Source organism: Paenibacillus sp. NRS-1760 (assembly GCF_050467785.1).
Classification (GTDB): Bacteria; Bacillota; Bacilli; order Paenibacillales; family Paenibacillaceae; genus Pristimantibacillus.
In genome coordinates this window covers 461,371-519,041 of the sequence record NZ_JBITPK010000010.1, presented here as the reverse complement: position 1 = coordinate 519,041, position 57,671 = coordinate 461,371, and the positions used below count along the sequence as shown (strand labels likewise).

The following is a 57,671-nucleotide window of genomic DNA, read 5'->3' as shown; positions in this document are numbered from 1 at the left end:
ACGCGGTTTTTTATCATGCGTATCAATAAACAACTTCCCTTTATAGTCAATCGTACAAAAAAACACGTCCTTAAAATCGAAGACGCCTCTTTCCTGCAAAACATTTTTTAGCCAAAATCTTGTCTTTTCAAGATTTTCCAAGTTTTTGTCCTGCACCTTGCCATCCATAATAAGCGGGACAGGCAATATCTCAAAGCGATATTTCGGTGGAAAAATATTCGTTTGATTGTACTGCTTCAGCTTTTGGTCGGATCGCTCTGATTCCTGACCTTCATTACTGCCCTCTTCAGACTCATCAGCATTTTCCTTGGGTATGACGGACAGCTTGCCGCTCGTCTCCAAAATCGCAAATTCAACATCCGATACAGCACTGATTTTATTTTCCCTTAACTGCAGCATTAGATCATCCAGATTGTACCGTTGCTTGCGCATAACGTCACTATTCAGCTTGCCCTTGTCAATAATTACACTTGGTTTGCCATCAAACAGCAGTCTTAGCTTTCGACTCTTCATCGTCATAAAAGCACTGCCTACTTGAATAATCATCAAAACGACCATCGGTAAGATGCCTTCCCACATCGCCCGCTCCATGTCTTCAATAACAATGACTGCAATCTCAGCAATCATGACTGAAATAACGAGATCGAACACGGAAAGTTTACCGATTTCTCGTTTTCCCATAAAACGCATGATCAGAAATACGACGAAATAAATCATTATCGTCCGGATCAACAGGCCCCAAAATTCCAAAGGAAACCGCCTCCTCGTCTTTATCATTCGAGCTGATGCCAGCTGCGTTTTGTCCGTAAAGCTATTCTGACCTACGTGTTACAACATCATACTCCTGCTGTTTATACGAATATATGGCAATGCCGAATAAGCTGCTCATAAATCCATACTGACAAGCTAATTCCTGTACTATTCTACCTAGCTTGACCATATGGATAAGTAATACGTTCATAACGCTGGGGGGAATATGATGAGTTCGGTTAAACAAGCACCTAAGCCGCCTTTAATCGCTTCACCTTTGCTTGCCGGAGTGCTTTTTTCAATCATTTGGCTAGCAGTAGGCGCATTGCTGCTCTCACTGCTTTTGCATTTTACGGCAATGAAGGAAAGCAGTTTGCCCTCTAACGCCATGCTGGTTCACGGCTTCGCAGCTCTAGCGGGGGGCTTTACATCAGGAAGACGCTCTGAGAACAAAGGCTGGTATAATGGTGCATTGCTCGGTTTGCTTTATGGCGTAATCGTTATCATTATCAGCTTTCTTGCTTCAAATGCTTCGTTATCCGTACACAGCATCCTTCTTCTAGGTGTCGCTCTCCTATCAGGCGCATTTGGCGGTATGATTGGCGTAAATATGAAGAAATAGACATTTACAAAAAAAAAAACCGACTGACATGCAAGCATGTCAATCGGTTTTTTCAATTATTTCTCTAAATCAACCGACGCTGGTGCGGAGTTGATAATTGTATTAATTGCGCTGCGCTCAAATGTCATTTTAGTTGTATCGTTGACACGAATAACAACCGTATCGTCACTCAGCTCAACGACTGTGCCATGCAATCCACCAATTGTTGAAATTTTATCGCCTTTCTTCAATTGGTTAAGCATGCTTGCACGAGTCTTTTGTTTCTTCTGCTGCGGACGGATAAGCAAGAAATAAAAAACCGCAAACATAAGCACAAAAGGCCAAATCATTTGTAGGATATTTGTTGATCCTGCTTCACCTGCTGCTTGCAACATCGAAATCCCTCCTTTCAAAACCCTTTCTCATTATCGAACAGGCCGTAGCTTGTGAAGAAGGAATCCCGGAAATCCAAAAGCCGGTCATCCATGATCGCTTGCCGAACGTCCCGCATGAGTTGTAGCAAGAAATGCAAATTGTGATAAGTCGTCAGTCTCATACCGAACGTCTCATCCGCTTTAATTAAATGCCGGATATAAGCTCTGGAATAATTCGTGCATGTATAGCATGAGCACTCTGGATCCAGAGGACCATAATCCTCAGCGTACTTCGCATTACGGATGACGAGTCTGCCTTGGCTTGTCATGGTTGTCCCATTGCGAGCAATACGCGTTGGCAGAACACAATCGAACATATCAATACCGCGGATAGACCCTTCAATTAATGCATCCGGCGATCCAACTCCCATAAGGTAGCGTGGTTTATTCGCTGGCAAAATGGGAACCGTATAGTCGAGAACATCATACATCAGATGTTTAGGCTCTCCAACACTCAGTCCACCAATAGCATACCCCGGGAAATCCATGGAAGTCAAATCATTTGCGCTTTGAATGCGCAAATCTTTGTACATCCCCCCCTGAACGATAGCGAACAGCCCTTGGTCATGCGGTCTTGCATGAGCCTTAAGGCAGCGCTCTGCCCAACGAGTCGTACGCTCCAACGATTTCTTCACATAGTCATGCTCGGCAGGAAATGGCGGACATTCATCAAATGCCATCATAATATCAGAGCCAAGAGCATTCTGAATTTCCATCGCTACTTCTGGTGAAAGAAATTTTTTGTCGCCATTAAGATGGGAACGAAAGTGTACGCCTTCCTCGGTAATCTTACGCATTTCGCTAAGACTAAAAACTTGGAATCCGCCGCTGTCTGTTAGAATTGGACGATCCCAGTTCATGAACTTATGCAATCCACCAGCATTTCTTACAATGTCATGGCCCGGTCTTAGGAACAAATGGTAGGTGTTGCTCAAAATAATTTGAGCATCCATCGCTTTTAGCTCTTCAGGAGCCATCGTTTTCACAGTAGCTTGTGTTCCTACCGGCATAAAGGTAGGCGTCTCAATCACACCATGCGGAGTGTGTACACGTCCTAGTCTTGCTCCTGATTGTTTGCATTGTTTGATTAATTCATATTTTACAGCCACAATTCACGCTTCCTATTCCTAATTAGTAAATAAACATGGCATCGCCAAAGCTGAAAAATCGATATTCATGAGCAATCGCTTCTTCATAGGCGTGCATGACAGCATCTCGTCCAGCCAGCGCACTTACAAGCATAACGAGCGTTGACTTTGGTAGATGAAAATTGGTGAGTAATGCATTGACAAGCTTAAACTCGTAACCTGGGAAAATAAAAATAGATGTCCAGCCGTTGCAAGCTTCGATTGCTTTTCCTTCAAAGCGAGCAGCAACAGTTTCCAGCGTGCGAGATGAAGTTGTTCCTACAGCGATAATACGTGCCCCGCTCCGTTTGGCTTCATTAATTATTTCGGCATTTTGTTCACTCAGCTCATAATACTCTGCATGCATTTCATGCTCCTCAACAAGGTCAACGGACATCGGGCGGAATGTGCCTAGTCCAACATGCAGTGTTACGTAGGCGAGTTTAACGCCCTTCGCTTGCAGACGCTGAAGAAATTCTTCCGTAAAATGCAAGCCAGCCGTTGGTGCTGCTGCTGATCCCGCATGTTTGGAATACACGGTTTGATATCGCTCGCGTTCTTCAAGCCTTTCCTTGATATACGGAGGCAATGGCATTTCTCCAAGACGGTCAAGCAGCTCCTTGAATATCCCCTCATATTCAAAACGTATCGTACGTCCGCCCATTTCGCCTTCTTGCTCAACAACAGCGCGCAGCAGCGGATTGCCTGCACCATCATCTCCAAAGGAGAGTGCGGTGCCGACCTTTAAACGTTTAGCCGGTTTTCCGAGCGCATCCCAGCTGCCATCCTCGAGCTGTTTCAATAACAATAGCTCAATCTTAGCACCCGTATCGCTCTTCATCCCCGTTAACCTGGCTGGAATAACTCTAGTGTCATTTAGAACTAGAACGTCTCCAGGCTTAACATACTGCTCTAAATCCGTAAATCTATTGTGCGTCAATTCGCCTGTTTGCTTGTTTAATGCAAGCAATTTCGAGGCCGTTCTGTCAAGCAATGGCGTTTGAGCAATTAAATGTTCCGGTAATTCAAAATCAAACCATTCTACGTTCATATCGATTCAATCATTCCTTAGCGATGGTGACATCTTTGTAGTAGTATTTCAAAATATATTGATAGTCATACCCTTGCTGAGCTAGGCTTAATGCTCCGTATTGCGATAATCCGACCCCGTGTCCGTTGCCAGACCCAACAAAACGGAATGAAGGCTCCTTCGTAGCTGCGCGAATATTACCGCTGCCATCTAATATAAACAAGTTAGCGTTAACCGCCTCTGTTTTTGTGCCTCCGGCACTAATCATATAAACAGGATTCGAATCCGACGGCTTCGTACGTGTTGTAGCTCCAGCACCAAGCATAGTAACCTTCGCGGTTTCCTCAATCTGGAACAACGTACTAGGCAAGGACCCCTGTACACCTAGTGCAGCACGATAATCAATTGGATAAGTAACAGCTAGCTTTTGTCCATTTGCTGTAATTTCTGTCGCACGTCCTGAAGCGCCGCGCTGGCTCACTTCGAGTGATTTGAGCGGACCTGAGACCGGAGTTTTCACTTTGCCGTTAATCGTTGTTAACATTTCTTGTGCGCTGTAAGGACCACGTATCCAAGTCATTGAATTGGATTCTACACTTTTATCCAGCACAACGACCCGTGTTCCATTGTCAACCGTTGCAATGACAGGGATCGTATCCTGTATAAGTGGATGCTTGCGTACTTTTGTGCCGTTTGTATTTACTAGCATGATACGACTTCCTGCTGCTGTCGTTTCTCCTGTCTCAGCTAGTAAATCCTCTCTAATATAACCAATTGCTCCGCTAGGGACAACAACGCGGTACCAATTGTTCAAACCTACCTCCGATGAAGCGTCCGGGCTTTTGACAGCCTGCATATAAGGAACTGCATTCCCCCACGCTTCTTTGGCATCAGCCGTAAATCCACCACTGTTGGCTGAATAGATCGCATCAATTGCTTTTCCATTGTACAATGCAACTTCGCCTGCTGTCTCTTCGACGGCAGCAATGGTTGATGGCCGCTCTGAGCCTACACCGTAATAAGCTTGGCTTAAAGTCGTATCCACGACATGTGCGATTTGGAAACCAAATCCTCGATTTAAAGCATAAGTGCGTGCAGCAACCGCTTGTGCCTTAAGTGCTTCGATAGGCCATGTAGGGTACATTTCCACACCTACAACTGAATATAAGTATTGTTCAAATGGAAGTTCATTTACTACTGCCATCCGTCCATTTAATATACTAAGCTCAAATAGTCCTCTATAGCTGCGAGCGCTCCGCTCGTTTAGCTTAATTGGATCATTCCCGATTGGAGATACCGTAACCTTCGTATCGTTGCCAGCAAACATATAGAGCTCAGTACTGCTTTCAGCTTTGGCTGTTACGGTATGATCATTTCTTATGAGCAAGTAAGCCGAACTAGCATCGGCCTCCTTCAATGCAGCTCCGCCTGAAGCATTTGCGGCAGCTGCTTTAACAATTTGCAGTTCAGCAGCTGATACAGCCGCCCCTACCATTACCGAGTAGTACGCTGATCCACTTTGCTGTGAACGAATAGCAACATAGGTATCGAGGCCAACTGCTCCGAAGCCGCTTGCTGCTGCTATCGCATCCGCTTTGCTGGTCAAAGGACCGCTCTCCAAATGAAGTGGGCCTTGAACCACCGAGTTCGAGCCTCCAACTAGCTTAGACAGCTCACTATCACCTTTCCACTTCGTTTGTGCAGTCACAGCTTCTGCAGCTGTTTTGTATGTACCTTCAATAACCTGATAGATGATTGCACCATTTTTTGAAAGGGAGGTTATAAAAGCAGTACCTTTCAAAGCTTGCAAACGTTTCTGCACAGCTAGAGCTGAAGCAAACGTGGAGCTCTCGTACACTTTGACTTTAAAGCTGTCAACTGCGAATCGAGCTGTAGCTGCTCCATCTACATTAAACCAATTATTGATGCCATCAGGCTTCCTTACACCGATGCTCATTCCACCCGTTGACGAAAATGTGGCAGCTGCTGTCGTATCATCGTATTTCCCAGGCAATTGCATGAACAAAGCAACTCGGATATTGTCGAGCTTTGGTACTGCCGCCTGTGATGGAGAGCCTGTCCAAGCTGTAGCGAGCAGTACAATTGCGATCGTCATGATTAAGTAACGCTTCATATTCCGTTTAATTGACATTCCTGTTGTTCTCCTCCCTCTTCCGCGGCAATTCGCAGCCATTAACGGAACAGCTTTGTTCTGTAGATCCAAACCATTCATATCTTCTTTTGGCTACAAATTTGTACAGACGATTTGCTATGCTTTTCATACCAGGTATTCGATAAAGTACGGATAGCCAGCGAAAGCCCTTTACCGTTCTTAAAATACGGACAATTCCATCCGCACCAGCAAAGAGCTGCCCCTGCTCATCAGCAACATGCATTTTCTCATACAACTCTTCAAATTTCAACAGACCAACGGAAGGAATTAGCTGTTCCGTACTGCCTGCTGCCTCCAACTGTTGAATTTGAACATAATGCAAATCCGCTTTAGAATGAAGCTCCCTCAGCTTCGCAATGGAACCCAGGCACAGATTGCAATGGCCATCATAGATAACATAAAGTTTCTCAGCGGCACCATTGGCTCTGGAACTCATGGCGTACTACCTCCCCGGTATTGGTAGACCTAGGTGACGATAGGCGTTTTCCGTAGCAATCCGGCCTCGCGGCGTTCGCTGTAAAAAACCAATTTGCATTAAATACGGCTCATAGACATCCTCAATCGTTTGGCTTTCTTCGCCTATCGTTGCTGCAATCGTATCAAGGCCAACTGGCCTGCCGGCAAAAGTAGTCATCATTGCTTGCAGCATTTTGAAATCGATGAGGTCAAGTCCCATTTTATCTACCTGCAGCAGCTCAAGCGCCGAACGCGCGATATCATGTGTGATCACGCCGTCGCCGCGCACCTGCGCAAAATCACGCACTCGTTTAAGAAGACGATTCGCAATCCGCGGTGTTCCTCGAGACCGCATTGCAATCTCAGAAGCCGCTTCACCTACAATGCTGACGTTCAATATTTCTGCTGTTCTAGCCACGATAAACGCAAGCTCATCCATCGTATAAAATTCTAATCGGCTCACTACGCCAAAACGATCACGAAGCGGTGCAGATAAAAGCCCTGCTCTTGTAGTTGCGCCAATCAAGGTAAAAGGCGGCAAATCGAGTCGAACCGATCGAGCGCTGGGCCCTTTGCCAATCATAATATCGAGTGCAAAGTCTTCCATTGCCGGGTACAATACTTCTTCTACTGTACGATGAAGGCGATGAATTTCATCAATAAAGAGTACATCGCCTTCCTGCAGGTTCGTGAGCAGTGCAGCAAGATCACCAGGACGTTCAATTGCAGGTCCCGATGTCGTGCGAAGGCTCACTCCTAGCTCATTGGCAATAATGTTCGACAAAGTCGTTTTACCAAGACCTGGAGGACCATACAGCAGTACATGATCAAGCGCTTCTTTGCGCAATTTTGCTGCTTCAATATATATTTTCAAGTTTTCCTTGGCTTTTGTTTGCCCAATATATTCGGCTAAATAACGGGGACGCAAGCTGAGCTCAACTGCCTGATCTTCCATCATCAGGTTGGCGGAAATGATTCTATCATCCATCTGCCTTCATCTCCCTACTTTAACCTTTAAATAGCTGCTGCAAAGCCCGCTTCATCAAAGAATCGACTGATTCCTCCGCCGTAACGCTATGCTGCAATCCATTCCATGCTTTATCAAGCTCCGCTGCTGTGTAGCCCAGCGCAGCAAGCCCTTCCCTTGCTTCCTGCCAAGCGGTGCCTGCGCCTTGACCTGAATGCCTGCTCGATGTGAGATCAAGCGCAACGCCTGCTGCAGTCAAAAGACCTCCATCCAGCCCCGCCCCGATCAGCTTGTCCTTTAGATCTAGAATCATCCGCTGTGCGGTTTTTTTTCCTATGCCCGGAAGCTTAATGAGAAACGCTATATTTTCCTGCTGAATAGCGGCTATAACCGCATCCGGTCGACCACCTGACAAAATGCCCAAAGCGACCCGTGGACCAATGCCGGATACCTCCAGCAGCTTGCGGAACAGCGTCTGCTCCTCTCTCGTCTCAAAGCCAAACAACAAGACAGCATCCTCGCGAACGTTATGATGAATATAGACGACGACGGGCTCTTCTTTTTTTGCAAATGCATACGGATTAGGAGTAAATACACGATAGCCGGTATCTCTTACGTCCAGAACGATATATTCGGATTCTAGATGGACGACATTGCCTCTTAAAAAATCGATCATGAACGTTTCACCTCATTTATTTTCTGATTGAGTACGACCGAGTGCGCATGACAGATCGCAACAGCGAGCGCATCGGCAACATCATCGGGCTTCGGCACTGCCGAAAGCTTCAAAAAAACCTTAACCATTTCTTGCACTTGTTTCTTCTCCGCTTTGCCATAACCAACAACCGCCTGCTTTACTTGAAGCGGCGTATATTCGCCAATAGGCAATCCGCGCTGCGCAGCAGCCAAAATAATAGCGCCCCTAGCCTGCGCCACATCAAAAGCCGTCGTCACGTTTCGATTAAAAAATAGTTTCTCTATGCCCACAGTATCCGGCTTATATTTATCCATTAAAGCGCCCGCAGACTCGTAAACTTGCAGCAAACGCTGCTCTGAAGGCGTATGAGCTTCCGTCTGAATCGCACCGTATTGCACGGGCGTAAGCTTGTGTCCGATCTTATCTATGAAACCAAATCCAACGATCGCATAACCAGGGTCAATTCCAAGAACGCGCAAACGGTCATCTCCTCAAAATAACTGCTTTCTCCACATACTCACTGAAAGTTGCTTCATCCATTATAGCAAAAGATGGCGTGAATGAGAACGCGCGTTTGATATTTCGGCCTTTAGACATAAAGAAAGGAGACCGCACGATGATGTGCGATCTCCTTTGTCACTTACTCTTGCTGATAGGCTGGGTTCATTACTTTCTGATTTTGCTCAATAGCATAGTCGCTATAGGTGGATAGAACACTATTATATTCTTCCATGTCGGTTATCCGAATCCCTTTGGTAAGCTGGTCCAGCTTATCCTGCGGCAAACTGCTCTCCATATAGCGAACGTCCAGCTGGAAAAAGGTTCGAACAACCTTTTCTTTTTTTGGAGCACCGTCATAAAGGGTAAGATTCCCTTTCTTGTCGACGCCCATATACGCATTCGCTTTACAATGCTCGGACAAATCCTCAATACGCTCTTCAAACTGAACGGTGCCCTGTTCTTGATTCAACATGACCTTCCACTCCGGATGTGCAAGCACTAGCTGAACAATCTCTTTACTCATCAATTGACCCAGAAGCTTCGATTCTTCGCCGCACACATATACGAGGCGCAGCTTTGTAGATAGCGCTCCATCAAGCTTCTCAAGCTCTTGAATAACGCTCGTTTGATTCGCTGATGGCTTGGGTGCAGCTGTGACAACATTTTTATTAGCGATAAAGAGCCAACCTGCTAGCAAGCAAAACATAATAACGCCTAACATCCAAACGGGACGCCGCTTTCTCTTTAAACGTTTCTTTAAGTTTTTCCAAAGGCTGAATTCCATCATAGGGAAGACCCCTTCTTTATATTTTTTGATAGTATGCGCCATAATTACATAAATATTCAAAACGATTTATTTGTAAGAATCCATAGTTTAAGCTGCTTGTCCTATACTTGTTTTTCAAAAAAAGACTAACATTATGTATTCATAATAAAGAAAGCCCCAAAGGATAGTAGACCTTTGGGGCAGCATGTATTTATTTAACGATTGATCCAAGGCTGATTTCCACGTTTTTTCGGTTTATTAGGCCGTGTGGAAACTGTTCGAATAACTGCTTTCTTGTTCGATTTCTTTGGTACAACTATCTTTACTGGTTTTTCAATTTGTACGTCAGCCGCCTTTGCGGTGTTTTGATCAGAACGATTTCCCTTGCAGCCGCAATCGTCTTGATTCATATTGCCTACACCGGCTGTTTGAGGCCAGCCTTGATTAGATGGAAACGGCTGTGAGTATGGGGAGAAGCCAGCTACAGGGTAACCATAGCCGCCATCATTTTGCACTTGAACCGGCATTACATTCCCATGCCCGCCATGACCATAGCCGGAGCCATAACCATACTCAGGCTGCATGCTCGATGGGAAAGCCATCCCTTGGTTCGGCTGTGTTGCAAACGGCGATACCATGCCTTGGTTCGGCTGCGATGCAAACGGCGATACCATGCCTTGGTTCGGCTGTGTTGCCAGCGGCGATACCATGCCTTGGTTTGGCTGTGTTGCCAGCGGCGATACCATGCCTTGGTTCGGCTGTGTTGCAAATGGCGATACCATGCCTTGGTTTGGCTGTGTTGCAAACGGCGATACTGCACCTTGGTTTGGCTGTGTCGCAAATGGCGATACTGCGCCTTGGTTCGGCTGTGCCGCAAATGGCGATACCACGCCTTGGTTTGGTTGCGTCGCAAATGGCGATACCGCGCCTTGGTTCGGCTGTGTCGCCAGCGGTGATACACTGCCTTGGTTTGGCTGCGATGCAAACGGCGATACCATCCCTTGGTTCGGCTGTGTCGCCAGCGGTGATACACTGCCTTGGTTTGGCTGTGTCGCTTGAGGGGACACCTTACCTTTATTCGGCTGTGTTGCCAGCGGCGATACCATGCTTTGGTTCGGGAAAGCAGAAGTTCCGGCTACCATTTGACCACTTTCCTGCATGCCATGCTGGAGTGGATTTATCATGGGATAACCATAACCCCATTCAGGGCCAACGCCCATTGGCATGCTGGATGGAGATGGGTAACTGCCGACAAATACCATCCCCGGCGGACACTCAAATGGCGCCTCGTTGCCTTCATGCATTGGGCTTACCGTACTTCCGAATGGCACAGGTTGATGCCAATCTCCGTAACCGTAGCCATGTTCCATGTGAGCTGGCATGGTCATTGGTTGACCAAATCCATACCCCGACTGAATTGGCATGGTCATCGGTTGCCCATAACCATATCCCATCTGAGCCGGCATAGTCATCATTGGCTGATGATGCCCATATCCTCCGTAAGTAGGCTGTTGTGCAGCTGGCGAGATTGCTTCAGGTGCTTTTGGCAAATCATACAAGGATAATGCTTCGGTTGCTGGGATGCCATATTGCTTGAATAAATCAACATTTGGCTTGTATTCGGAATGAATCGGTTTTAGCTTTTTCTCAACAGGCTTTTCGATTGGCAGTGCCTTTTTGGCTGGCTCAACTGCTGCCGCCTTAGGGGCAGGAAGAGGAGCTGGTTCTACTGGCTTCACAATAGGTGCTGTTGGTTTTTTCTCTTGAACAGGTGCAACAGGCGTTTCAGGAGCAGGGGCTACTGGTGCTGGTGCAATAGGCGCAGTTGGCGTCTTGCCTGCAATTGGAGCTGTAGGTGTTTTTCCAATAATAGGCGCTGTAGAAAGCTTTCCGACCCAGCCCTGTACCCCTTGCATGATTGAGCTTGGGTGAAGGGCGTGATGACCTCCCGTGTTTTGTGCCACGCTCTGCCCAGCTTGTTGTCCAGTACCTCCAGTACCTTGGCCACCAGTTCCTTCAGTCATGGTTTCGCCTACTTTAGGGATATTCACAACTTCACCAGTAAGCAATACATTCGGATTTTTGAGCTGCGGATTCGCTTTAATCATATCCGCGAGCGGCACGCCCCAAGCTTTCGAGAGCTTCCAAAGGGTATCACCTTGTTTCACAATATGCTGATGCATGATGTCCATTCCGCCTCCTGCGCCGCCCGCGATGCTTGAAGGAATTTTCAGCTTCATGCCAACATCAATGGCGTCCGGATTCGTAATACCCGGGTTCAGCTTCAAAAGCTCTTCGAGCGAAACATTATACTTTTGGCCGATAAAGTATAACGACTCGCCCTTCTTCACAATATGGATTTTCACTCGTTGTTAACCTCCTGTCACGTTCTGAATAACCAGGCACTGCTAATGCCTATTATCAATCCTTACATCCTATGCAGAATATGGGCAGGTGTCTCCACTTTCACAAAAAAAATAGTAAAAAGCCGAGTTCACCCAACAGAGTGAACTCGGCTTTCTATTACAATATCGATTAAACCTAAGATGTAGCGCACAACCAGCTATGCTTATTTCTTGAATTCAGTAAAGCTTGGATAGCTTCCTAATACGCGAACCTGACATCCGATTGCTTCAATTTCTTGAATGGCTGAAGGTAGCAAAACGGTATCAAGAGCCATATCAATGTCGATGAAGAAATAATAATTGCCGAGCTTCTTCTTCGTCGGGCGCGATTCAATTCGGGTCAAGTTGATTTTGCGCCATGCAAAAGCAGAAAGAACCTGGTGGAGCGCTCCCGGGTAATCCTCTGGCAATGTAATTAAGATGCTCGTTTTTATTTTATCGGATTTACGATCGGTATATGGCTCTGATCCGACCAGCAAAAACCGAGTGTAATTATTATCATGATCTGTAATCTCACTTGCGAGAACATCAAGCTTCTCGTTCGCAGCAGCTGTCATCGTGCCAATAGCTGCCAAACCGGCATTCGGATTGTTTTGAACGATTCTAACGCCCTCTGCTGTACTGCTGACATGTTCTGTAACCGCATGCGGAAGATGTGTACGCAGAAATTGCAAGCACTGTGCGATCGCTACAGGATGGCTGATCACTTTAGTAATACGTGAGTAGTCCATTTCCCCATTATCGTTTAACAGCTCAGATTGCCGGCCGATCAAATTTTGAATGGAGGGATAAACCCACTCCGCTTGAATCGGAATATCAACCTCATGTACAAGCCAATCCATATGAAGGCTAACAGAACCCTCAATCGTATTCTCGATTGGAATGATGCTGTAATCACTTATTCCATTGACAGTAGACAGGAACACATCGGATATTAGCCGATGATGCTTCCAGTTTATTTCTTCACCGCGGAATAAATGTCTTGCTGCCTCATCCGATACGGAGCCAGCAGGTAAAACCGCTATCGTCTTCATCGCTTCATATCTCCTTTAATTCGATCCGGAAGAGGAATCGCAGGCTGCGAAGAAATTTCCTCTATCGTAATTTGAGGACCTTGAGCGCTTGGCGACAGCCATAGCGTATTCGCTTCAATGCCCTCCTGCTTTAGTGTATCAAGCAGAAATGTTTCAAGCATGGATTCGCCCGAGCTGTGTGCAGCACCGGCTTCCGTATCCTCAACAAATGCAATCAGCGTCGGCCCTGCTCCGCTTAGCGCAGCACCAAGCGCGCCGTGCTCTACTGCGTGCTCCAGTATAGTTGCCATGCCGGGAATCAGGGCTGCACGGTAAGGCTGGTGCATCCGATCCTTCATCGCATGGCGAATCATACCTAGCTCGCCGCCAGCAAGCGCTGCGACGAGCAAAGAGCTGCGGCTGACGTTAAATATGGCGTCAGCCATACTGATTGTAGACGGAAGCGCATGACGCGCCTTCTCCGTCGACAGCTGAAAGGCTGGAATCGCGACAAGCGTCTTCAGCTTATGATGCGGCTCAATTCTAACATAATCTGCTCGCTCCCCATCCCAAGCCGAGACGACAATGCCGCCGTATAGTGACGCGCCAACATTGTCCGGATGGCCTTCCAGCGCTGTTGCCATTTGGAACAGCTTATCATCCGTGAGCGGACTGCCAATCAATGCGTTCGCAGCAACCAGAGCGCCTACGATTGCTGACGCGCTGCTGCCTAGTCCGCGAGTGAGCGGTATATCGCTGTGCATTGAAATCGAGAGTTCTGGCACGGATACGCCTGCTTCTTTGAACACAAGCTGCGCAACCTTATAAATTAAATTCGTTTTGTCCTTTGGCAATCCATTCATTTGATCGCCGTAAAACTGGAATTCTGTTCGTTCAGAGATGCTCATTTCAATCCATGCGTATAGCGAAAGAGCCATCCCAAGCGTATCAAATCCTGGTCCGAGATTTGCTGTACTTGCTGGTATTTTTACGATTACTCTGCGATTGTTCATAAGATTTATCCTTCTACGCGATAGACGCTTTTCACTTTATGAACGACATCCAGCGAGTCAAACTTAGCAAGCACCTTCTGGATAGCTGCTTTGTTCGCGTCATGAGTGATGATGATGATCTCAGCTTCCGGATTAGACGGTGTCGGCTGCTGCAATACCGACTCCAAGCTGACCTCAAAGTCAGCAAACACTTGCGTTATGCGTGCAAGAACGCCGGCACGATCTGCCACTTTAAGCAAAATGAAATATTTAGATGAGATCTGCTCGTCAGTCTTGAGCTTCTTCTCTTTATAAGCAAGGCTTCCCTGCATGCCGTTCACACCAAGCTTCAGGTTTTTCACAACGGCAACCAAATCGGATACGATCGACGTAGCTGTCGGAAGCTCACCCGCGCCTGCGCCGTAGAACATCGTTTCACCAACAGCTTCGCCATATACATAAACCGCGTTAAACACGCCGTTTACCGATGCGATAGGATGCGATTGCTTCACCATCGTTGGTTGAACGCTGATGCTGATCAAATCATCCTGACGCTCTGCGATACCAAGCAGCTTCACTTCATAGCCAAGACGCTTCGCGTACAAAATATCTTCTTTGGATACCGATGAAATGCCTTGAACGGATACATCCTCAAGCGCAACATTGGCACGGAATCCGATTGTAGCGAGAATTGTCATTTTGCGCGCTGCATCAAGTCCTTCGACATCTGATGTCGGGTCTGACTCCGCATAACCAAGCTCCTGCGCTTCTTTAAGCACATCTAGATACGAAGCGCCTTCTTGACTCATCTTTGTCAAAATAAAATTCGTTGTGCCGTTCACAATGCCCATAATTTTATTAATGCGGTCGGAGGCGAAACCTTCGACAAGTGTACGAATAATCGGAATACCGCCGGCTACGCTCGCTTCATACAAAACATCGCAGCGGTTTTCTTTGGCTTTGGCCAATATTTCAGGTCCGTGCATTGCCATCAAATCTTTATTTGCCGTTACGACATGTTTGCCGAGGGACAGCGCTTCTAGTATATATTCTTTCGTAAGCCCGATTCCACCCATAACCTCAACGATAACATCAATTTCAGGGTGGCGGATGACCTCCCAAGGATCCTCAGTTAGCTTGCTTGCATCCACTGCAATATTACGCGATTTGCTTTTGTCTTGAACGAGCACCTTTTCAATTACGATCGGCGAACCGACCTGACTAGCCAAATCATCCTGATGTCCCTCAACAATTCGAACTACACCTGTACCAACTGTACCAAGACCTAATAAACCAACTTTAACCGGCTTCATATATACCCTCCATTATCAATTCTGTTATCCTTGTCCGATGACCGAAGCTTTACGCACGCCTGGTTGACTGCGAAGCATTTCAACCAGCGATGACAGTTCTCCGGAAAGCTGCGAAATATCGACCGAAATGACGACATTAGCGAAACCTTGGAGCGGAATGGACTGATTCATCGTCAGCACATTGCCATCCTGGCTCGCCACCATGCTAAGTACGTTGGAGAGTACGCCTGAACGATGCTCCAAATCCATAGAAATGGTCGCAATACGTTCTCGTTCCAGCTCATTTAGCGCGTAGACACCATCTTTATACTTATAAAAAGCGCTTCGGCTAAGTCCAACACGTTCAACCGCCTCATGTACGGTTGCCGCATCTCCTCGGCCAAGCATCTCCTTCACTTGTATCGTCTTCATAATCGCTTCCGGTAAAATATCCTCTCGAACGACATAATAGCGTTTCGTCACTATACGTCCTCCTCAAAAAGACAATTGTTCACCTATAGTGGACATTATATCGAAATATACAGTTTGGGGCAATAGGCAAAACAAGAAAAGACGGCTTTCGCCGTCTTCATTTCTTAATATGTGCAAATGCTCTAGCCATTCGGATTATAGTCGCTGCCCTCAAAGAATTCAAAAGCAAAGTCGCCGATTTGAACCATATCGCCGTCTTTTGCCCCCATCTTGCGAAGCTCGGCATCGACACCCATTTTGCGCATCGTGCGTGCAAAACGCATAACTGCATCATAGGAAGTCAAATTCATCCGTTTCATGTAGTTGCTAATGCCAGCACTAACAATAACGAACACTTCATCTTCCTTATGGATGGTGAAAGTCGTCTCTTCGCGCTTCTCGTACGTATAAACTTTACGCTCAGCAACATCTTTCACATCTGCGATTTCAACTTCTTCTGAAACCGTATCAAGAATATCAGCTGCTTTATATAGTAGCTCCTGTACGCCTTTTTTCGTTAGCGAGGAGATTGGCAAAATTTCATATTGACGTTCACCGCTAACTTCTGCGAGCTTTTGCTTGAACAACTCAAGCTGCTCCTCAGAATCCGGCATGTCCATTTTGTTTGCAGCAATAATTTGCGGACGATCTGCTAGCTTCTCATTATAGAGAACAAGCTCCTCGTTGATTTTCACCCAATCATCAAAAGGATCGCGGCCTTCAGACGCTGACATGTCGATAACATGAACGATAACCCTCGTCCGCTCTACGTGACGAAGAAACTCATGACCAAGACCAACGCCTTCATGCGCTCCTTCGATAAGACCAGGCAAGTCAGCCATTACAAAGCTACGGCTATCCCCAACGTCAACGACACCTAGATTCGGTGTAATGGTCGTAAAGTGATAAGCGCCAATTTTCGGCTTAGCGCCAGATACGACAGATAGCAGGGTTGATTTGCCTACGCTTGGGAAACCAACAAGGCCTACATCTGCCATTACTTTAAGCTCAAGAACAACCCAGCGCTCTTGTCCTTCTTCACCATTCTCCGAAATATAAGGAGCTGGATTGTTTTGCGTAGCGAAGCGAATGTTGCCGCGTCCGCCGCGTCCGCCTTTTGCAATAACGATTTGTTGACCGTGACGAGTCATATCCGCAATAATTTCTTGCGTATCATCATCAACGATTATTGTGCCGGGCGGAATCCGTACGATTGTATCGTCAGCGCCTGCTCCGTGCATGCTTTTTACTTTTCCGCGCTCGCCGCGATCAGCCTTGAAATGCTTCTGATAGCGGAAGTCCATCAGTGTACGCAGACCCTCGTCAACTTGAAAGATCAAGTCGCCGCCTCGGCCTCCGTCGCCACCTGCAGGACCACCTTGTTCTACATACTTCTCACGGCGAAAAGAAACGATACCATCGCCTCCGTCGCCGCCTTTTACAAATATCTTCGCTTTATCGACAAACATGATGTGCCCCCGTTCATGCGCGCATTTCCGCCCTCAGCAACACCTTTGCATACGGCTGCTCGAAGTTGATCGGCTGCATTGGCGCGCCTTCCAACTGCTGTTGTATTTTTTGCTTCCATTGCTGTTCATTCATTAGTTCGCCATCATAATAGAAGGCTGCATACAGTGCATCCTTATCCAGCGATAGCGTAAGCGTAAGAACAGCAGCATTACCATAGCCAGGCTTAGCCGCAAACCGATATGCGTTAATCGTATGAATGAGCGTTTCGGCTATTTGATCGGCATCTGCCGTTATTTCGTTTAAATGAATGTCGCCTTTAATTACAATTTGTAACTCCAGCGAATTCGATATCGTACGAAACGATTGAATATAACTAATCAGTGATGGAACCCCTAGCTTGGATATACTGCTCTCCACAGCCATCCGTTCACTTATTTTCTCCACATACTCGGCGGCTTTATCCAGCTTTTTGAGCCTAATATAGCCAAACACGACTTGCAGGTCGTTCATCCAGTCATGACGATGATGATTGAGAGTTCTTATTGCAGAGTTTTGCAACGATTGAATCGTTCGCGCAGTCCGCTCTGCGTGCTCTTTCCGTTCCGTTCGTATCCAGTAAGTCGCAACAGCTATAAGCCAAACGAGAAAGACAGCAGTTAACCACACTTGATTGGGCCAAATAAGTACAGCGGCGCATGGCAATAAAATGGTTGCCGCCGCGTAATATTTCACCGTTGTTAAGCGTCCCATCGATTAAACCTACTTTCTTCGTATTTCCCGAAAATATAACAACATATATGTTATATTTCCCCGTCAAAGCTGCTTCAGCGTCCAAGACGCCTTAGGCATTTTTGCTTGCTTCCAGTATATCACGCAGCCGTCCTACGGTCATCAGCCATGGAATAAAAAAACCCGGCCAAGCGATGCAGGCCGGGGCTTGTTGCATATATAAGGTTGTATTAAGCTTCTACTGCTGCAGCTACCGGAGCAAGAACAGCTGGATACACGCTCACTTTTTTGCGGTCGCGTCCCCAACGTTCGAACTTCACTACGCCTTCTACTAATGCAAAAAGCGTATCGTCTTTCCCGATGCCTACGTTAGTTCCTGGGTGAATTTTTGTTCCGCGTTGACGAAACAAGATGCTTCCAGCAGATACGGTTTGACCGTCAGCACGTTTAGCGCCAAGGCGTTTCGACTGTGAGTCACGTCCGTTTCTAGTGGAACCTACACCTTTCTTCGAAGCGAAGAGCTGAAGATTCAGTTTCAACATAGTTATTCCCTCCTTCTAAAGGATTGGTGAGCAAAGCTGCACCGTAAGCATGAACTAGAGGCTTGTAAAACAAACCTGCACCGAATGCTTACGCATTAAGATGTTCATGAATAACGACATGCTTGCCGTATGATTTTGCAATAGTGTCAAGCATAACCGCCATCGATTCCAGCAGCAGCTGCATCCGGCCGTCTGAAGCCTCGTCTGCAAGCGTCGGAATATCCGACGATAGCCAGCCGTTCTTCATCTTGGCAGGGAGCTCCTCTCCCGCTAGAGCTTCGATCGCGTTAACGGTACCAACCGAGATGGCTGATACACCCGCACAAACGATATCTTTGCCGGGCTTCGCATATTTAGCATGTCCTTCGACCGCAAATGATACGATACGTCTGTCAGCGGCTCTTCGTACAAAGGTAACTGTTATCATAGAAATTCCTCTTACGCTTGGATTTTCTCGATTGTTACTTTTGTGAACGGTTGACGATGACCTTGCTTACGACGATAGTTCTTTTTGGCTTTGTATTTGTAAACGATGATTTTTTGGCCTTTGCCTTGTTTCTCGACTTTGCCTGTTACTGTAGCGCCGGAAACAACCGGAGTTCCAGTTACAAGACCGTCACCTTTAGAAACCGCCAAAACACGATCAAACGTTACGCTTTCGCCTGCTTCAGAATCCAGTTTTTCGATGTAGATTACATCGCCTTCCTGAACTTTGTATTGCTTGCCGCCAGTTACGATAATTGCGAACATTGTTGGTGCACCTCCTTATTTTCGAAGACTCGCCTAATTCAGGTGGCTCACGGCATGCGCCGCAAACGCTTGTTTACCCAATCGGAGCGGTACTTGTACGTCCCATTCCAATGAGGTACGAGACACACACCCAAAGATTGTACCATACTATGCAAGCTATATCAATTCATCCAACAAGAAAATTAAACTATTTATACAACTCTGATCATTTTATGTGCGCTCCGCAGCTCTCACAGCGCTCGATCAGTTGATGGACAGCATTCTCACGAGCCTTTTTACGTGTCATTTCAATTAAACCGAGCTTTGTCCAGCCCAAAATCGTACATTTGGTTTGATCATTGCGCGCTTTCTCTACGAGTCTTTGCATAACCTGCTCGCGATGGTTGTCCTGCTCCATATCAATAAAATCAATAATAATAATGCCGCCTACATCTCGAACTCGGAGCAATCTTGCAATCTCGTCTGCTGCTTCCATATTCGTGCGGAACACAGTGTCTTCAAGGCCAGATGTCCCAATAAATCTGCCAGTGTTCACATCTATAACCGTCAGAGCTTCCGTCACTTCCCATATGAGGTGCCCCCCGCAGGTAAGCTGAATTTTGCGCTCGAACGCTCTCGTTACCTGCTCCGTCACACGATACGTATCAAATAAAGAATTGCCTTGCCTTGATTCAAAACATTTTAACCGCTCACGAAGCTGAGGGGTCATTTCCTCCAGCAGTGCTGACGCTTCCTCAAACCTCTCCGCATTGTCTATCCATATTTCATCGATATCCATCGTAAGCGTGTCTCGTACAGCCCTCCGCATGAGACCTGCCTCTCTATGCAGCTCGCTTGGCGCACTCGCTTCCACGCTTCGTTCCGAAATGCTTTGCCAAATCTCTCTTAACCCAGCGACATCGGCATGCAAAGACAGCTCGCTTTCAGCGCCAGCCGCCGTTCGTAAAATAATGCCTTCCTCCAGCTCACGCAGCTTCTCGCCTATGGCTCGCAATCTCGACCGCTCGCTTTCGGAATTGATTTTTTTGGAAACGCCAATATAATCGGCATTTGGCATATAAACAAGAAACCGGCCAGGCAGTGAAAAATGTGTAGTGACACGGGCTCCTTTGCCACCCAGCGGCTCCTTCATAACTTGTACGAGCAATTCCTGTCCAGGCTTGACCATATTTTGAATGAGCGGCTTTTCAGCTGGCTGTTTTTCCAAATGAGGGTGGAGCAGCTCATCAATGTACAAAAATGCATTTTTAGCTAGTCCTACATCTACGAAAGCCGCCTGCATGCCAGGCAGCACGTTCACGACACGACCTTTATAAACATTGCCAACCAAACTGCTTGCTTTTGATTTTTCCATAAAAAATTCGACTAGGCGGCCATTTTCCAGTACAGCGGTTTGCAGCATTTCACCGTTAACGTGCATCAACATTTGCTTCATTCCTGAATATCACCTGCCCGTACGCTTTTCATCTATTTTAACTGAAAAGTTCCGACACTGCACGATTCGGATTATTTTCGGACAAACATCCTTCTACAATTTTCTGCTCCGGAAGCACTCTGACCTCCTTGCTGTGCGACTCCACCATATATATCAAATGATATCGCTCCCTTTGAAAGAGCCTTGCTACCGAGATGATTGACTGCTTGCCGCTTACGATTATAGGACTTGCAATGTGGCCGAGCCTCAGCGCCTGCAGCGTGATCCGTTCCCGGTACATCAGAAAACGATAAAACAAATATGGAACATTACGATAATATGTCCAGTTCGTCATCACAAGAAATATGCCGACAATGAGCAGATTGAGTTGAATGCCATCCTTATACACTAACCATGGAAGCAAGGAGACGATGATCATCAGCACACTAAAAAACAAGCTGACTCGCGCGCTCCAAATAAGCATTTTATAATAGTTAACCGTATAGCTTAATGCCGCCTGCAGCAGCTTCCCTCCGTCAAGCGGGTGAATAGGCAGCAGGTTGAACAAGCCGATCATTAGATTCGCTTTCCATACATACTCCGCCCATGCTAAGTCCCATATGCCAAGCTGCCCGCAGCCCCAAGCAGCTAGTCCCATCCAAACGTTTTGCAAGGGACCCGCAATCGCTACAATTGCTTCTTCTTTTGCAGGTACGCCGCCGGCTTCCTCAACCTCTACAACACCACCAAAGGGCAGCAGCTTTACTTCCTTTATCGTCCAGCCATAGCCCCGAGCTACAATAACATGGCCGATTTCATGGACAAGCACGAGTAAAAACAAGGTAATCAGCTCGGCAAAATATCCTGTCATGACCGACCCAAGCATAATGATAACGAACAACGGATGGACCGACCATAGGATTCCTTTCCATTTAATCAATCGGTATCACGCCCACGGGATCGATATACAAATCATTTTGTTTAACAGCAAAATATAGCAGGCTTGGCTGCGTACCTTCAGCTTTCAGCAGGTTGCCGATAGAATCCCCTGCCTCAACCCAGTCATTTACTTTAACACTTGTTTTCCCAAGCATCCCATATACGGTTACGCGCTGATTGACATGCTGGATAACAATAGTCGAACCTTGCGTGCTCTGATCTGATAATAGCAATACACGCCCCGTCTCTGCCGCAACAACCTCTGCTTCAGAGCTTCCAGCAAGCTCTATACCATTAAGCATCTCCGCAAACGTTCGAACTAGCGATCCTCCTTCCAATGGGGTTACGATAGGCAGCTTCACCGTTCCATCCGCGCCTACCGCAGGTTCAGGATTGTCCTGAAAAATAGGAATAAAGGATGGAGCCCCAGCAAACGTTTCCTTATACCAAGCAGCCGCAGCTGCAAAATCAATCTCATCCGTAAGTGCTTGTTTCACAAGCGCTTGTCCCTTGAGCGTGTATTCCGTATCATAGCGAAACATAGCCCATACCGCGCCAAATAACAGCAATGCTACTGCTAGCTTCCATTTCAGCTCCTTGCCGAAAGTATAATTATTTTTCCCGCCGCCTGATCCCGGATCGTTCTCATTCGATACAACTGGCCCTTTTACAAATCTTCTATTACCAACATACCCTTTGTCCTCGTTCCAATTTGCCCATGGATTAGGATTGGTTTTCCAAACGACCTCTGGATCAAGCTCCTCCGCCTCGTCTTCATCAAAATATTCGTGCTTGTATGGCATGCGAGGGTCTGAATATATGTCCTCTTCTTGTAAAGGCACAGAGTTCCGATCCCCTGTATTTTGATTTTTATGCTGATTGCGCCGCTTCTCATTATCCTTCATTAACATCTCATTTTTCCCCCGCTTCCATCGTCCTTGGGACAGCTTGTTCCTTTATACATGGATATGTGGGGATTGAGACAAGTATGCGAGCGCAGCTGATCATAAAAAAAAGCCACCCCAAGATCGGATAACATCCGTCTCAGAAGCAGCTTTCTAGCTTGGCTAACCTTTAGTCAGCCATCTCATATTTTTCTTGATGTGCCTTAATGCTGAATACAAGTCCGATTGACAGCATATTAAGCAGTAGTGATGTGCCTCCATAACTAATAAACGGCAGCGTAATTCCCGTAATTGGCATAATTCCAATCATCATTCCGATGTTTTGGAACACCTGGAACACATACATAGACACGATGCCAATAATAATGTACGAGGCTCGCAAATCATAACATTTAAAAGCAATAATAATCATCCGATATATGAGCAAGAAATACAAAAGCAATAAGATGGCTGCACCTTGAAAACCAAATTCCTCGCCTATAACAACAAAAATCGAGTCAGAATACGGATAAGGTACAAAACCGCCATTTTTCATATCGCCTTGCATATAACCGTCACCGTTTAAACCGCCTGAACCGATTGCAATTTGTGCATTTTCCGATTGATGTTTGTCATCTGCAGTTGCCGTCTCCGGATTAATGAATGTATTAATCCTTTTATGCCAATGTCCCATTTCATTATCTTTCAAGTAATTGTAAATTTCTTGATTGAATGTATTGAACAGAGAAACAAAAAGGACAAGACTTACAACAACGACGGTAATCCCTGTAATTACATGAGAATATTTGACATTCCCAATCCATAACATCCCTAACACGATAACTACGTATATGATCGCATTGCCGAGATCCGGCTGAATCATTACGAGCATAAACGGCAGGAAAGCAAATACTGCAATCGGAAGCAAATCTTGTGTGAACGTCAGCCGATCGCCTTGCCGTCGTCCCATAATATAAGCGATACCGATAATGAGTATAATTTTGACCATTTCCGCAGGCTGAAACGATAAGGCTCCAAACTGAAACCATCCTCTAGCCCCATTGATTACCGCTCCAAAGAAATAAACAAGAATCAACAATGTAACCCCTATGCCATAAAGGACATGCCAGCTCTTGAGAACGATACGATAATCAAATAAGGTGGCTGCGATAGCTACAAAAAAGCCTAAGCCGTAAAACTTCAGCTGTTTGATCTCATGACCGGCGTACTTTGGATTATTTGCAGTTGCACTATAGACAAGTACGATACTGATAATCATAAGGAAAACTAAGATTATCAAAATTCCCCAATCCAGCTTTTTTAATTTGTTAAGCAAGTCCTAATCATCCTATTCCGAGGAACTTACGGAAACGTTTGAACGCTCCCGCCTTCTCATCAAGCAGCATGAGAGGAACCATGTCGCCAAGTATGCGGCGTGCGATGTTCCGGTAGGCGATTGCGGCACGTGAAGCCGGATTCATAACTGTCGGCTCTCCGCTGTTTGCAGCAGAAATAACTTTCTCATCATCAGGTACGATTCCGATCAAATCGACTGCCAGCACTTGACAAATTTCATCGATATCCAACATTTCACCGGTTTTCATCATATTTTGACGAATCCGGTTAATGATTAGCTTACTTGGTATTTTCTCCTGCTCCAGCAGTCCGATTACACGATCGGCATCCCGCACCGCAGCGTTCTCAGGTGTAGTGATCACGATAGCCCGATCGGCACCTGCAATTGCGTTACGAAAGCCATGCTCAATCCCCGCTGGGCAATCAATAATAACATAGTCATGCTCTTTCTTGAGCTCTAAAATCATATTTCGAACTTGTTCAGGCGTAACAGAATCCTTATCCTTCGTCTGTGCAGCAGGAAGCATGTACAGCTCTTCAAAGCGCTTGTCCTTTACGAGCGCCTGATTCAAGCGGCAGCGGCCCTCGGCAACATCAACCAAATCATAAATGATTCGATTTTCAAGTCCCATAACCACGTCCAGATTGCGAAGTCCAATATCTGTATCAACCATGCAAACCTTCTTACCAAGTAAAGCTAGCGCGGTACCCAGGTTCGCCGAAGTGGTCGTCTTGCCGACGCCGCCTTTCCCTGATGTTACAACAATCGCTTCTCCCATATTCTACACTCCTTTAAACATTATAGGATTATGCCGTATGCGGAATAATTGCGCTAGCTTATCAATTTGCATTCTACCTTCACTTAAGAAGGCGAACTCCATAGAGGCATCGCCGGTCATCCATTCCTCTGGCGGCCTGCTGATTACATCCGCAATGCGGAGCTGAGTTGGCCGCATGAGTGAAGTCGCTATAATCACGTCCGTCCTCCCGCCAATCCCAGCATGCGCGGTTCCGCGCAATGCACCCAGCACATATATGTCACCTGTACACATTAAAGTACCGCCTGGATTCAAATCGCCGATTAAAAGTAAATCCCCATCATGCTCATAAGTTTGGCCTGAGCGTATAATAGACGTGAGCACTTGCAGATTAGGTTGCTGTCCGAGCTGAGGATCGATCTTAGGCGCTTCAGACTCAACAGATTGAACCATTAGGTTTCCTTGTGAACGTATCACGTTTTTGATGCGATCTTTATCATCATCAGAAATCTGCCTGGATCCAAGCTTCACCTGAACGTGAACAAGGGGACCTGTGAGCAACTGCTGATGCGTCTTCTCCAGCTTGTATTGCAATTCATCTAGAAGCGTCGCAAATTCACATTTATCGTCGAGAAGGAACACGAGACCTTCTTTTACACCCTTAATAATAATATGCTGCTTATCGGTCACGTTCGTCCCTCCCCAACCTAATGGATTCTTGCTAAGCTGGGCAAAATCCTGCCTGCAGCAATATTTTATTCCTCATCCTTCTCTGCTTTGACCAATGTCTGCCCTTCAAACCATTTTCGCGCCGGTACATAACACAAGAGTGCAAACGCCAGCTGTAAAAATAAACTAGGAAGGATATGATCGATAAGAGCCCATGCATAACTTTCATTCGTAATTCGAAATGCTTTGTAAATGAAATATATGGCGCTGTCATATAGAATGCAGGCAAAACCCACAACAGAAATCGCCATCATAAGCGTTGAACGGCGATGCTCCAGCAATACGCCAGTAAAGTAACCCATTAAACCCATAATAAACGCATTAATTCCAAGCAGATGACCAAAGTATACAATATCCTGAAGCAATCCGAAGCTTATGCCAAGCATGAGTGCAAGATGCCTTCTGCTATATAGACCTGAGAAGATGACCATTACAAATACAAAGTGAGGAATGATCCGTTGACCGAAGCCGGCTGGAATAATCCACGGCATCACTGCTCCCTCGATAACAAACAAGAGCAACATGAGCAGGATGATTCGGTTCAAGCTCATTTCTCGGCTTCCTCCATTTCAGGGACCTGAACAACAAATACCTCAGTCAGATGATCAAAACTTGCTGATAGCTTGACCGATGCCGTATATGTAAGGCCGAAGTCGCCAAGCTGCTTGTTTTCAACCGTTCCGACAACGAGTCCTCTTGGATAAATACCGCCTAGTCCAGATGTAATAACTGTATCTTGAAATTCCATTTTATCGTCTTCGGCGATTTTCGTCATAACGATTCTAGACGTTTCCTTGTTGTAGCTGCTCAGAACACCAAATGATTCATTCTCACGACCCATTATCGTCACAGCAATGGAGTTGAACGTTGGCGATGCTTCGTCAAGTTCTGTAATTGGAGTAACAGCTGCCGAATTGGGGGTTACTGAACTTACAAGACCGATCAACCCCTCTATGGTTGTTACGGCCATATTCGGTTTGATGCCGTCTCTGGAACCTAGGTTAATCGTCATCGTGCGGTTATTCGCATCGTTGCTGATCGATACAACCTGTGCGATCAAATAATTATAATTGTACATCTCTTTCTGACGCTGTGTGAACGAGAGTTCTGCCTTTAAACGTTCATTCTCTTTTTCTACGAAATTGTAATTAATCTTGTCACGAGAATAAGCTGCAGCTGTAAGGCGCAGCTGCTCGTTTTCTTCATAAATCGTGCGTAAATTGCTAATATCCTCGAAGAAGCCCGCTATATAACCAGCGGGCTTGTAGAACCATTGCTGCACGTATGCTGCCGAATCCTTCAAAAATTTCTCCGGCCACGATAATTCCTTGCGGTCGCTTAGCGAGAAGCCGATGACCGCTATGAATAAAATAAACCCGATCATAAGCATAAACATACGCTTATTTCTCATTAGCTTAAACAGCTCGACCACCTGCCCATTTCATATCCGTTTCCCCATCGGACCTAACTTAGCGTCTCGAACGAGATGAGCTTCTTGCTTTAAATAAATGAATATTATCGAGCGAGCGGCCAGTACCGATCGCAACACAATCAAGCGGATTGTCGGCAACAATAACAGGCATGCCTGTCTCTCTTTGAAGCAGCTTGTCCAGATTGCGCAGCAAGGCGCCGCCGCCTGTGAGTACGATACCCCGGTCCATAATGTCCGCAGACAACTCCGGCGGGCATTTCTCCAGCGTTACTTTCACCGCGTCAACAATGGCATTAACGGTATCTGCTAATGCTTCTGTAATCTCATCAGATGTAATCGCTAGTGTCTTAGGCAATCCCGATACGAGATCGCGTCCACGAATTTCAATCGTTTCTGGACGATCCAGTGGAAGTGCTGAACCAATTTCCATCTTCAGCTGCTCGGATGTACGTTCCCCGATCATGAGATTGTATTGTCTTTTAATATATTGAATAACCGCTTCATCCATCTCGTCACCAGCTACACGAATGGATCTCGCCGTAACGATTCCGCCTAATGAAATAACAGCAACCTCTGTTGTACCTCCGCCAATATCAACTACCATGCTGCCTGTCGGCTCCCATACAGGCAAATCAGCGCCAATCGCTGCTGCGAATGGTTCTTCAATCGTATAGGCTTCACGAGCTCCGGCTTGCTTAGTCGCATCCTCAACTGCGCGTTTCTCAACCGCTGTAATGCCTGACGGCACACAAACCATAACGTTTGGATGACGAGGAAATAAAGAACGCTGTTTTTGGGCTTGGCGAATAAAATATTTAATCATCGTAGCAGTTGTTTCAAAATCAGCGATAACGCCATCTTTCATTGGACGAACAGCACGAATGTTGCCAGGCGTTCTACCGATCATTTTTTTGGCTTGCTCGCCTACTGCTTCAATTGTTTTTGTATCTGTACGAAGGGCCACCACGGAAGGCTCCCTTACCACAATTCCTTTTCCCTTGACGAATACCAACGTATTCGCTGTTCCTAAATCAATACCCAAATCTTTCGAAAAACCACCAAACATGTTCTTGCTCCCTTCTAATTGCCACATCACTTTATTATATTACATATGACCTTGTTCCTTCAAACTTACGAATCTTCCGTCACCGATTACCAAATGGTCAAGAACTTCTATTCCGACTAGCTGTCCAGCCTCCGCTAAACGTCCCGTTAACGCAATGTCTTCTGGGCTTGGCGTAGGATCGCCGCTTGGGTGATTATGAACACAAATGATAGATGCGCTGTTACGTGAAATAGCTGCACGAAATACTTCTCGAGGATGTACTAGCGATGCATTAAGCGTACCGACAGATAAGGTTTCGCGGGCAATAATATGGTTTTTTGTGTTTAAAAACAAACATACGAAGTGCTCCTTCTTCAAATAGCGGAGCTCTTCCATCACATATTCCGCAGCATCCTGCGGCTTGCGCACAATAACCGTCTCACCAAGCTGACTCCGGGAAATTCTTCTCCCCAGTTCAATGCCAGCACGAAGCTGAATCGCCTTTGCCGGACCAATTCCTCGAATGGCTGTTAATTGTTCCATGCTCATATCCATTAAATTACGCAGGCTGCCGCATTGCTTAAGCACCGCTCCTGCCAAATGTACGGCGGATTGCCGCTTCGTACCTGTGCGCAGCAGTATGGCTAACAATTCGGTATGGCTAAGTGCTTCTGCCCCATATTTCATCATGCGCTCTCTTGGACGTTCTTCATGGGGGACTTCACGCAAAATCATAGGTTGCGGCAACATGTCCCAATCCCGCCTCTTCGAAAAAATGAATTATTCATATCCTGCCACATTCATGAAAAAAAATCCGATTGAAATCAATTAAGTTACCTTTTAAAAAACAGCAATGTCATAGGAAGCGAGCATGTCTGAGAGAAGCGATAACGGCAAGCCAACGACATTAAAATAACAGCCGTCAATTTGCTCTACAATCGTCGCTCCAAGTCCTTGTATGCCATAAGAGCCCGCCTTGTCCCTCGGCTCGCCGGTAGCAACGTACCTAGCAATTTGATCCTCACTAAGCGGCTTCATCATTACCTTCGTTTTGCGATGGGCAACCAATGCTTCCCCGCTTGTAGAGAGAACACAAGCAACTCCTGAATACACTTCATGGGAGCGGCCTTGAAGGCGTCTAAGCATAGACTTTGCCTCTTCGTCGTCAGCAGGCTTGCCAAGCACATCTCCGTCAAGCACGACAATGGTGTCCGCACCAATAATTAAAGACGTTGGTACCTCCTGCTTTTGTTGCAGTAAAGGTATGGCTGCTTTTGCTTTGCGCAGGCTGAGCTGCTCTACAACTTCCGATGGCGACCAGCCTGCTTCAATCGTTTCATCCGTATCAGTAGACAAAATATAAACCGGCAAAGAAAGGTCCAGCGATGCGACCAGTTCCTTCCGGCGCGGTGACGAAGAGGCCAGTACGAGCTGGCTAATCGCTTCGTTGCGTAATTTTTTATATTCCATAAATTGAATGCTGCGCTCCTTCATGCTTTCCTTCATGCGTCAATGTCTGCTGCTCTACATTTTGCGGTATAACCATATTGCAATTACGGCTCCAATTAAGCTAAACAAGCTGAATTGCAGATGAAGCGTTAGGTTGAAACTGAGCACATATAGATCGACAGCAGGTGACCATGATGTTTCGATTGGTTTCGTTAAAAAAGAGATGCCTGGAACTGGAGTCAGCCATCGCGCTACTAGAGCACCAGCCAACAATCCAAATATGATAAAAATGAGAAGAATCCAGCCGTTTTTCTTCATCTTTCAACGCCTCTCGCCATGAAATGACACCTAAGACTATTATACGCATGAACCTATTCGTTTACAATGCGCTGATCTTCTCAAACCATTCTTTTTGCGTAATGATCACTTTCATAACTTCCGCTTGTGTCTTCCACAATTGTGCTTGAGAAGGCTTTTTATCGTACTCTGCCATCGTCTTTGCTGCCGCATTCATCGCTTGATTGATTTTATCCAAATATGCCTTACCTTCCGCATCTACTATACCTATTCGCAGCGTTTCCGCGTTTTCTGTCCATGTTAGATGCTCGGCTTTCCACGAATTTGCTGCAACATCGCCAAGCGGCGATAAGGTCGGCTGTTCCAGCTGGGCTAATGTTAATTCATCCAACATTTGGACGACTACAGCCGTTTGATCGAAGAAAGATTGTGCTGCTTTTTGATCGCCTTTAAACGGTATTTTTCCTGGATTTACTATATTTACTTCTTTGATATAAAGATCGATTTCCGGCATCATATTCTTAATAACCTGAGCTCCTTTTCGATCTGTACCCATGCCTACATATACGCGATAATCAGCAGCACTTGTCATAGCAGCACCAGCAAGCCCTTTCTCGGCCAATTGCGCCATTGCGGCATCCCTGCCCTCTGTATTGCTAAACACGCCAAATTGCAGCAAATAATAAGAACGATCCAGCCCCTTAAGTGCAGCCATCGCAGTATTCGGATCTGGTTTTGCTGCAGGGTCATTTTTATTTTCAACTCCCGCTTCCTTGCTTTCCTCACCTACACCTGCAACCGGTTCTTTGCCTGTTCCTTCTTGGACAGAATCACCAATCACAGGTACTGAGTCAGGCTTATTGCCAGTTCCTCCCGGCCAAATGCTTGCCCCCGTAAACAATGACAACAATAAATAACCAAACAGCGCTCCAGTAGCAAGCGCAGCCGTCACTGACAAAAATACATTAAACCATGATGGCGCTCCCGCCTTACGTTTCGCTCGCGCATAATTCACTCTTTTTATACTGATTTCGTCATCAACGAACTCTTCCTCATACGCTTGAATCGGCTCCTGCATATATTCCCTATCTGAATACCTTTCCTCATGTGTCTGTAGAACCTCAGGCTGCTCATAGGGATCATCAATAATAGTTGGTTTTATCGTTTTTTTCTTCTCTTTTGGAGGATTGGGCTGAGCCTGTTTTGGAGTGGATACTGGCTTCGAATCAGCATCTCTAATAAGCTGCTCCAATGCGCTAATATCCTCTTGGAACGGACTGTTCCATGGACTCACTTCGCTGACGGAATGCTTCTCTGTAGATGGATATAGAGGAACAACTTTCTTGGAAATCATTTTATTCGCATTATTATTAGAGTTGTTGGGTAATGCTGCTTTATGATCGAGAGCCTCTTGTTGATTATCATTGCTGCGGCTTTCTTCGTTAACGGACTGTCCATTCCCATTACGGTCAAAACGATAAGTAATACGGTTTTTCTGAGTCATTTCATCCACTCCTTGTCCCTTTCATCTAGTATTAATCTATGAGACATTTGAGAGATTTAGACCCATGCCCTTAGAGGGTTGTCTACCAAGCCTTCAAAGGTTTTAAATTAAAGAGATTACAATTCATACTTCAATTTCAAATCTAAAGAGATTACAATTCATACTTCAATTTCAAAATTAAAGATTAAATAATTTTCGAACCCACCCAAACCCTCCCTTCCAAGGGAGGGCCCCAAGGGTTGCACCCTCTGGACACCCGCAACTCAACTAACGTACAACCACATCCGGCGTCCAACAGTTCATGCGGCGTTGGAGCGCTTTGTCCCTCCGGGACCCGCTGGAAGCTTCTACAAACCTTGCTGCGTCCTCTAAGACTCGCAATTGGACTAAAAAAAGCTTGGAACTGGCGTATATAAGCACATGTCACTTGGAGAGAGCTTCGTCCCTACTTGGACCCGCTGGAAGCTTCTACAAACCTTGCAGTAACCCCTAAAACTAGCAATTGGACTAACAAAAGTCTGTCCCGCTGGGACACGCTCGGCGCTTCTTAAAACTTTGATGCGTATTCTGAGACCCGTAAACGGATTATTAAGGGTCCGTAAATTTTGATTGTAGATTATGAGGTTTAGTGCACTCCGTCCCGTTGGAAGGCTGTGGAGGCTTCTTAAAGCAGAGGCTATTGGGGTTGTTGGATTATGAGGATATTTAGCTAGTGCTAGTTTAAGTGGGTTGATGAGATCAGTGAATGAGTGAGTGAGGTAAAGAGTGAGAGGTTTATTAGGTAGTGAGTACAAGCCATTGAATTGGGGGACAGTGAGTTGGGCTAGTGGGATTTACCTACATCGAGTATTGAAGTTAATTTTATGTGGGCTTATTTAGGGCCTTTTTACGAAAAGTCCCGTGCTTATACAAAATGCCCGGTGATTCCGATATGGAATCCCGGGCATTAGCTGCTTATTGGTTTGATTTTAACGATTTCGCTAACGAATCCGCTACCTTCCAAATGTCGCCTGCTCCCATGGTGATAACAAGATCGCCTGGTGCGACCCTCTCAGTCAAGTATGCAAGCACTTCTTCTTTGGTTGGAATATACTCGGAGTTCGCGTTGCTGTTGCTTTTGATCAGCTCTACCAGCTTGCGGGATGTTACTCCTTCGATTTGCAGTTCGCCTGCCGGCGAGTAGATGTCGGTAATAATTACCTCATCGGCCTCTGGGAATGCGCGGCTGAATTGCTCGAATAAGAAAAACGTCCGCGTATAACGCTGTGGTTGAAACACGGCAATAATACGCTTACCTGTTGCTTTTGCAGCGCTGATTGTCGCTCTGATCTCCGTTGGATGATGCGCATAGTCATCAATGACCAAAATATCATTAACTTCCCCAAGCACCTGGAAGCGGCGTTTCGCGCCTCTAAATGATTGAATCGCAACAGCAATTTTGTCAAAGGACAAGCCTGCTTCGAGACAAGTAATAACAGTAGCCATTGCATTGTACACATTATGAAGGCCTGGAACAGACAGCTCCACATCTCCAAGCAATGCCCCTTTATGCGTCATTGTAAAGGTTACCTTCCGGTCTCCAAGTACAACATTTTGAGCTTTATAGTCTGCATCGCCGTCAATGCCATAAGTCACTAGCTGCGATGAGTTCATATTGCCTTGATATACTTGCGGTATCAATTCGTTAACCGTCTCGTCATCCGCGCATACAATCGCCTTGCCGTCCGCTTTCACCTGCTGCAAAAACTGCACATAAGCAGCCTTCAGCTTGCCGAAATCGCCATCATAATTTTCAAGATGATCCGGCTCAATATTCGTCACGATAGCAAGCGTAGGGTGATAATGAAGGAATGAACCATCACTCTCGTCCGCTTCTGCTACGACGTATTCACCTTTGCCCGCTTTTGCGTTTGTACCTACATTAACGATTTCGCCACCGATAATATAGGTTGGATCCGCACCGCAAGATTCCATAACAAGCGCGATCATTGAAGAGGTCGTCGTCTTGCCATGTGCGCCGGCTACTGCGATTCCTTTGCCTGCGTTCATCAATCTAGCCAGCATTTGCGATCGATGCAAAACTGGGATGTTGAGCTCTTCAGCTGCTTTCCGTTCAACATTATCTTTGGAAAGTGCCGTAGAGTATACGACCAAGTCCGCTCCATTCACATGCTCGGGCTGATGACCGATATAAATGCTGGCACCATTTGCTGCAAGCTTCTCTGTTAATTCTTGACGTGCGACATCGGACCCGGTCACCTTATAGCCCATTTCCAGCATAACGCGGGCAATGGCACTCATTCCGTAACCGCCGATTCCGATGAAATGAACGTGTTCTGCCGTATTCAAAGACGGTTCACCAACCTTTTTCAGAATCCGAGTCATACAAAATGCGGGAGCGAACGTCAGCAATTAAATATAGCGTGCCTGTCACGACTCCAAGGTCTGTTTCCCCGGTTAACTGTTGTAGTTTTTGTAATGCTGCTTGCCAGTTTGATTCCACTACAAGCTCGAAAGCGTACTGATCTGGCTGTTGCTGACGCATTTCACGTACCAAATCAGCCAAAGCAGAGGCATCTTTTTTCATTCGATAGTCAGGCTCGGTCACAATAAGCGTATCCACTATTGGTAGTATATGCTTAAGAACATCCTGATGATTCTTATTCTCCAGCATACCCATCATAAGATGTAACCGATCATATTTGTAAGTGTTTTTTAAAGCGTCCACGAGTGACTCTGCACCTTCAGGATTATGTGCGCCATCGACCAAAATACGAGGCTGATCAGAAACCATCTCAAGTCGTCCCGGCCACGCGGCCTTTTGAAGCCCTTCCGCCAGTACATCATCTTCGATGACCAGTGCATTATATTGGCGAAGTATCTCAAGCGTCATGACAGCAACCGCTGCATTCGTCCGTTGATGGGCACCATTTAGCGTGATTGTCAACGGCTCGATGCTGCGGAATAGATTGTCGAAACGGAAAGTTTGCTCATTCTCGCGAACCGAGATTGCCGTTTCATGGAACTGTTCACCTAACAAATAAAGCGTGCTTTTTTTGCCTTCAGCTGCTTGCTTAATAACCTCAATTGCCTCTGGCTGAGTAACCGCACTAATAACCGGTATTCCTGCTTTAATAATGCCAGCTTTTTCACTCGCAACTGCAGCAATCGTATCACCGAGTTTATCCATATGGTCATGGCCAATATTCGTAATGACGGAAACAACCGGTTGAACGATATTCGTCACATCAAGCCTGCCGCCAAGTCCAGTCTCCCACACGACATAATCGGGATAAGTGACCTTCGCATAAAAAAGAATAGCCAGCGCTGTTGATACTTCAAACATCGTAGGCGAGCCTAGTTCTGTCTGAGCAAGCTCATCAACATGAGGTTTTAGCTCGTTGGCAAGTCTAAGCAGCGTCTCTTCTTCGATATCGATACCGTTATATTGAAAACGATTCGTAAACTTCGTTATATATGGCGATGTAAATGTGCCTACATCATATCCGCCGCGCAGCAAAACGCTCGTCAAATATGCACAAGTAGACCCTTTCCCATTTGTCCCGGCAATGTGGATAAACTTTAATCTGCGATGCGGATTATCCAGCCGTTCCATCAATTCCTCGATCCGATCAAGACCTGGACGAATACCGAATGGAATTAGCCCAGTAATCCAATCTACCGCTTCCCGGTAGGATTGAAGCGGCCCTGCAGGCCGCTGCTCTATTTGTTGTTCTGCCATACTAATCTTCCTTCTTCCGTTTTGCAGCGTTATCCGCGCAATTCCGCAATTCTAGCTAGTACCTTGTCGCGTTTGTCTGCATAATCGTTCATTTTGGCGCGTTCTTCATCGATAACCTTAGCTGGCGCTTTTGCCACAAAGCCTTCATTGCTGAGCTTCTTCTCAATCCGCTCTACCTCGGTATTCAAATGCTGATGTTCCTTCTCTAAACGAGCAATCTCCTGAGCAATATCGATTAAGCCGGCAAGCGGCAAATAAATCTCAGCACCAGTTAAAATCGCAGTCATTGCTTTGTCCGGCGCACTAATGTGCAGGCCAGTCTCCAAACTTGACGTACCGCAGAAACGTTTAATAAATTCTTCGTTGCGGGACATAATAGCAGCTTCAGCCTCGCTAGCAGGCTTAATTAGCATTTCAATCTTTTTGCTCATCGGAACATTTACTTCTGCTCGGATATTGCGCACTGAACGGATCATCTCCATCAGGAGCTCCATCTCTTTCACAGCGTCCGGCGCTTCAAGCGCAGTATCATAAACCGGCCATTCTGCCAAAGTGATCGTATCGCCAACATGAGGCAGATGCTGCCAAATCTCTTCGCTGATATATGGCATGAACGGGTGAATAAGACGCTGCGTACGGTCTAGCACATAAGCAAGTACCGATTGCGTAGCTTTTTTAGCTGCTTCATCCGTGCTGTAAAGGCTAAGCTTAGCGAATTCAATGTACCAGTCGCAAAGATCGTCCCAAATGAAATTATACAATAGACGTCCAGTTTCACCGAACTCGTAGCTGTCAATTAATCGAGTTACATCACGAACCGTTTCATTCAGGCGATGCAAGATCCAGCGATCCGCTGTTCCGAGGTTAACAGTGATATCAATATCAGCTGCTTCAACCCCTTCAAGATTCATCAGCGCGAAGCGTGATGCATTCCAAATCTTGTTCGCAAAGTTGCGCGATTGCTCAACCTTCTCCCAGCGGAAACGCAAATCCTGACCTGGCGTGCTGCTTGTCGAGATCATATAACGCATAGCATCTGCACCATATTTCTCGATAACCTCAAGCGGATCGACACCATTGCCCTTCGACTTGGACATCTTTTGTCCTTCGGAGTCACGAACAAGTCCGTGCATCAGCACATCCTTGAACGGAGATTGCTCTGTAAACTCAAGAGCTGTGAAGATCATTCGGGATACCCAGAAATAAATGATGTCATAACCCGTTACGAGTACATCCGTTGGGTAATAACGTTTCAGGTCATTCGTTTCATCCGGCCAGCCTAGTGTAGAGAACGGCCATAATGCGGAGCTGAACCACGTATCAAGCACGTCATTATCTTGGGTAAGGTGATCGCCCTCCATATTCTCACGAGAGACATGTGTTTCACCTGTCGTCTCATCATACCAAGCCGGTATGCGGTGACCCCACCATAGCTGCCTAGAAATACACCAATCGCGTACGTTCTCGATCCAGTGCAAATATATTTTCTCGAATCTCTCAGGTACGAAGTTGACACCTTTGCCCGCCTTTTGAGCTGCGATTGCAGCTTCAGCTAGAGGTTTCATTGCAACGAACCATTGTGTAGACAAATAGGGCTCAACAACGGCGCCGCTGCGCTCACTGTGACCAACTTGATGCACATGATCTTCGATTTCCACGCATACACCTTGCTCCTGCAAATCCTTAACGAGCTGCTTGCGGCAATCCGCACGGTCGAGACCTTGATAAGGACCAGCTTCAGCGTTCATAGTACCTGTCTCATCCATCACAATGATCTGCGGCAGACTGTGGCGCTCGCCAACTTCAAAGTCATTTGGATCATGTGCAGGCGTAATTTTTACGGCACCTGAACCAAATTCCTTATCGACGTACTCATCTGCAATAATCGGAATTTCGCGCCCAACGACTGGAAGCACGATCATTTGCCCAATCAAGTGCTTGTAACGATCATCCTCTGGATGAACCGCTACAGCTGTATCGCCGAGCATCGTCTCTGGACGTGTCGTTGCAACCGTTATAAAGCCTGAACCGTCCTTAAGCGGGTATTTCAAGTGATACAAATGACCATTGATTTCCTTGTGCTCTACCTCAATATCTGAAAGAGCTGTGCGAGCAGCAGGGTCCCAGTTAATGATTTTTTTGCCGCGATAGATCAAGCCCTTATCATACAGCTTAACAAAAACCTCGCGTACAGCCTTGGAGAGGCCTTCATCCAAAGTGAACCGCTCTCTCGAATAATCGAGGGAAAGTCCCATCTTCGACCATTGATCGCGAATCGTACTTGCGTACTCATCCTTCCACTCCCATACTTTCTCTAGGAATGCTTCACGACCTAGGTCGTAGCGCGATATTCCTTGCTCACGCAGCTTCTGCTCAACTCTTGTTTGCGTCGCGATGCCCGCATGGTCAGTTCCTGGCACCCACAGCGTGTCGAAACCTTGCATACGCTTCGTTCTAATTAAAATATCTTGTAGGGTAAAATCTAACGCATGCCCGATATGCAGCATTCCGGTAACGTTAGGAGGCGGAATAACAATCGTATACGTCTGTGCATCCGGTCGTTTGCCTGCCTCGAAAAATTTTCCCTGCATCCAGTAATCGTACCATTTCTGCTCAGCTGCCTTAGGATCATAAGTTGTCGGCATTGCAGTTGTCGTTTGATTTTCTGACATTCGTCCATCCTCCATAAATCGATCTACAAAAACAAAAAAAACCTGCCGCCCTTATCATAAAGGACGAAAGGTTAAGCTTCCGTGGTACCACCTTTGTTCCACGCGAAATGTATCCGCATGGCACTCAAACAGATAACGGCTGCGGCCGGCCTGACTTCGGTAGAGCACAGGTTGCTCCTACTTGGCTCAGGCAACTCCGGGGCGACTCGTAGCAGTCACTTCCTGCAGAACCTCTCAGCGTAACGGTTCCACTCTCTGAAGGCTTTGCTGCCTACTATTCCCCATCAATGTCGTTATAACACATATATACTTTTATCATACCTTTGTTGCTGAGCTGAGTCAACCTCGGCAGAAGCAAGAAATGCCCCTATCGCTCAAATTAATGAGCAATAGGGGCATTTTCGTTACAGAAGCCTCTATGGAATGTATAACAGCTGTCCTTCCGACACACTTGAGTCGTCCAATCGGTTATACATTACAATTTCCCTCGGATTCATGCTATAGCGTGTAGCGATGACATCAAGCGTCTCGTCCCGCTGCACAATACACATCCGAATTTTCTTAAATTCCTTATCTTCCGAGCGTTTGCCCAGAAATAAGTTTTTCCACTCAATCTCATCGCCGGAAGCCTGTACTCTAGCTTCCTCATCTGCCCGTTGCTGAGCGACTACCTGTTCTGCCGCCTGACGTGCTGCTTGTTCACGCCGACTCGTCTGAAGCAGCGTGAGAATGCCGACATCTCCTGCCAAACCAGAACCCTCTTGCGGCTGCTTGTTTGTAATTGCGATACGCGGCTCCTGCTTTTCCTGCTCTGGAACAGGACTCTGCTGCTGCGGGAACGCCTCTGCTACTGGAGCTATTTGAGCTATTGGAGCATCGATTTGTACCGGCTCTTCACGTTCCTCCGCCAGTACTTGCTCGCTTGCTGCTTCAACTAGTGGAATCACTGCGGAATCATTTGCAAACGGCGAGGATGTTGCTAACCAGCCCTCGTTGCTTGTTTGCTGAGAAGATAGTGAAATTTCTCTCTCATCTTCTTGGCTCTCCACATCCTCTTCCTGCGGAGCAGGAGATGCGAATAACTGCGAAGATGACCAGCCTCCACCTGAAGATGAGGAAGAGATTGTTACGGTTGCTTCCTCAGGCTCATCCGATGCATCGGCTATTTGCTCGTTTGAAATCTCCTCTTGCGCAGCAAGCTCAAGTTCTTCCGCTATGTACGATTGTTCAATAGCGGCATTTTGACCATTAAAAGCTTCCACGGCTCGTTCATCATAAACTTCCCGTTGATGAATGACAGTAAAAGGTTCTTCTCGCCAAATGTCCTCCGGCTCCTGAATAGGCTGAGCAGAAATACCACGCAAAGAAAGAACACCCGTAATGTTTAATGTGCGAGCAGACAAAAGATCGACGTCAAAATTGTCAATTTCAATCGAAATATCATCCAGCCGTGATATTCGGTTCATTGGCAGCGTTATTTCGACCGGTATCCAGTGCTCCAGCGTCAGGGAGTTTTCTGAATCAGTTTGACTCCTATATACCCCGCTAAGCAGAAGCTGCCCTCTAAGCACGGCATGGTCCCCTTGATCGATAACTTGAATACGAGGAACAAGCTCAATTTCCTCCAACTCGTCAATTGCCGCAACATCATCGGGCAAGTGGACGCGCTCATACACATCAAAACGTAATCCGTTCGTTTGATCCGACACGCCTAAATCCTCCCCTCTCATACTGAATGCTTGGTCTAACGTTACATTCACTACTTATCTATATGGTAGGTTGGGCAGGAGCATGACTATCATTTTGAACGGAACTCCATCTCTTCTGAAAGCTGCATCAGCCATTGCGGCCAAGGCGAGGCTGCTTCTATTAGCGAGTCGGTCAGAGGATGAGGAAAAACAAGCTTTTCCCCATGCAGCGCTTGATGCTTCAACTGTGCTGTGCTACCTCCATACAGACCGTCTCCAAGCAGCGGATGTCCAATATGACTTAAGTGAACCCGAATTTGATGCGTTCGTCCCGTCTCAAGCTTTACACGTATTAGTGACGATCGAGAATTTGCTGCCACAACCTCGTAATGGCTAATTGCTAGATCGCCGTTTTCTGAAACTCTGCGCCTTGCCGGGTGATGTCGATCCTTCCCTATTGGCATATTGATCGTACCCGAAAGCTTTGACATTCGGCCTTGAACGACAGCCATATATTGTCTGTCTATCGCTTTCGCTCTCATCGCCTCATCAAGCTTCCACTGGGCCAAATCATTTTTTGCATATAAAACGGGACCAGACGTATCATCATCCAGCCTGTGGATATGACGTATATTCAGCGGATCGCCTTGGCTCAAAAGATGCCATGCCGCCGCCTCATCCAGCGTTCCGCTTTGACCGGGAGATGATCCATGCACTGCCATGCCAGCTGGCTTGTCAAATACGATGCAGAAATCGTCTTCATATAACACATCTGGCATATTTAGTTTAGTATCCCTGCGCAGGTGACGATATGAAGCATCACTGCGCGGATCTACTGGCGGGAAAGCAAGCAGCTGCAGATGCTCCCCGTTCCACTGAATGCCTCCAATTGAAAACAACCGATTAATCCACTTCTGCGGAAAAAAGGAACGGGCCAGCAGCCACTGACGCACAAGGTGCGGATGACTGCCAGCCCGCGGCTGCGCAAGCTCCGGCGTTGCTGCCGGATCCTTTTCCGATTCAGGATTAATGGTATCAGAGGACGCAGCGCCAAGAGCAAGCCAGTCTAACTCCAGCCATTGTCCATTCCTCTTCATCTGACCATCAATCATATAACGTTCCTCCCAATCGTAAACGAAGCAAAAAACGTCTTCGCTTCCTTACGAGCCTCTTACCTTCATTTCAAAATACAGTGATATTACAAGCGGCTAAACGCAATATCATGCGCTTCAATTGTCGCATCTATGTCCTCATTCGTATGAACCCCGGAAACAAACATGCCTTCAAATTGTGAAGGAGCAATGCTTACACCCAAATCAAGCATCGCCGCAAAATAAGCCTTAAAGCGCTCTAGATCGGATGTTTTTGCCGTTTCGAAATTGATGACAAACGTATCCGTGAAGAACGGACAAACCATCGATCCAACACGGTTAATCGTATTTGCAATGCCATGTTTGCGCGCATTCGCTTCAAAACCAAGCTGCAGCCTAACCGCTTGACGCTCCATATGCTCATACACTTCAGGGGTTAGCAGATTCAATGTTGCATAACCTGCCGCCATCGCAAGCGGATTGCCTGATAAGGTTCCCGCTTGATAGATAGGTCCGCTCGGTGCAATCATCTCCATAAGCTCCCGTTTGCCGCCGTATGCGCCGACTGGCAATCCGCCGCCAATAACTTTGCCGAAGCAAGTAAGGTCTGGAGTAATACCGTAAAGTCCTTGCGCGCAGTTATAACCAACACGGAAGCCCGTCATTACCTCGTCAAAAATAAGAACCGTACCGTACTGCGTTGTAATGTCGCGCAATCCTTGCAAGAAACCAGGCAATGGCGGAACAACGCCCATGTTGCCAGCTACCGGTTCAACGATGACACAAGCAATTTCCTCACCGAATTTTTCGAAAGCAAGCTTTACGGATTCAATATCGTTGTATGGTACCGTAATCGTATGCGAAGCTACATGCTCCGGTACACCCGGGCTGTCAGGCAGGCCAAGCGTCGCAACGCCTGAGCCTGCTTTAATGAGCAAGCTATCCGCATGACCATGATATGAGCCTTCGAATTTCAAAATCCTGCTTCGTTTCGTATAACCGCGAGCAAGCCGAATGGCGCTCATCGTCGCTTCCGTACCGGAGTTAACCATGCGAACGATATCAACTGAAGGCACTCGCTCGCAAACAAGCTCAGCCATCAATGTTTCAAGCTCTGTTGGGGCGCCGAAGCTTGTCCCCTTCTCTGCCGTACGTTTAATCGCTTCGATCACTTCAGGATGGGCATGCCCCATAATGAGAGGGCCCCATGATGCTACATAATCGATATAGCTGTTGCCATCGATATCATAAATGCGGCTGCCTTCTCCCCGCTCCATATAGACAGGGTTCAAGCCCACTGATTTGAATGCTCTAACCGGGCTGTTTACACCGCCTGGCATTACTTTTTTTGCTCTTTCGAAAGCTTCTACTGAGCGCGCATCATTTCTAAGGTTCGATTGTTCACTCATCTGCTTACCCCTCTCCCTTCAACCAACGTGCCGCATCCTTTGCGTGGTACGTGATAATGAGATCAGCACCAGCACGCTTCATGCCTAGCAAGGTTTCTAGAACGATCGATTGCTCATCAATCCAGCCATTAGCTGCAGCGGCTTTCACCATCGAGTATTCGGCGCTCACGTTATAAGCGACAACCGGTAAATTATATTTATCCTTAAGCAGCCTCAAAATATCCAAGTAAGCTAGAGCAGGCTTGACCATTAGCATATCGGCACCCTCAGCAATATCTGACTCTGCTTCACGAAGCGCCTCGCGTACGTTAGCTGGGTCCATCTGGTATGTTTTGCGGTCGCCGAATTGTGGAGCCGAATGTGCGGCATCACGGAAAGGGCCGTAGTAAGCCGAAGAAAATTTAACAGAGTAAGACATAATCGGTACGTCACTAAAGCCAGCATCATCTAATCCTTCACGAATTGCAAGCACAAAGCCGTCCATCATATTGGAAGGTGCGATAATGTCTGCTCCTGCTTCCGCTTGCGATACAGCCGTTTGTACGAGCAGATCAAGCGAGGAGTCATTATCCACTTCCGCTATGCCTGTCTCCTCATGCAAATGTACGATGCCGCAATGACCGTGGTCGGTAAATTGGCATAAACAAGTGTCCGCGACAACAACAAGCTCCGGAGCCCACTTCTTCACTGCTTTTATCGCTTGTTGAACGATACCGTTCGCATCATAAGCCGAAGATCCCAAAGCATCTTTATATTCAGGAAGGCCGAACAGCAGCACCGATTGAATGCCGCAAGCAACCACTTCACGAATCTCTTTCTCCAAAAGATCCATCGACAGGTGGTATACACCCGGCATAGATGGAATTTCTTCTTTTATATTTACACCATGCGTAACGAAGATCGGATATATAAAATCATTTACACTCAGCACAGTTTCTCTTACCATGCTCCGAAGAGCAGACGTTTTGCGTAATCTGCGATTTCTTACTGTTGGGAAACTCATCACTTAGTATTCCTCCTCGACTAGCTTAGCAAGTTGTTTTTGCTGATAATCAACGATTGCTTTAAGCATACTATCCAGCGTTGAATCTTCTGGCTCAATAGCAACCTTCAAGCCTGCTTCTAGTGCAGTCTTCGTTGTTAGCGGGCCAATACTCGCAATGGGAATGTCCGATAATAGTTGTACTGGATCTGAAATGCCCTTGCGTCTCAATACCTCAAGCAAATTGGTCACCGTCGATGAACTAGTGAATGTAATCATGTGAATTTCTTTTTCGCGAATCCATTCGAGGGCAAGCTCATCCTGTTCATCGACAATGACCGTTTCATAAACATCGATTTCCGTTGGCACAAGTCCCATTGCCTTCAGCTCACGGGGCAATACCTCGCGTGCAAGATCTCCTCGAGGCAGCAGCACTCTCTCTCCTGCCTTCAGCTGCGGCGCCAGCTTGTCCAGCAAGCCTTCCGCATGGAACTTTACAGGCAGCTCATCAACCACTAAGCCGCGCTTTGCAAGCGCCTCAGCTGTCTTAGGACCAACTGCTGCAATTCTCGCACCAATAAATCTCCTAATATCGATATTAAATTTACGCAGCCATTCAAAAAAGTACTCCACGCCGTTTACGCTCGTAAACATTAGCCACTCATATTGTTCTGCCTGCTCCAACTGTTCCTTCAAGTTAGCTACAACAACGGGGTCCGTTGGTTCAATCGTTTCAATGACTGGAAACTCGCAAGGCTCCCCGCCAAGCGTTTCAATCTGTTCAGCTAGCTCGCTTGCCTGTGCTCTAGCTCGTGTAACTAGTATACGCAAGCCAAATAGCGGCTTGTTCTCATACCACTTCAGCTTCTCTCTCTGCAGTACAACGTCGCCTACCACAATGACGGCAGGCGGCTGAAAATTCGCTGCTTTGACAATCCCCTCAATGGTTTCCAGTGTGCCAACAATGGTACGCTGCTCAACTCTCGTTCCCCAGCGAATAAGCGCAACTGGCGTTTGCGGCGGCTTGCCATGCTTCATGAGCTGATCAGAAATATATCCTATTTTGGCGACACCCATTAGAAAAATAAGGGTTCCCGTAGCATTCGTTACTTTATCCCAATGAATGGAGCGGTCAAGCTTATCCGGACTCTCATGACCCGTAATAATGGACAAGGATGATGCCATATCACGATGTGTGACTGGAATGCCTGCGTAAGCGGGAACTGCGATTGCCGAGGTAATGCCTGGCACGATTTCGAACTCGATTCCGTTATCATAAAGAAGCTCGGCTTCTTCTCCAACTCGTCCAAAAATCGTAGGATCTCCGCCTTTCAGACGAGTAACGATCTTGCCTTCCAGCGCCAAATCGACAAGAAGCTGGTTGATTTCCTCCTGCTTCATCGTATGACGGTCTGGCAGCTTGCCGACGTAAATTCTCTCCGCTCCCGGCTTCACGTACCGGAGCAATCTCGGGCTTGCCAAGCGATCGTAAACGACAACCTCACATTCCTCCAAGCATTGCAGTCCGCGCACCGTAATCAGCTTCGGATCTCCCGGTCCGGCGCCAACTAAATATACCTTCCCCTTGTCCAAGCCCGTCATCCCCCAATTTCAGCTAAAATACGGTCTGCGCCGCGTGCAATGAGTGCATCTGCAACATCACGGCCAAGCTGTTCAGGATCAATTCCCTTCATCACTTCTTTCAGCAGCGTTGCTCCGTCCGGCGATCCGACCATGCCCGTCAGGATAAGCTCATGTTTCCCGCTTTGGCCTGGGAGCTCATCACCTAATGTGCAATATGCGCCTATCGGCACCTGGCATCCACCATTCAGTGAACCAAGGAAACTTCGCTCAGCTCGTACCGTAACCTCGGTTTCATCATCGTTAAGAAGGGAAAGCAGCTCTCGAACTTGTTCATCATTCTCGCGGCATTCAATGCCAAGTGCGCCTTGTCCTACAGCAGGCAAGCATACATCAACAGGAATGTTCGCAGATATGCGATCTTCCCATCCCATGCGTTTCAGACCAGCTGCAGCAAGCACAACCGCATCGAAACCTTCGGTTTCTAATTTGCGAATACGGGAATCTATATTGCCCCTTATGGACTCAAGCTGAAGATCAGGTCTCGCGTTTTTAAGCTGGCAGGATCTACGCAGGCTGCTCGTTCCCACTCTCGCACCTAGAGGCAATTCAGACAATCCGCCGCCTTCACGAGTGATAAGGCAATCTCTCGGATCGACGCGTCTTGGAATCGCTCCATTTATTAACCCTTCCGGAAGCTCATAAGGCATGTCCTTCATGCTGTGAACGGCCAAATCAATTACACCGTCTGCAAGTGCTTGTTCGATTTCCTTAACGAACAGCCCTTTTCCACCTACTTTAGACAGCGTAACATCAAGTATGCGATCACCTTTTGTTACTATTTTTTTCACTTCAAACTTATAATCAAACCCATGCTTCTCACTTATGCGTGTCAGTTCATCGATCACTTGTCCCGTTTGTGTAAGCGCAAGTGCGCTTTGCCTTGTTCCTACCACGATAATTCGTTGTCCTTGGTTAGTTGTTGCCATTATGTAAGCCCCCTGTCTATCCGATGAAGCAGGCTTTGCAGCCATTCATCCATATCAATATTGATCCGCTTTAGCGTCGCTGCCTCTTCGGCCGCAAGCTTCAGCACGGATTGTCTCTCCTGTTCATCAAGCAAGCTGTTTAGCACTTTCTCCCGGAAGCGACGCAATACTATCGTTATTTCTTCGTATTCCGGGCCATAAAGCGCTTCAAGCTCTTTCTTTATTTGCTGAGACAACGCCGGGCTTGCGCCTGAAGCAGTAACCGCCAGCAGCAAATCTCCACGCCTGACAATCGAAGGTGAAATAAACGAGCCTTTGTCCGCATCATCCACCGCGTTTACTAAAATGCCAAGCCGATTAGCGGCGGCCGCAATCTCCGCATTTAAACGTTTATCGTTTGTTGCCGCAAACACTAACGATGCACTAGCAAGATCGCCATCATTGTATTCTCGCTGGAACCAGTTGATTTCCCCGTCGGAAGCCAAACTCACGAGTTGAGGAGTTAATGACGGGCTGATGACCCATATTTCATCCGCTCCAGCAGCCAGCAGCCCTTGCAGCTTTCGCTGCGCCACGCTACCGCCGCCGATAATAACGCAGCGTTTGCCTTTAAGCTGCATGAAAATTGGATATAAACCATTCATTGCCGTCCTTGCCTCCAGCAGTCAATTCTCGTTAATGAAAGGAGGAGAAATAATTAGTAAACAAATTCAGAAGCAGCAAACCAAACGAAATAATATAAAAGCGGGCCAATTGCAATCCGGGACGTTTGAGCATCGCTCTCTGGTACACATAAATAATGTACATGACCAAGGTTCCAAAAGAAGACAGTACCTTCCAGTCAATCAACAACGCAAACCGTCTTTCGACAAGTATAGACGTCACCGCAATCGCAAGCGACATTGCAAACAATGGAACGCCAACAATGACTGCTCGATCTCCATAACGCTCAATCATATCGAGGCTTGGCAATCTGCGCACAAAGTTTGACCAGCGCTTTCGTTTCAGCTGATTATGCAAAAACAAATACATGCCGGCGAACAAAGCGCCTATGGTTAATGCAGCATACGCAAGCAAAACGAGACTGATATGAATATATAATAGCTCTCTTGTTGTTTCCCAAACTTTAAGCGACTCGCCATTTCCAGGGTCACTATACAGGTTAAGCGCCAACACCGCAAAACCAACAACATTTACAAAAAACACAATGAAATCAATTTTAATAAATCGACTGATCACTAGCGAAATGGTAACTAAAAGCCAAGAAAAGCCTAACCAGTATTCAAAGGTTGATACTTCCGTCATTTGCAAATGAGATACGATGCGAGTAACAAGGTAACCAGTCTGTAATACCCAAACAAAAATAAGCAGCCCTGTACCCATCCGTTTCGCTCTCCGACTTGCATTCATGAAGTCGGAGAAATAAAACAGCAGGCTCAGGGCGTAAATATAAAGTATCGCATCATATAAAAAGTTTTGCGTCTCCATAGCTCCTCCACCTAGCAGCCCTCTACCTTGTAATAGGTGCTAATACCGCCGCAGCTGCATGGGGTTGAACATTTTTCTTTTTTGCAGCAGCGACAGTATCTGTTGCCGCTTCAAGCTCCGCTTGACGCGCTTTAGCAAGATCTTCCTCGAGTGCAAACAGCTTAACGAACATATCCATCGCTTCGTCTGCCCGCTTCTCGCCAGCCATTTCTTTAATTCGTAAAATAGGATCCTGCATCATTTGGTTAACGATGCTTTTTGTTAGCTTACGGATTACTTTAAGCTCATGCTCGCCGAGATCAGGCAATTTATTCGTCAAGCTGTTCATCGTTTCCTCGTGAATGCCTGCTGCTTTGGATTGCAAAGTTCGAATAAGGGGAACAACGCCAAGCGTTTTGTACCACTGCTCGAACACTTCAATTTCTTCGGTAATCATCGCTTCAATTTTGGCAGCCTCTTGACGCCTATGCGCGAGATTGCTTTCCACGATGCCCTCTAAATCATCAATATCATACAAGAATACATTATCAACGGCAGCAATCGAAGGGTCCAAATCACGCGGGACCGCAATATCAATCATAAAGAGCGGCTTCGCTTTTCTACGCTGCATAGCTTCTGCAACCTGTTTGCGCGTTAACACGTATTCTTTCGAGCCAGTGGAGCTGATAATAATGTCTGCTTCATGAAGCTTATCCACTGCTTCTTCCATCGACCATGCGATTCCGTTAAATTTGTCTGCCAGCTGTGTTGCCCGCTCATAGGTGCGATTTACAACAACGACGCGATCTGCGCCATTCGTGTACAGATGCTTGGCAGTCAGTTCGCCCGTTTCACCTGCACCAATGACCATAACCGTTTTTTTGTTGAATTGTCCGAAAATCCGTTTCCCAAGCTCAACGGCAGCGTAGCTCACAGAAACTGCAGATTCGCCGATCGACGTTTCGGAATGGGCACGCTTGGCCATTGTAACCGCCTGTTTAAACAGCATATTAAAAACTGTACCTGTCGTTTTCTGCTGCTGTGCGAGCTGAAAAGCTGTTTTTACTTGTCCCAAAATTTGAGTCTCGCCAATGACCATGGAATCAAGTCCGCTCGTTACACGGAATAAATGATCAATCGCCTTTTCGTCCTCATACATATATAAATGGTTGGTGAAGTTCTGCCTAGGCAGCTTAAACCACTTCTCCATAAAGCTTCGAATGTAATGCCCGCATAGATGGTGCCTGTCTACAACTGCATAAAGCTCCGTCCGATTGCAGGTCGCTACTATGACACATTCCATTATGCTTTGTGTCTGAATGAGCTGTATTAATGCTTCCGGCAAATCCCGTTCTGCGAACGCAAATTGTTCTCTTACTTCTACGGGAGCCGTTCGGTAATTCAGTCCTACTGCGATAATGTGCATGCGCGGTCACCTGCCTCCTTCTCTTTAAGCGATCAAGCATTGATGTTATCGATAATTATAGCATAGTAAAACATTCAGATAATGTTCATTTATGAATAATATTTGAAAAGTACAGACTCATTATTCCCTTTTACTACAAAGAAATAACCATGGATACCATCCATGGTTATTTCACTATGAGCAATAAGTTTTAAAGCTCTTAAACGAGCTCAGTTTGTTTCATTTTTGGCTCTTCTACTTGCAGTTCGCCCATACCGCGTACAAGCTTCTTCGCATACGTCGCTTTTGGCTTCAGTACAGCGAGCATGTAGTCGATCGCAAGCTGAGGATCTACAGTTTCGCCGCAAGTATAACAATCAAGCGCAGCAAAACCTCTCTCAGGATACGTATGAATCGAGAGGTGACTCTCCGACAGCAGCACGAGCACAGTTGCGCCTTGAGGATCGAATTGTTTGGCTTGAACCGACAATACAGTAGCACCACAAGCCTCTGCAGCCTCTACCATGTGTGATTGCAAAAATTCAGCGCTGTTCAGTAGATCAAAGTCTACACCCCAAGTATCAACAGCAACGTGTCTTCCGAAAGTTGAGTATTCCATCTTCCGGTTCCCCCTTCCTAGGAATAAAATGTTTGAAAAATTTCATCCGCTAGGACCTACGTCATTCACTTCTCGAGGGATTAATCTCTCGCAACATAACAATGTCCTGAGTGAATCCTGGTTCCTATTATTAACATCAACAATCTTTTCAACGAGAATAAAAATAACATCTATCCGGGATAATTGCAATACTTTTTTTCTAAAGGATGGAAATAACCTTTCATTGCCAGCCCCGTTTTCAATGTATGACGTTGAAGCTTATCTCGCAATGGGCTGTGCGATCATCCCGCCATATTATTTTTTGCGTCCTGCGGACTGTATACAGAGATGTGATCCACCTTGCCAGTTGCTTCAGCTAAAATAAATTTAAGCTGATATTGTTTATTGACCTCATAGGTATAAATGTCATCCGTACCGTTAACCGTTTTTTCATCAGCAGACCCAAGCGCGATCTCTATGTCTTTCAATGTAATGCCTTGAAGCTTTTTCGAGTAAGATCTTACATCATAAACAAGCATGCCTTTGTTGTATCCAAATGTAATCCCTTTATCTTTGTAGGCAGCGTACATCCCTTTCCCAGCGGATTCGTTGGTATCAGGCTTGCCCCACTTTTTCTCTATATCATCATATAATGCGATATGGGCAGCATAATCGGAGCCTGGAACTTTGCCTTCCTTCGCAAGTGCGTAGACTGAGCTGATCGTTTCTCCGGCCTCAGAGCCGCTAGACGGCTCCTCAGCGCCATTACCGCCTGGTTGCTCATTAGGCTGTTCAGAAGGCGGGACGCTTGGCTTGGTGTCCGGTGAGGCCGGTGTACTTGTCTCTGGCTGATTGCTCGGCATCTCTGTTGCCAGCGGCGGCACTTGATCTGCTCCTGTATCCTTATTGCTGCACGCTGTTAAAGATAATGCGATCGCAAATGATATTCCGATAGCAAACTGTTTAAATCGTTTGGTTTGATTCATTCCTATTCATCTCCTTGTTGTATAAAAATACTAAGATGCCATCCACTCGCCTTACCCTGATACTAACTGCTTAAACACGCAAAATGTTGCAAAATTCATAGATGCAATATTTTGAAAACAAAAAAAAGAGGCTGCAAAAGCAGCCTCTTTAATCAAGATTTCCTACATGTATTAAGCTTCAAGGATGAAGAGCTTGCGAGTCAGATCGGTTAAACGCTCATCGATTTTGCTAATTTCTTCAGCATCCTTCGTTTGGTTGCGAAGATCTAGCAATTCATTGACTGCATTGCTTAACAATCCGATTTCCCGCTCGATCAAACGACTTTGGAACACACGCTCCAGTTGGCCAAGTGTATCCTTGAATTCGAATACAATGCGCTCCCCTGTGCTCGAGCTTTCGACAATTTGGTGAACGGAACCATTCTTATAATGATAGATCATCGTATAATGACTGTAGATTCGGTTGACGATCGCGTTGCCGCGGAAAGCTGAAAGAGCTTTTCGCATAGCATTGGTCAGCCTCGGTTGCACAAGACGGCAAGATAATACGCACACGTAATAGTCTTGTTGACGTTCAAAGGTCAGTCGGACTTCTTCCCTCCCTGCTACATCTTCGAGAACGAGCTCCTGATTCCCATTGTCAAGCACCAACACCTGAAGGTGTATTTGTTGCTCTTCAAATGAACGGATAAACTCAGCCATCTCTTCATTCGTCAATTGCAGTTTGGCATTTACATACTCTGTGGCTAGCCGCTTAGCCATAAAAATCTCCTCAATTCTTTGAACTTGCACGCTTTGGTCTTTAACTCTGGTCTTGTTGCTTAAGTATATTATACGTGATCTTATCATTTTATTCCTGTCGTTCATCCCCGATATTCTCGCATATTCCACAAAATAACGGTAGAATTCACGAAGAAAGCCGACTATTTCACTAAATCCTCTGCTTTATAGAATAACTTGCTGGTCTTGCTACCTCATGTAGCAATCGCTTCGGTTATGATGTCCCATAGTTGCTCGCGTCCAAGCCCTAATTCAGACGAGAATAATACGACGGAATCGCTTGGGTCGACTTCAAGCGTTTTTTTGATCATTTTAATATGCTTGTCCCATTTCGACTTCGGAATTTTATCCGCCTTGGTCGCAACGACACATGTTGGGATTTCATAATGCTTCAGCCATTTGTACATTTGCTGATCGAGCAGAGACGGCTCATGACGAATATCGATGACCAGAAGCTGAAGCTTAAGCGGCTCACGGTCACGGATATAACGTTCAATCATTTCCCCAAACTGCAAGCGCTGAGTTTTCGAAACCTTAGCATAGCCATACCCCGGAAAATCAACCAAATAAATAAGGTCATTCACGCGGTAGTAATTAAGCTGCTGCGTTTTGCCTGGCTGCGAGCTCGTTCTAGCTAAGTTTTTGCGTAAAATAAGTTTATTGATCAATGAAGATTTTCCGACATTCGAACGCCCTGCCAGAGCTATCTCTGGCAAGGCGTCCTCTGGGTATTGATGTGGTTTTACTGCGCTGATGATGAATTCTGCTTGTGTAATTTTCATAAAATCGTTGTACCTGCTTTCTCTTCCGTTTGAACCGGAAGCAACGCATGCTGCAGCACTTCATCCATATGACTGACAGGAAAAAATTGCATATCATGTCGTACGCTATCGGGAATATCCCCTAGATCCCGTTCATTTTCTTTCGGCAACAATATTTTGCGAATGCCTGCACGATGTGCTGCCAGCGATTTTTCCTTCAAACCGCCAATCGGAAGCACGCGGCCTCTGAGCGTAATTTCGCCCGTCATCGCCACTTCCTTATCCACATAGCGGTTTGTAAGCGCGGAGATAAGCGCTGTTGCAATCGTAATGCCGGCTGATGGACCATCCTTTGGAATCGCACCCTCTGGAATATGAATATGAATATCATTTTTCTCATGAAAGCTTGGGTCAATGCCCAGCTCAATCGCTTTCGAGCGTGTATAACTGAATGCCGCTTGAGCAGATTCCTTCATGACATCACCTAGTTTACCAGTTAACGTTAGTTTTCCGCTACCCGGCATTACTGTGACTTCAATGACAAGCGTATCCCCGCCTACTTCAGTCCACGCAAGACCAGTCACCGCTCCGATCTGATTCTCGCTCTCAGCTAGGCCATAACGGAACTTCGAAGGGCCCAGCAATTCCTTGAGCTCCTCACTCGTAACTTCAAATGGCTCGGTGGATTCCGTTTGCTCATTTGCAACAAATCGTTTCGCTGCCTTACGGCACACTGCTGCAATTTGCTGCTCTAAATTACGAACGCCGGATTCCCTCGTATATTCCCTAATCAACTGGAGCAATACCTCTTCCGAGACAATGAGCTGCTCCTCGGTCAAGCCATGTTCCTTTTTCTGCTTCGGCAATAGATAACGATTTCCGATTTGCAGCTTCTCAAGCTCCGTATATCCTGGAATATACAAGACCTCCATCCGATCAAGCAGCGGACGAGGAATATTGTGCATCGCATTCGCGGTCGTTACGAACATCACATTAGATAGATCAAATGGCACTTCTACATAATGATCGCTGAACGTGTTGTTTTGTTCAGGATCGAGCACTTCTAGAAGCGCTGAAGCTGGATCTCCACGGAAATCCATCGCCATTTTGTCAATCTCATCCAGCAAAAATACAGGGTTTGAAGAGCCTGCTGTCTTCATGCCTTGAATAATTCTTCCTGGCATAGCGCCTACATAAGTCCGTCTGTGACCACGGATTTCCGCTTCATCGCGCACACCGCCAAGCGAGATACGCACAAACTTACGGCCAAGCGACTTGGCAATCGAACGGGCAAGCGAGGTTTTACCAACACCCGGCGGACCTACCAAGCAAAGGATTGGACCCTTAAGCTGCTTGACTAGCTTCTGAACCGCCAAATATTCAAGCACCCGCTCTTTCGGCTTCTCTAGACCATAATGGTCATCATTAAGAATCGCTTCTGCCTTGCTCAAGCTCAAATCATCTTCGGTCGTTTTGCTCCAAGGCAAAGAAAGCAGCCAATCGATATAATTACGAATGACGCCGCCTTCTGCAGAGGTGGACGGCATTTTCTCGAGTCGATCAATTTCCTTCTCGATCTTCTCTTTCACGAGTTCAGGCACGCCTGCCTCGGCCAGCTGCGCACGCAGCTCCTCGACCTCGCCAGCACGGCCTTCCTTCTCTCCGAGCTCCTTCTGGATCGCCTTCATTTGTTCGCGCAAATAATATTCCTTTTGCGTCTTTTCCATCTGTTTCTTGACGCGTTGGTTTATTTTGCGCTCGAGCTCCAGCACTTCGCGCTCGTTGTTCAAGATGTCGAGCAGCTTCTCTAGTCGAGCTCCGACATCTACGGTTTCAAGAATATCCTGCTTATCCTTGATTTTCAGTGAAAGATGGCTCGTAATGACATCCGCAAGGCGGCCCGGATCATCAATGTCGGAAACCGCCGCATAGGTTTCAGGCGTAACCTTCTTCGATAATGAAATATAATGCTCGAATTGGTTCAAGACCGAGCGCATAAGCGCATCGACTTCAGGATCATCCGTCTCCTGCTCCGGCAATTCTTTTACAGATACTTCATAAAACTCGTCGTTCGGCAAATAGTCCAAAATCTCAGCACGCGATACGCCTTCCACCAGCACACGGATCGTGCCGTTAGGCAGCTTTAGCATTTGCCTTACTTTTGCTATGGTGCCAACTTTATATATATCTTCCTCAGTCGGCTCCTCAATGTTCACTTCAGACTGTGAACAAAGCAATATCATATGATCTTCGACCATCGAGCGTTCTAACGCTCGAACCGATTTGTCCCTACCCACATCAAGGTGGAGCACCATGCTGGGATAAACGAGTAGCCCTCTAAGCGGAAGCAAGGGCAGCCGACGACCTTTCGATTTACTAGGTCCCACACCAGCACCTCCAATTGTTAACGTCTACCCTAGTTTATCATTCTACGGAATCAGCCTGCAAATACGGAACGGCTGAAGCGATAAAAAGATCGGTTCCAAGCGGAGCTTCGACCCGCACAGGGGACACTTCAGTATCTGGGAACACAAACTTGAACACTTCTTCCACCTTTTCGACAGGAATGACCTTAAGACCTTCCAAGTCTGCAAAAATCGCTTGCCAGTTCTCCCTCGGGATAATGACTGTTTTAGCGCCAGCTTGGAAAGCTGCCTCAACTTTAGCTAATACGCCGCCAACAGGTTTTACGTTTCCATGTATGCCAACTTCACCTGTCATGGCCAGTTTATTGTCAATTGGAATGCCTTTTATTGCTGATGTAATAGCTGTTGCCATCGCAATGCCGGCAGAAGGGCCATCAATCGGCGTACCGCCAGGGAAGTTGATATGCAAGTCAAAGTCCTGCGGATTAAGCCCGATACGTCTCAAAACTGTAATTACGTTTTCGACTGAGCCCTTTGCCATACTTTTTCTTCTAAGCGTCCGCGATCCTCCGCCAAGTTCTTCCTCGTCTACAACGCCTGTTATTGTAAACAGACCTTTGCCAGAAGCTGCAGGAATTGCGCTTACTTCGATTTCGAGCAGCGTGCCCATATTTGGACCATATACAGCAAGGCCATTTACGAAACCGATTTGCGGTGCATCCGGCACCTTGCGATCAGGGCGCGGCGGAATTTGACTGCTGTTCACAACCCATTCAATATCGCCCGCAGCGATGCTGTCCCTTTTTTCGGATAGAGCTACACCCGCAGCCAGCTGAATGACGTTAACCGCTTCGCGTCCGTTCGTCGCATATCGCTTGACGACATCGATCGCTTCAGGACAAGGTGCAAAGCCGATTTTTTTCACTGCGTTTTCTGCTACTAAGCCAATCTCCTCAGCAAGCAGCGGACGAAAAAACACCTCCATGCAGCGCGAACGGATAGCTGGCGGAATTTCCTGTGGCGACCGTGTTGTTGCACCGACTAGACGGAAATCAGCAGGCAGGCCGTTTTGGAAAATATCATGAATATACACTGGTATATTCGAATCCTCCGAATTATAATACGCGCTCTCCAGAAACACTTTACGATCTTCCAGTACCTTTAATAATTTATTCATTTGAATCGGATGCAATTCACCTATTTCGTCAATAAACAAGATTCCGCCATGTGCCTTCGTCACAGCGCCTGGCTTAGGTTGAGGAATACCTGCTACCCCCATCGCACCTGCACCTTGATAAATAGGATCATGAACCGAGCCGATTAACGGATCAGCTATTCCGCGCTCATCAAACCTAGCGGTAGTCGCATCGATCTCTGTAAATTTCGCTTCAGGCAAAAACGGCGAGGAAGGATTTTTTTTGGCTTCCTCCAGCACGACACGCGCCGCAGCGGTCTTCCCAACACCTGGAGGGCCATAAATGATAACATGCTGAGGGTTTGCGCTGCACAGCGCCGCCTTTAAGGCACGCAGACCGTCACGTTGGCCAACAATGTCCTGCATCGCTTGCGGCCTTGTCTTCTCCGATAGAGGCTTCGTAAGCGATACACTCCTAAGCTTTCTGAGCTTGTCCATCTCCTTGCGAGACTCGCGATCAACGGCCGAGCGGTTCGTCTTCTGATTGCGCAGCAAATTCCAGAAATACAAGCCGATAACAACTGCAAAAAACACTTGAATCAACATTAATACAACACTTAAACTCATTAGTAATCCGCTCCTTTCAAGCGTAAACGGCTGAAACCGTCTAAATAGTGTAAGCTCGTTTCGCGTAGATATATAAGATTCTTATGAAAATAATCAGCTATTTTCATCCTTATATTTCAAGCGTAAACGGCTGAAACCGTCTAAATAGTGTAAGCTTCGTTTCGCGTAGAAATATAAGCTTTTTATGAAAATGATCAGCTATTTTCATTCTTATATTTCAAGCGTAAACGGCTTTAGCCGATGAAATAGTGTAAGCTTCGTTTCGCGTAGAAATATAAGATTCTTATGAATATGATCAGCTATTTTCATTCTTATATTTCAAGCGTAAACGGCTGTAGCCATTTGAATAGTGACGATCATTTCCGCAGGAATATAATCCTTAAATGGAAATAATAATTAAATATTTTGCTTCATTTTCATACCTTTCTAGCTAATCATGCAACTACAAGGAGGCTTAAGAGAAGAACTTAGACCTGCTTCGTTGATTTCAATGTACATAGCTAACCTTAATAAACATGCGTATAAAATAGTATTGCCTCTACGATGTGGTAATAACCGTTAATGCTGTTATTTTTCACAAGCAATTCTCTTTATTTTGTAACCTCGGGTTCGGAAAGGGGAAATTACTTTAGCGCAGCTCGTTACTTAGAGGAATATCCTATTCTCACGCAATGTATAGAGTTCAATACATGCCTACCATCACATTCATCATAAGAAGCGTTATAACACGACTTCCCCCCTTTGTTATCAACAAAAAAAGGCTTACTCACGTCTGCAAATGACGTAAATAAACCTTTTCATAAAAATGATCATGCAGGTGTATGATGCTTGCGGCCAGGTATTTCACCCGTCGCTTCAAAAACGCGTACGATTTCGTCAATTTCCTTCTTTAGCTCAGACAGCAATTCAGCTTCTGGCACCTTGCGAATGAGCTCCCCATAACGGAAAAGCATGCCCTCGCCTCTAGCGCCAGCGATACCGATATCTGCTTCACGAGCCTCGCCTGGGCCATTGACCGCACAACCAAGCACAGAAACTTTGATTGGCACTTTAATTTTTGAAATATAATCTTCTACCTCATTTGCAATCGAAAACAGATCGATATCTAGACGACCGCAAGTAGGGCAGGAAACGAGTGTTGCAGCATTTGTAATTAGACCAAAGGTTTTAAGAAGCTCACGAGCAACCTTGACTTCCTCTACCGTGTCAGCGCTAAGGCTGATACGCAGCGTGTTGCCAATGCCAAGCGCGAGCAAAGCACCAATACCAGCGGAGCTCTTAATCGTGCCTGTGTGCAGCGTTCCAGCTTCTGTAATGCCTAGGTGTAGCGGATATTTAATGACTTTTGCCGCCATCGAGTACGCAGCAATGGCCATTGGAACATCCGAAGCTTTGAGAGATACGATAATATCGTGGAAATCGAGCTCCTCCAAAATACCGATATGGAACAACGCGCTCTCTACCATTGCTTCCGGCGTCGGGTAACCGTACTTTTCTAGCAAATGGTTTTCTAATGAACCGGCGTTAACGCCAATCCGGATCGGAATGCCTTTTTCCTTACAAGCCTTAACAACCGCTTCGATGCGTTCGCGGCGACCGATATTGCCCGGATTAATCCGCACTTTGTCGATGCCGTTCTCGATAGCTAGCAGTGCCAAGCGATAGTCAAAATGAATATCCGCAACAAGCGGAATATGAATGCGTTTCTTGATTTCCTTAATAGCTTCCGCCGCTTCCTTGTTGTTGACAGTAACCCGGACAAGCTGGCAGCCAGCTTCTTCAAGTCCTAGTATTTCCGCAACAGTAGCTTCGACATCAGCAGTCTTCGTCGTACACATACTTTGAATAATCACTTCGTTACTGCCGCCAATCGTTAGATTGCCGACTTTAACCGGTACCGTATCTTGACGTAAGTACATAAGCTTATCTCTCCCATGAACGGCAAAGTCCACCCTTTGACTGGCGGTTTTAGAAACCGCGCGGCTGGGTGGAAACAATGACGGTAGTCAAGCGTTAACGGCTGCTCCCATTCCATTACAATGTAGCGGAAACAGCTCGTTTCGCGGTCATATATAAGTTAAGTTATAAGCCTAGACTTATAGCTTCTTATACTGGAGTGCTGGCTTACGCACTCTCTTCTTTCTTCTTGCTTTTCTTAGCGGTAAGCTCAGGCATGATTTTTTCTTGAACGGTTTGCTCTGTGATTAGGCATGTACTTAGATCATCGCGTGATGGTACCTCGTACATAACTTCCAGCATAATGCTTTCAATAATCGCACGCAAGCCACGAGCTCCGGTGTTGCGCTTAATTGCCTCTTTCGCAATAGCATCAAGTGCAGCCGGTTCGAAATCAAGCTTCACATTGTCCATTTCAAGCAGCTTCTGATATTGCTTCACAAGCGCGTTCTTCGGCTCGGAT

The 57,671-nt window shown here is 46.4% G+C and carries 54 protein-coding genes and 1 other annotated feature (2 of these 55 only partly in view); of the genes, 1 reads left to right on the top strand and 53 read right to left on the bottom strand.

Features of this window, described 5'->3' with window-relative positions:
- Nucleotides 1-717, bottom strand: the 5' portion of a protein-coding gene (locus ACIFSR_RS13335; RefSeq protein WP_430057844.1) for a YetF domain-containing protein. It extends 3 nt beyond the left edge of the window; 717 of the gene's 720 nt are visible here — the first part of the coding sequence; its start codon is at nt 715-717; its stop codon lies off the left edge, out of view.
- A gap of 262 nt (nt 718-979) precedes the next feature.
- Here ACIFSR_RS13335 and ACIFSR_RS13330 point away from each other — a divergent pair, with 262 nt between their 5' ends.
- On the top strand, nt 980-1,372 hold the full coding sequence (locus ACIFSR_RS13330; RefSeq protein ID WP_430057755.1) for a TIGR04086 family membrane protein: 393 nt from the start codon (nt 980-982) through the stop codon (nt 1,370-1,372).
- A 56-nt stretch (nt 1,373-1,428) separates the two neighbouring features.
- On the opposite strand, the gene yajC is transcribed toward ACIFSR_RS13330, so the two are convergent.
- The 52 genes from yajC to clpX form a co-directional block, all read right to left on the bottom strand.
- Nucleotides 1,429-1,746: a preprotein translocase subunit YajC gene (gene yajC, locus ACIFSR_RS13325; RefSeq protein WP_076270836.1), complete on the bottom strand. Its 318-nt coding sequence runs from the start codon at nt 1,744-1,746 to the stop codon at nt 1,429-1,431.
- A gap of 14 nt (nt 1,747-1,760) precedes the next feature.
- Nucleotides 1,761-2,894, bottom strand: coding sequence for a tRNA guanosine(34) transglycosylase Tgt (tgt, locus tag ACIFSR_RS13320; protein ID WP_179089915.1), 1,134 nt, complete (start codon nt 2,892-2,894; stop codon nt 1,761-1,763).
- A 22-nt stretch (nt 2,895-2,916) separates the two neighbouring features.
- Entirely contained in the window at nt 2,917-3,963 is a 1,047-nt protein-coding gene (gene queA / locus ACIFSR_RS13315; protein ID WP_430057753.1) for a tRNA preQ1(34) S-adenosylmethionine ribosyltransferase-isomerase QueA, read from the bottom strand.
- Between the two features lie 10 nt (nt 3,964-3,973).
- Complete coding sequence (locus tag ACIFSR_RS13310; RefSeq protein WP_430057751.1) at nt 3,974-6,094, bottom strand: SpoIID/LytB domain-containing protein; 2,121 nt, start codon at nt 6,092-6,094, stop codon at nt 3,974-3,976.
- Nucleotides 6,084-6,551 (bottom strand): thiol-disulfide oxidoreductase DCC family protein, encoded by a 468-nt coding sequence (locus ACIFSR_RS13305; RefSeq protein ID WP_339207874.1) that lies wholly within the window; start codon nt 6,549-6,551, stop codon nt 6,084-6,086. The genes ACIFSR_RS13310 and ACIFSR_RS13305 overlap by 11 nt, the downstream gene beginning before the upstream one ends.
- A gap of 6 nt (nt 6,552-6,557) precedes the next feature.
- Complete coding sequence (gene ruvB, locus ACIFSR_RS13300; RefSeq protein WP_076270841.1) at nt 6,558-7,559, bottom strand: Holliday junction branch migration DNA helicase RuvB; 1,002 nt, start codon at nt 7,557-7,559, stop codon at nt 6,558-6,560.
- Nucleotides 7,560-7,578: 19 nt separating this feature from the next.
- Nucleotides 7,579-8,214 carry a Holliday junction branch migration protein RuvA gene (gene ruvA / locus ACIFSR_RS13295; protein ID WP_054027250.1) on the bottom strand — a complete coding sequence of 212 codons (636 nt, stop codon included), beginning with the start codon at nt 8,212-8,214 and terminating at the stop codon, nt 7,579-7,581.
- Nucleotides 8,211-8,714: a crossover junction endodeoxyribonuclease RuvC gene (gene ruvC / locus ACIFSR_RS13290; RefSeq protein ID WP_076270842.1), complete on the bottom strand. Its 504-nt coding sequence runs from the start codon at nt 8,712-8,714 to the stop codon at nt 8,211-8,213. Before ruvC ends, ruvA begins: the two co-directional genes overlap by 4 nt.
- Before the next feature lie 161 nt (nt 8,715-8,875).
- Nucleotides 8,876-9,523, bottom strand: a complete 648-nt coding sequence (locus ACIFSR_RS13285) for a BofC C-terminal domain-containing protein (protein ID WP_430057750.1) — start codon at nt 9,521-9,523, stop codon at nt 8,876-8,878.
- Nucleotides 9,524-9,717: 194 nt separating this feature from the next.
- The gene (locus tag ACIFSR_RS13280) at nt 9,718-11,868 is read right to left on the bottom strand and encodes a LysM peptidoglycan-binding domain-containing protein (RefSeq protein WP_430057748.1); all 2,151 of its coding nucleotides are present in this window, start codon (nt 11,866-11,868) and stop codon (nt 9,718-9,720) included.
- A 203-nt stretch (nt 11,869-12,071) separates the two neighbouring features.
- Complete coding sequence (pheA, locus tag ACIFSR_RS13275) at nt 12,072-12,941, bottom strand: prephenate dehydratase (RefSeq protein WP_430057746.1); 870 nt, start codon at nt 12,939-12,941, stop codon at nt 12,072-12,074.
- Nucleotides 12,938-13,933 carry a homoserine kinase gene (thrB, locus tag ACIFSR_RS13270; protein ID WP_430057745.1) on the bottom strand — a complete coding sequence of 332 codons (996 nt, stop codon included), beginning with the start codon at nt 13,931-13,933 and terminating at the stop codon, nt 12,938-12,940. Before thrB ends, pheA begins: the two co-directional genes overlap by 4 nt.
- A gap of 5 nt (nt 13,934-13,938) precedes the next feature.
- Nucleotides 13,939-15,225 carry a homoserine dehydrogenase gene (locus ACIFSR_RS13265; protein ID WP_076270847.1) on the bottom strand — a complete coding sequence of 429 codons (1,287 nt, stop codon included), beginning with the start codon at nt 15,223-15,225 and terminating at the stop codon, nt 13,939-13,941.
- A gap of 24 nt (nt 15,226-15,249) precedes the next feature.
- Nucleotides 15,250-15,687: an ACT domain-containing protein gene (locus ACIFSR_RS13260; protein WP_076270848.1), complete on the bottom strand. Its 438-nt coding sequence runs from the start codon at nt 15,685-15,687 to the stop codon at nt 15,250-15,252.
- Nucleotides 15,688-15,818: 131 nt separating this feature from the next.
- Nucleotides 15,819-17,144 carry a GTPase ObgE gene (obgE, locus tag ACIFSR_RS13255; protein WP_076270849.1) on the bottom strand — a complete coding sequence of 442 codons (1,326 nt, stop codon included), beginning with the start codon at nt 17,142-17,144 and terminating at the stop codon, nt 15,819-15,821.
- Between the two features lie 13 nt (nt 17,145-17,157).
- Nucleotides 17,158-17,895 carry a Spo0B domain-containing protein gene (locus ACIFSR_RS13250; RefSeq protein WP_430057743.1) on the bottom strand — a complete coding sequence of 246 codons (738 nt, stop codon included), beginning with the start codon at nt 17,893-17,895 and terminating at the stop codon, nt 17,158-17,160.
- Between the two features lie 209 nt (nt 17,896-18,104).
- Nucleotides 18,105-18,416: a 50S ribosomal protein L27 gene (rpmA, locus tag ACIFSR_RS13245; protein ID WP_076270851.1), complete on the bottom strand. Its 312-nt coding sequence runs from the start codon at nt 18,414-18,416 to the stop codon at nt 18,105-18,107.
- 88 nt (nt 18,417-18,504) lie between these two features.
- Nucleotides 18,505-18,843, bottom strand: a complete 339-nt coding sequence (locus ACIFSR_RS13240) for a ribosomal-processing cysteine protease Prp (RefSeq protein ID WP_054027239.1) — start codon at nt 18,841-18,843, stop codon at nt 18,505-18,507.
- Nucleotides 18,844-18,854: 11 nt separating this feature from the next.
- On the bottom strand, nt 18,855-19,166 hold the full coding sequence (gene rplU / locus ACIFSR_RS13235) for a 50S ribosomal protein L21 (RefSeq protein WP_053374798.1): 312 nt from the start codon (nt 19,164-19,166) through the stop codon (nt 18,855-18,857).
- A 205-nt stretch (nt 19,167-19,371) separates the two neighbouring features.
- Nucleotides 19,372-20,601, bottom strand: a complete 1,230-nt coding sequence (locus ACIFSR_RS13230) for an Rne/Rng family ribonuclease (RefSeq protein ID WP_430057741.1) — start codon at nt 20,599-20,601, stop codon at nt 19,372-19,374.
- A 37-nt stretch (nt 20,602-20,638) separates the two neighbouring features.
- Complete coding sequence (locus ACIFSR_RS13225) at nt 20,639-21,520, bottom strand: M50 family metallopeptidase (protein WP_430057739.1); 882 nt, start codon at nt 21,518-21,520, stop codon at nt 20,639-20,641.
- Nucleotides 21,513-22,430: a M23 family metallopeptidase gene (locus tag ACIFSR_RS13220; protein WP_339207862.1), complete on the bottom strand. Its 918-nt coding sequence runs from the start codon at nt 22,428-22,430 to the stop codon at nt 21,513-21,515. Before ACIFSR_RS13220 ends, ACIFSR_RS13225 begins: the two co-directional genes overlap by 8 nt.
- 163 nt (nt 22,431-22,593) lie before the next feature.
- Entirely contained in the window at nt 22,594-23,739 is a 1,146-nt protein-coding gene (locus ACIFSR_RS13215; RefSeq protein ID WP_339207861.1) for an FtsW/RodA/SpoVE family cell cycle protein, read from the bottom strand.
- A gap of 7 nt (nt 23,740-23,746) precedes the next feature.
- Complete coding sequence (minD, locus tag ACIFSR_RS13210; RefSeq protein ID WP_054027234.1) at nt 23,747-24,538, bottom strand: septum site-determining protein MinD; 792 nt, start codon at nt 24,536-24,538, stop codon at nt 23,747-23,749.
- A 3-nt stretch (nt 24,539-24,541) separates the two neighbouring features.
- Nucleotides 24,542-25,207, bottom strand: a complete 666-nt coding sequence (locus ACIFSR_RS13205; RefSeq protein WP_076270856.1) for a septum site-determining protein MinC — start codon at nt 25,205-25,207, stop codon at nt 24,542-24,544.
- A gap of 65 nt (nt 25,208-25,272) precedes the next feature.
- Nucleotides 25,273-25,797: a rod shape-determining protein MreD gene (gene mreD / locus ACIFSR_RS13200; RefSeq protein ID WP_076270857.1), complete on the bottom strand. Its 525-nt coding sequence runs from the start codon at nt 25,795-25,797 to the stop codon at nt 25,273-25,275.
- On the bottom strand, nt 25,794-26,642 hold the full coding sequence (mreC, locus tag ACIFSR_RS13195) for a rod shape-determining protein MreC (RefSeq protein WP_430057735.1): 849 nt from the start codon (nt 26,640-26,642) through the stop codon (nt 25,794-25,796). The genes mreD and mreC overlap by 4 nt, the downstream gene beginning before the upstream one ends.
- 73 nt (nt 26,643-26,715) lie before the next feature.
- Nucleotides 26,716-27,744, bottom strand: coding sequence for a rod shape-determining protein (locus ACIFSR_RS13190; protein ID WP_076270859.1), 1,029 nt, complete (start codon nt 27,742-27,744; stop codon nt 26,716-26,718).
- Between the two features lie 39 nt (nt 27,745-27,783).
- Complete coding sequence (radC, locus tag ACIFSR_RS13185; protein ID WP_076270860.1) at nt 27,784-28,473, bottom strand: RadC family protein; 690 nt, start codon at nt 28,471-28,473, stop codon at nt 27,784-27,786.
- 90 nt (nt 28,474-28,563) lie between these two features.
- Entirely contained in the window at nt 28,564-29,193 is a 630-nt protein-coding gene (locus tag ACIFSR_RS13180) for a Maf family protein (protein ID WP_430057842.1), read from the bottom strand.
- 54 nt (nt 29,194-29,247) lie between these two features.
- Complete coding sequence (locus ACIFSR_RS13175) at nt 29,248-29,490, bottom strand: DUF4321 domain-containing protein (protein ID WP_076270861.1); 243 nt, start codon at nt 29,488-29,490, stop codon at nt 29,248-29,250.
- Nucleotides 29,491-29,551: 61 nt separating this feature from the next.
- Nucleotides 29,552-30,973 carry an SPOR domain-containing protein gene (locus ACIFSR_RS13170; protein ID WP_430057733.1) on the bottom strand — a complete coding sequence of 474 codons (1,422 nt, stop codon included), beginning with the start codon at nt 30,971-30,973 and terminating at the stop codon, nt 29,552-29,554.
- A gap of 954 nt (nt 30,974-31,927) precedes the next feature.
- Nucleotides 31,928-33,322, bottom strand: a complete 1,395-nt coding sequence (gene murC, locus ACIFSR_RS13165) for a UDP-N-acetylmuramate--L-alanine ligase (protein WP_339207856.1) — start codon at nt 33,320-33,322, stop codon at nt 31,928-31,930.
- Nucleotides 33,323-33,329: 7 nt separating this feature from the next.
- Complete coding sequence (locus ACIFSR_RS13160) at nt 33,330-34,715, bottom strand: bifunctional folylpolyglutamate synthase/dihydrofolate synthase (protein WP_430057732.1); 1,386 nt, start codon at nt 34,713-34,715, stop codon at nt 33,330-33,332.
- Between the two features lie 29 nt (nt 34,716-34,744).
- Nucleotides 34,745-37,387, bottom strand: a complete 2,643-nt coding sequence (locus ACIFSR_RS13155; RefSeq protein WP_076271664.1) for a valine--tRNA ligase — start codon at nt 37,385-37,387, stop codon at nt 34,745-34,747.
- A gap of 56 nt (nt 37,388-37,443) precedes the next feature.
- Nucleotides 37,444-37,684: a binding site (T-box leader), on the bottom strand.
- A 119-nt stretch (nt 37,685-37,803) separates the two neighbouring features.
- Nucleotides 37,804-39,096 (bottom strand): LysM peptidoglycan-binding domain-containing protein, encoded by a 1,293-nt coding sequence (locus tag ACIFSR_RS13150; RefSeq protein ID WP_430057730.1) that lies wholly within the window; start codon nt 39,094-39,096, stop codon nt 37,804-37,806.
- 89 nt (nt 39,097-39,185) lie between these two features.
- Entirely contained in the window at nt 39,186-40,187 is a 1,002-nt protein-coding gene (locus ACIFSR_RS13145) for an RluA family pseudouridine synthase (protein WP_430057728.1), read from the bottom strand.
- Nucleotides 40,188-40,273: 86 nt separating this feature from the next.
- Complete coding sequence (gene hemL / locus ACIFSR_RS13140) at nt 40,274-41,575, bottom strand: glutamate-1-semialdehyde 2,1-aminomutase (RefSeq protein WP_076271661.1); 1,302 nt, start codon at nt 41,573-41,575, stop codon at nt 40,274-40,276.
- 4 nt (nt 41,576-41,579) lie between these two features.
- Nucleotides 41,580-42,578: a porphobilinogen synthase gene (gene hemB / locus ACIFSR_RS13135; protein ID WP_339207848.1), complete on the bottom strand. Its 999-nt coding sequence runs from the start codon at nt 42,576-42,578 to the stop codon at nt 41,580-41,582.
- A 3-nt stretch (nt 42,579-42,581) separates the two neighbouring features.
- A complete protein-coding gene (gene cobA, locus ACIFSR_RS13130) occupies nt 42,582-44,150 on the bottom strand; it encodes a uroporphyrinogen-III C-methyltransferase (RefSeq protein WP_430057726.1) in 1,569 nt (522 codons plus the stop codon).
- Between the two features lie 5 nt (nt 44,151-44,155).
- Complete coding sequence (hemC, locus tag ACIFSR_RS13125; protein ID WP_339207845.1) at nt 44,156-45,127, bottom strand: hydroxymethylbilane synthase; 972 nt, start codon at nt 45,125-45,127, stop codon at nt 44,156-44,158.
- A complete protein-coding gene (locus ACIFSR_RS13120; RefSeq protein WP_339207844.1) occupies nt 45,127-45,771 on the bottom strand; it encodes a precorrin-2 dehydrogenase/sirohydrochlorin ferrochelatase family protein in 645 nt (214 codons plus the stop codon). The genes hemC and ACIFSR_RS13120 overlap by 1 nt, the downstream gene beginning before the upstream one ends.
- 31 nt (nt 45,772-45,802) lie before the next feature.
- Complete coding sequence (locus ACIFSR_RS13115) at nt 45,803-46,615, bottom strand: cytochrome C assembly family protein (RefSeq protein ID WP_076271657.1); 813 nt, start codon at nt 46,613-46,615, stop codon at nt 45,803-45,805.
- 22 nt (nt 46,616-46,637) lie between these two features.
- On the bottom strand, nt 46,638-48,020 hold the full coding sequence (gene hemA, locus ACIFSR_RS13110; RefSeq protein WP_076271656.1) for a glutamyl-tRNA reductase: 1,383 nt from the start codon (nt 48,018-48,020) through the stop codon (nt 46,638-46,640).
- Between the two features lie 199 nt (nt 48,021-48,219).
- Nucleotides 48,220-48,618, bottom strand: coding sequence for an adenosylmethionine decarboxylase (gene speD / locus ACIFSR_RS13105; protein WP_054027216.1), 399 nt, complete (start codon nt 48,616-48,618; stop codon nt 48,220-48,222).
- Between the two features lie 281 nt (nt 48,619-48,899).
- A complete protein-coding gene (locus ACIFSR_RS13100) occupies nt 48,900-49,583 on the bottom strand; it encodes a YjgB family protein (protein WP_339207842.1) in 684 nt (227 codons plus the stop codon).
- Nucleotides 49,584-49,754: 171 nt separating this feature from the next.
- Nucleotides 49,755-50,345 carry a non-ribosomal peptide synthetase module gene (locus ACIFSR_RS13095; protein ID WP_339207840.1) on the bottom strand — a complete coding sequence of 197 codons (591 nt, stop codon included), beginning with the start codon at nt 50,343-50,345 and terminating at the stop codon, nt 49,755-49,757.
- 212 nt (nt 50,346-50,557) lie between these two features.
- The gene (gene yihA, locus ACIFSR_RS13090; protein WP_076271653.1) at nt 50,558-51,145 is read right to left on the bottom strand and encodes a ribosome biogenesis GTP-binding protein YihA/YsxC; all 588 of its coding nucleotides are present in this window, start codon (nt 51,143-51,145) and stop codon (nt 50,558-50,560) included.
- The gene (lon, locus tag ACIFSR_RS13085) at nt 51,142-53,511 is read right to left on the bottom strand and encodes an endopeptidase La (RefSeq protein WP_430057722.1); all 2,370 of its coding nucleotides are present in this window, start codon (nt 53,509-53,511) and stop codon (nt 51,142-51,144) included. Before lon ends, yihA begins: the two co-directional genes overlap by 4 nt.
- A 37-nt stretch (nt 53,512-53,548) precedes the next feature.
- Nucleotides 53,549-55,252: an ATP-dependent protease LonB gene (gene lonB / locus ACIFSR_RS13080; protein ID WP_339207835.1), complete on the bottom strand. Its 1,704-nt coding sequence runs from the start codon at nt 55,250-55,252 to the stop codon at nt 53,549-53,551.
- An 809-nt stretch (nt 55,253-56,061) separates the two neighbouring features.
- Nucleotides 56,062-57,171, bottom strand: coding sequence for a flavodoxin-dependent (E)-4-hydroxy-3-methylbut-2-enyl-diphosphate synthase (gene ispG, locus ACIFSR_RS13075; protein WP_054027210.1), 1,110 nt, complete (start codon nt 57,169-57,171; stop codon nt 56,062-56,064).
- 205 nt (nt 57,172-57,376) lie between these two features.
- Nucleotides 57,377-57,671, bottom strand: partial view of an ATP-dependent protease ATP-binding subunit ClpX gene (gene clpX / locus ACIFSR_RS13070; RefSeq protein ID WP_076271649.1) — the end only. It continues 962 nt past the right edge of the window; 295 of the gene's 1,257 nt are visible here — the last part of the coding sequence; the start codon falls outside the window, past its right edge; it ends in the stop codon at nt 57,377-57,379.

Bases quoted from the DNA above. Each gene is read 5' to 3' on its own strand.
- queA (WP_430057753.1), bottom strand. From the start codon at position 3,963: ATGAACGTAGAATGGTTTGATTTTGAATTACCGGAACATTTAATTGCT.
- ruvB (WP_076270841.1), bottom strand. From the start codon at position 7,559: ATGGATGATAGAATCATTTCCGCCAACCTGATGATGGAAGATCAGGCA.
- ACIFSR_RS13170 (WP_430057733.1), bottom strand. From the start codon at position 30,973: ATGACTCAGAAAAACCGTATTACTTATCGTTTTGACCGTAATGGGAAT.
- yajC (WP_076270836.1), bottom strand. From the start codon at position 1,746: ATGTTGCAAGCAGCAGGTGAAGCAGGATCAACAAATATCCTACAAATG.
- mreD (WP_076270857.1), bottom strand. From the start codon at position 25,797: ATGAGCTTGAACCGAATCATCCTGCTCATGTTGCTCTTGTTTGTTATC.
- thrB (WP_430057745.1), bottom strand. From the start codon at position 13,933: ATGAACAATCGCAGAGTAATCGTAAAAATACCAGCAAGTACAGCAAAT.
- radC (WP_076270860.1), bottom strand. From the start codon at position 28,473: ATGTTGCCGCAACCTATGATTTTGCGTGAAGTCCCCCATGAAGAACGT.
- ispG (WP_054027210.1), bottom strand. From the start codon at position 57,171: ATGTACTTACGTCAAGATACGGTACCGGTTAAAGTCGGCAATCTAACG.
- hemL (WP_076271661.1), bottom strand. From the start codon at position 41,575: ATGAGTGAACAATCGAACCTTAGAAATGATGCGCGCTCAGTAGAAGCT.
- ACIFSR_RS13180 (WP_430057842.1), bottom strand. From the start codon at position 29,193: ATGGAATATAAAAAATTACGCAACGAAGCGATTAGCCAGCTCGTACTG.
- ACIFSR_RS13330 (WP_430057755.1), top strand. From the start codon at position 980: ATGAGTTCGGTTAAACAAGCACCTAAGCCGCCTTTAATCGCTTCACCT.
- ACIFSR_RS13160 (WP_430057732.1), bottom strand. From the start codon at position 34,715: ATGGCAGAACAACAAATAGAGCAGCGGCCTGCAGGGCCGCTTCAATCC.
- lonB (WP_339207835.1), bottom strand. From the start codon at position 55,252: ATGAGTTTAAGTGTTGTATTAATGTTGATTCAAGTGTTTTTTGCAGTT.
- ACIFSR_RS13175 (WP_076270861.1), bottom strand. From the start codon at position 29,490: ATGAAGAAAAACGGCTGGATTCTTCTCATTTTTATCATATTTGGATTG.
- obgE (WP_076270849.1), bottom strand. From the start codon at position 17,144: ATGTTTGTCGATAAAGCGAAGATATTTGTAAAAGGCGGCGACGGAGGC.
- ACIFSR_RS13310 (WP_430057751.1), bottom strand. From the start codon at position 6,094: ATGTCAATTAAACGGAATATGAAGCGTTACTTAATCATGACGATCGCA.
- hemB (WP_339207848.1), bottom strand. From the start codon at position 42,578: ATGAGTTTCCCAACAGTAAGAAATCGCAGATTACGCAAAACGTCTGCT.
- ACIFSR_RS13155 (WP_076271664.1), bottom strand. From the start codon at position 37,387: ATGTCAGAAAATCAAACGACAACTGCAATGCCGACAACTTATGATCCT.
- rplU (WP_053374798.1), bottom strand. From the start codon at position 19,166: ATGTTCGCAATTATCGTAACTGGCGGCAAGCAATACAAAGTTCAGGAA.
- minD (WP_054027234.1), bottom strand. From the start codon at position 24,538: ATGGGAGAAGCGATTGTTGTAACATCAGGGAAAGGCGGCGTCGGCAAG.
- ACIFSR_RS13120 (WP_339207844.1), bottom strand. From the start codon at position 45,771: ATGAATGGTTTATATCCAATTTTCATGCAGCTTAAAGGCAAACGCTGC.
- ACIFSR_RS13145 (WP_430057728.1), bottom strand. From the start codon at position 40,187: ATGATTGATGGTCAGATGAAGAGGAATGGACAATGGCTGGAGTTAGAC.
- pheA (WP_430057746.1), bottom strand. From the start codon at position 12,941: ATGAAGACGATAGCGGTTTTACCTGCTGGCTCCGTATCGGATGAGGCA.
- mreC (WP_430057735.1), bottom strand. From the start codon at position 26,642: ATGTTTATGCTTATGATCGGGTTTATTTTATTCATAGCGGTCATCGGC.
- ACIFSR_RS13190 (WP_076270859.1), bottom strand. From the start codon at position 27,744: ATGTTTGGTGGTTTTTCGAAAGATTTGGGTATTGATTTAGGAACAGCG.
- hemA (WP_076271656.1), bottom strand. From the start codon at position 48,020: ATGCACATTATCGCAGTAGGACTGAATTACCGAACGGCTCCCGTAGAA.
- ACIFSR_RS13285 (WP_430057750.1), bottom strand. From the start codon at position 9,523: ATGATGGAATTCAGCCTTTGGAAAAACTTAAAGAAACGTTTAAAGAGA.
- ACIFSR_RS13115 (WP_076271657.1), bottom strand. From the start codon at position 46,615: ATGGAGACGCAAAACTTTTTATATGATGCGATACTTTATATTTACGCC.
- ACIFSR_RS13305 (WP_339207874.1), bottom strand. From the start codon at position 6,551: ATGAGTTCCAGAGCCAATGGTGCCGCTGAGAAACTTTATGTTATCTAT.
- ACIFSR_RS13265 (WP_076270847.1), bottom strand. From the start codon at position 15,225: ATGAAGCCGGTTAAAGTTGGTTTATTAGGTCTTGGTACAGTTGGTACA.
- ACIFSR_RS13250 (WP_430057743.1), bottom strand. From the start codon at position 17,895: ATGGGACGCTTAACAACGGTGAAATATTACGCGGCGGCAACCATTTTA.
- ruvA (WP_054027250.1), bottom strand. From the start codon at position 8,214: ATGATCGATTTTTTAAGAGGCAATGTCGTCCATCTAGAATCCGAATAT.
- rpmA (WP_076270851.1), bottom strand. From the start codon at position 18,416: ATGTTGAAACTGAATCTTCAGCTCTTCGCTTCGAAGAAAGGTGTAGGT.
- speD (WP_054027216.1), bottom strand. From the start codon at position 48,618: ATGGAATACTCAACTTTCGGAAGACACGTTGCTGTTGATACTTGGGGT.
- yihA (WP_076271653.1), bottom strand. From the start codon at position 51,145: ATGAAAATTACACAAGCAGAATTCATCATCAGCGCAGTAAAACCACAT.
- ACIFSR_RS13230 (WP_430057741.1), bottom strand. From the start codon at position 20,601: ATGAAGCAAATGTTGATGCACGTTAACGGTGAAATGCTGCAAACCGCT.
- ACIFSR_RS13220 (WP_339207862.1), bottom strand. From the start codon at position 22,430: ATGTTAATGAAGGATAATGAGAAGCGGCGCAATCAGCATAAAAATCAA.
- hemC (WP_339207845.1), bottom strand. From the start codon at position 45,127: ATGGCAACAACTAACCAAGGACAACGAATTATCGTGGTAGGAACAAGG.
- ACIFSR_RS13100 (WP_339207842.1), bottom strand. From the start codon at position 49,583: ATGAATCAAACCAAACGATTTAAACAGTTTGCTATCGGAATATCATTT.
- ACIFSR_RS13240 (WP_054027239.1), bottom strand. From the start codon at position 18,843: ATGATAACAGTTACCTTTGTACGAAGAGCCGCTGACAGACGTATCGTA.
- ACIFSR_RS13095 (WP_339207840.1), bottom strand. From the start codon at position 50,345: ATGGCTAAGCGGCTAGCCACAGAGTATGTAAATGCCAAACTGCAATTG.